This is a genomic window from Streptomyces lancefieldiae, assembly GCF_031845825.1.
GTDB classification, from domain to species: Bacteria; Actinomycetota; Actinomycetes; order Streptomycetales; family Streptomycetaceae; genus Streptomyces; species Streptomyces lancefieldiae.
Genome location: NZ_JAVRFH010000024.1, coordinates 55809 through 113479, shown reverse-complemented (window position 1 = coordinate 113479; position 57671 = coordinate 55809). Strand labels below are relative to the sequence as shown.

The following is a 57671-nucleotide window of genomic DNA, read 5'->3' as shown; positions in this document are numbered from 1 at the left end:
GCAGCGAGGGGCGTGCGCCGCTGACCGTCAGACCGTGGCGGGCGGCGAGGGCCGCGAGGTCGTCGGCCTCGGCGGGGGTGGACGGGGCCGGTGTCGGGGGCGGTGTGTGGAGTACCTGGCTCACATCCGGTGCTTTCGCTCGGGGGGAGGGGGTGACGGAGGCGACTCCCGGTGTTTCCCTGCGGGACGCCGACCGTTCAATTACGACGGGACGGCACCGTATCGTCGTGACGTGAGCGTAGGCCCGATCGGCGTCGGAACGCAACCGTTTCGTCGCAACGCCCTATGCTTGGCTTGCATGACGACCAACGCCGACGAGCCGCAGCCGCGCCCGCGCCGCAGGGTCCCCGCCGGGGCGGCCGTGCTCCGCGAGGACGTGACGGAGGCGATCCGGGCGGCCGTCTTCGAGGAACTCGCGGCGGTCGGCTACGCGCGGATGTCCATCGAGGGCATCGCGCGCCGCGCGGGCGTCGGCAAGACCGCGGTGTACCGGCGCTGGCGCTCCAAACTGCACCTGGTCCTCGACGTCGTCTCCGCGCTCGCCGTACAGGGCCTGCCCGCGCCCGACACCGGGTCCCTGGAGGGCGACCTGCGGCTGCTCTACGAGGTGACGTCCCGCGCGCTGCGCCACCCGGTGGCCTCGCAGATCATCCCCGACCTCCAGGCGGAGGCGGCGCGCAACCCCGACATCGCCGAGGCGTTGCAGAAGACCGTGCGCGAGGGTCAGGACGGCATCGCCAGCAAGATCCTCGACGCGGCGAAACGGCGCGGCGAACTCAGCCCCGGCCTCGACACCGACCTGGCCCTCGACCTGATCTCGGGCCCGCTGTACTGGCGCTCGGTGGTCGTCCGCAGCCCGAAGCTGCCGAAGGGGTACCTGGGGGCGCTGGCGCGGGCCACGGCGGAGGGGCTGAAGGCGTTGTGAGGCGGGGCGGGGTTGTCAGCGGCCCCTGCCGCGACGGGCCCCACCGTCCGTGTGAGGTGCGCGAGGGGCACGGACGCGACGGCCACCGTCACGGCGTGGCCGGTGGCCAGGAGGCCGGTCGCTGAGACGGACACCCGAAGGTCTCCGGAGACGAGGTCCGGGAGGGGAGTGCTCGACCCCGACCGGCGAGGTCGGCAGCACACGGCGCACGACCGTCCCGTTGCGCTCCAGGCGGCGCGGGGTCTGGGCCAGGACCCGCTGGGTCACGCCCTCCGCCCCCCGAGGACCTGGCCGAGGGGCACCTCTGCGGGAGCACGACGCCTGGGGCGGGCCAGGTTGTCCGCCCCAGGCGGTCGAGCGGTTGATCCGCGGTGGACTGGCCCACGGGGCCCACGACCCGCGACGGCGAGCGCGATCCGGAGGGCCTGGTCCGGGGACTGGCCGGACAGGATCCGGGCTGACGAGGACCCCACGTACTCATCGTGTCCCGTCGGCCGCGGCGGCGTGCGTCCTTCGGGCCGGGAGCGAAGGGTGCGAGCAGGGCGTCAGTGCCGCGCCGCCCCCGGATGCAGCCGTACCCAGCCCGCCCAGGCCGACGTGATCATGTCCTCGACGCCGTACTTGGCCTTCCAGCCCAGTTCGACGGCGGCGCGTTCGGCCGAGGCGACCACCCGGGCCGGGTCGCCGGGGCGGCGTGGAGCGACCGTCGGGGCGCGGTCGTGGCCGGTGAGGGCGTTGACGCGGTCGATCATCTCGCGGACGGAGACGCCCTCGCCCCGGCCGATGTTGAGGGTGAGGGTGCGGCGGGGGGCGTCGGACAGGGCGCGGGCCGCGGCGACGTGGGCCTCGGCCAGGTCGACGACGTGGATGTAGTCCCGGACGCAGGTGCCGTCCGGCGTCGCGTAGTCGTCGCCGAAGACGCACGGGGCGGCGCCCTCGGTCAGCTTCTCGAAGACCATCGGAACGAGGTTGTGGACGCCGGTGTCGGCCAGCTCCGGGCTCGCCGCGCCCGCCACGTTGAAGTAGCGCAGCGACGCCGTGGACAGGCCCGTGGCCCGGCCGGTCGCCCGGACGAGCCACTCACCGGCCAGCTTGGTCTCGCCGTACGGCGACAGGGGCGCGCAGGGCGTCTCCTCCGTCACCAGGTCGACGTCGGGCATCCCGTACACGGCCGCGGAGGAGGAGAAGACGAAGGACCGGACGCCGGCCGCGGTGACCGCGTCCAGCAGGACGCGCAGGCCCTCGACGTTCTCCCGGTAGTAGTGCAGCGGCAGGTCCACCGACTCGCCGACCTGCTTCTTCGCCGCGAGGTGCACGACGCCGGTGACGGAGTGGTCGGTGAGGGCGCGCGCGACCCGTTCGCCGTCCAGGACCGAGCCCACCACCAGGGGGACGCCGTCGGGCACGCGCTCGGCGATGCCGGTGGACAGGTCGTCGTAGACGACGGTCCGCTCGCCCGCCCCGGTCAGCGCCCGTACGACGTGCGCCCCGATGTATCCGGCGCCGCCGGTGATCAGCCAGGTCATGTGCGGCCGTCCCCTCGTCAGTGGGCCTCGGTCGATTCCGGTCCCTCGATGGCCTTCAACGATCATGATCCGTCATCGGGTTCCTCCGTGCGGATTTCCCCGGTCGGCCGGTCCCTCAGGAGGGGGCCGAAGCGGCCTCAGGGTCGTACGCGTCCAGGGCGGCCGTGAGCCGGTCCAGGCGCGTGCGCAGGTCCTCGACCTCCGCGAGGTCGAAGCCGGTCGCCGCGGCGATCCGGCGCGGCACCTCGACGGCCCGCCCGCGCAGCGCCGCACCCCGACCGGTCAGCCGTACCTCCACCGACCGCTCGTCGCGCGCGCTGCGCTCCCGCGTGACCAGGCCGGCCGCCTCCAGCCGCTTGAGCAGGGGCGACAGCGTGCCGGAGTCGAGACGCAGGTGGGCGCCGAGCTTCTTCACCGGCAGTTCGCCGTGCTCCCACAGCACCAGCATCACCAGGTACTGCGGGTAGGTGAGACCGAGGTCCTTGAGGATCACGCGGTAGACGCCGCCGAAGGCGCGCGAGGCGGCGTTCAGGGAGAAGCAGATCTGCTGGTCCAGACGGAGCCAGTCCGTTGCGGGCGTGGTCATCCCTTCAGGGTAGCCGACCACGCTTGTGGGCCATTCAGTTGTGCGCAATTGAATTGCGTGCTCTACTTGGTGGGGTCAGCAGGGCGACAGCACGTCAGTCGCCACAGAACGCTCATTTCAGAGGGATGGTTCTCCATGGACGCGCTCTACACCGCCGCCGCCACCGCCACCCACGGCCGCGACGGCCGCGCCGTCAGCTCCGACGGCAAGCTGGACCTCGCGCTCGGCGCCCCCGTCGAGATGGGCGGCGACGGGCAGGGCACCAACCCCGAGCAGCTGTTCGCCGCCGGGTACGCCGCCTGTTTCGGCAGCGCCCTCGGTCTCGTCGGCCGGCGGGCGAAGGTCGACGTCAGCGACGCCGCGGTGACCGCCGAGGTCGGCATCGGCAAGCAGGGCGAGGGCTTCGCGCTCGCCGTCACCCTCCGCGTCGAGCTGCCCGAGGGCGTGGACGAGGAGACCGGCCGCAAGCTGGTCGAGCAGGCCCACCAGGTCTGCCCGTACTCCAACGCCACCCGCGGCAACATCCCGGTCGAGCTCGTCATCGAGTAGATCGAGTAGATCGAGTAGATCGAGCAGATCGAGAGATCGAGCAGGCCGAGTGGATGGAGTGGGCCGAGCCGGTCGTCGAGTGGGCCCCGAGGCGTTCACCCCACCCGGGCCAGCACCTCCCCCGTCCGTTCGCTCCAGGCCACCACCACCGCCTCGTCGGGCAGCGGCTGCCAGCGCGTCAGCAGCAGCCAGCGGACGTGGTGGCGGCGGACGACGGCGGCGCGCTCGGCGCGGGTCGAGTCCGGGGCGAGATACGCCTTGACCTCGGCCACGCGCCGCTTGCGCTCCCGCTCGTCCAGTGACGGGTCGGGCCAGGGGGGTGCCGCCAGGTTCGGCCCGTACCCGGCGATGGCGTGGGAGGCGTAGTAGCCGTCGGTGATCACGACCTCGCCGGGGCCGATGTGCCGGGCCGCCCACGCGTACTCCGGCCAGTGCGGCGGCTGCTCGAAGCCGACCGGGTCCAGCGCCCGGGGCACCACCGCACCCGCGTGCACCGCGAGGAACCCCAGCAGGGCCCCCGTGGCCGCCGCCCGGCCCAGCGCCCGCCGCCACCGCCCCCACGGCCGGGGCGCCGCCAGCTCCACCGCCAGGGCGAACTGCAGCGGCACCGGCGTGAGCCCGAGGATGCGGCCGTAGGTGTAGTGGCCGCTGAACCAGCCGTACGCCACCACCGCGCAGTCCAGCGCGAACATCAGCACCAGCGGATCCCGCGCCGAGCGGCGTCCGCGCAGCCACAGCGCGGGCAGCCCGAGCAGCGTCAGCCAGAACTCCCCGGGCAGGTCCAGGTACAGCACCCGGTGCATCGCGTCCACACTGTCGTCCCCGGCCAGCGCGAACACGTCGAAGTACGGCCACACCGCCGCCGTCGCCACCGCCACGGCGCCCGTCAGCGCCCACCGCCCGACGACCGCCCCGCGCCACCCGCGCTGCCACCCGGCCACCAGCGCCACCGCGCCCAGCCCCGCCGCCACCGACGTGATCGGGTGCACCAGCAGGACCAGGCCGTAGAGGGCGCCCAGCACCGCGTACCCGGGCAGTCCGCGCAGCCCGCCCGGCCCCACGTACCGCACCCGGCCCGCGTCCCGCGCCCGCGCTCCGGTCAGCGCCCACGCCCAGAAGGTGAGCCCGATCGCGAACGTCGACGGGTAGCCGAGGTTGCCCGTCATCGACATCAGCCCGAGATAGCCGCTCCACCAGGCCCGCTCGGTGCCCCACAGCAGCGTCATCGCGCCCAGCGCCAGCACCGGCGCCCACGGCCGCGGGGTCAGCACCCGTACGAAGCGGCCCAGGCCGGTCAGCAGTACCAGCAGGTTCGCCGGTCCGGCGAGCCGCACCACCTCCCAGCCGCCCAGTCCCGTCAGCCGGGCGAACAGGCCCTGCGCCACCGCGTAGGGCGAGTAGTACGCGCTGCCCGCACCCGGCAGGTCGGCCATCGGGTGGCGGGGGTGGAGGAGGCCGGTCTTCAGGCGCTCCACGACGGCCGCGTGCTGCCCGGCGTCGCAGCACAGCGGCACCGCCCAGTACGCCAGCGGCATCAGCAGGAAGAACAGGAACCCGGCGACCTGGAACGGAGTGGGGCGCAGGCCTCGACGGCCGCGCAGCGCCGTCGCGCCGCGCACGGTCCGCCGGACGAGGACGCCGGCGCTCACGGAACGGGCGAAGGATGGGACATTCGGGGCATTTGTCGTATATTCCCAGCGGGGTCAACGACGTGACCTCGTGTCACCTCAACGAGTGATGTTCACCGAGTGATGTTCACCGAGTGGTGTTCAGTGAGCGATGTCAGCGAGTGATGTCCGGCGAGTGATGTTCAGCCGACCGCGCGGGCCCGGTCCACGTGCCCCTGCGCCGCGCCGGCAGCGCCACCCGCCCCCGCGCCACCGGCTCCAGCAGCAGCGGCACCCCCACCACCGGCAGCAGCCACGCCAGCACGATCAGCCGCTCGCCCCAGATGTTGATGTCCGGATGCCCGGCCTGGGTGAGGATCCCGGTGAACGCGGCCGCGACCAGGAAGCCGCCGGCCGCGCCCCCGCGCCGCAACGCGCCCCACGCCCCCGCGCCCAGGGCCGCGACGAACAGCGGTTCCCACGCCTGCCGGCGCAGCCACTCCACCCAGAAGTTGCCCTGCAACCGCCAGAACTCCGGCCACGGGTGTTCCCGGTCGGGCCGGGCGAAGTGGCCGGTGAGCAGGTCCTGGAGGCTGTCGGACTCCGACGGGTAGTCCAGCAGCCGCGCCAGGACCATGGTGAGGACGGCACCGGCCAGGCCCACCGCCCCGAGCGACAGCACGTCCCGGCCCGGCGGCCGGCCCCGTCGGTGGCGCCGTACGGCGATCAGCGCGCCCGCCGCCGCCAGGCACAGCCCCAGGAACAGCGCCTGGGAGTGCTTGACGGCGAACAGCGCGAGCAGCGACCCGGCGACCAGGGCGAGTCCGGCCCGTTCCCGCCGCGCCCGCAGCACCAGCGCACAGCCCCACACCGCCGCCAGGGTCAGCGCCAGCAGCAGGCCCTCGGTCATCGGGCGCATCGCGGTCGTCCCGCACGGCAGCACGTAGTACAGCGCCTGCCCGGTCAGCGCGAGCGGCACCGGCACGGACATCGTGCGCAGGACCAGGAAGGCGAGGACCCCGCCCGCGCACGCGATGACGACGCTCGCCGCCCACAGCCCCCACGTCACGCCGAGGGCCATGACGAACGGCACCAGGAACGCCGGGTAGCCGGGCCGCGCCTCGAAGATCCGCATGAAGCGTTCCGGCATGTACGGCACGGTGTGCCCGCCGGTCCGCCCGGCCGCCAGCCGCGGCTCCACCGCCCGCCACTCGCGCTCCCGGCACTCGGCCCCGACCCGGTCGGCGGGGTCGGCCCGGTGGAAGCGGACCACGTCCACGCGCTGGGCGCGGCGGGCCTTCGCCGCCTCCTCGGCGCACACCTGGTCGATCGTGGCCGCCGCCACCCCGCGCTCGCTCCCGCCGCTGAGACTCAGCGCGTACGACAGGTAGTTCTTGGTGTCGGGAGAGGCCCGGCCGGTGACGTTCGCGAGCTGGAGCGCGGCGAAGACCGCGGCCAGGACCAGCACCCAGGTGCGCGGCCTCACGACGAGGTCAGCAGGTCGCGGCCGGCCGGGACGGGCCGGGCGCCGGGCACGGCCGCGGGCTCCGGGCCGGGCATCGCCTCGCCCAGCATCAGGGTCCGCACGACCCGCTCGGCGGCCCGCCCGTCGTCGTACTCGCAAAACCGTGCCCGGAACGCCGACCGCAGCCGCGCCGCCTCCTCGTCCCGCCACGCCCCGGAGGCCAGCAGCCACGCCAGCTCCCGGTAGGAGCGCGACACATGGCCCGGAGCCTCGGCGGTGATGTCGAAATAGGCGCCCCGGCTCGCCGCGTAGGCGCCCCAGTCGTCGGCGTGGACCAGGATCGGCCGGTCCAGGAGCGCGTAGTCGAACATCAGGGCCGAGTAGTCGGTGATCAGCACGTCGGAGGCGAGCAGCACGTCCTCGACGCGGGGTTCGCCCGTCGCGTCGATCAGCACGCCCCGCCGGTGCAGCTCCGACAGGCCCATGCCGCGCGCCGGGCCGGTGGCCAGGGACGGGTGCAGGCGGACCACCAGGGTGTGGCCGTCGCCGAGGTCGGCGGCGAGCCGGGCCAGGTCGACGCGGTCGACGTGCCCGCCCCGCCGGTAGTCCCGGCGCGTCGGCGCGTACAGCACGACGGTGTGGCCGTCGGGGACGCCGAGCCGCTCACGGACCCGGCGGCCGTCCTCGGGACCCGCGCCCACCAGCACGTCGTTGCGCGGGCTGCCGGTGCGCACCGACGTGAAGTGGCACGGGTACGCCCGCTCCCACACCCGCTCCGAGTGCCGGTTGGCGACCAGGCTGTAGTCCCAGCGGTCCGCCCGGCGCAGCATCTGCGGCACGTCGAGACCGTGCCGGGCCCCGGGCTTGCCCAGCAGGTCGACGCCCATGTACTTCAGCGGGGTGCCCTGGTGGGTGTGGATGTGGACGCTGCCGGGGCGCTTGGCCACGGCACCGGGCCAGTTGACGTTGTTGACGAAGAACGTGGCCCGTTCGGTCACCCGGCGGTAGGCCGGGCTGCCCAGGACGACGTGCTCCGTGTCCGGCGGCAGGGCCGCCGCGCACTCCTCGTCACGCACCACCCACACCCCCCGCAGGTGCGGGGCGATCTCGCGGGCCTTGCGGTGGATCGCCGCCGGGTCGCCGAGCACGCCCCGGTGGGAGAACGCCGAGTACACGACGAGGTCGGGGTCCAGCGGACGCCGGGCGTCGACCGCGCTCCGCATCCGCCCCAGGTGCCCGGCGACCGCCCCCCGCGCCTGCCGCGCCCGCCGCTCCAGTTCCCCGGCCGCCCGCCCGGACCGCCGCCGCAGCCGGTAGGCCGCGTATCCGAGGGCCCCGCCCTCCAGCACCCGCAGTTCGGGCGGGACCTCGGCGCCCTCGGGCCGGTACGCGCGGAACCTCTCGGCGGTACGGCGGAAGAACTCGGCCTTGTCGGACGGCGGCAGCCGGTCCGGCTTGGACAGGATGTCCAGACAGTGCTCGCCCATCTTGGCGTGCAGGAACGGCCGCCACCGCGCGAGCTGCGGGCGGGCGTCGAGGAAGGCGAAGACCCGCTCGTACTGCTCGTGGACGTCGAAGTGCTTGCGGCTGGTGGTGGACAGGATGTTGCCCTGGCGGCGCTGCCGGTAGTTCAGGCAGATGCGGTCCAGCGTGGCGATCCGCCCGGCGCTGAACATGACCGGGAACGTCCAGGGCGTGTCCTCGTAGTAGCCCGGCGGGAAGGTGAAGCCCTCCCGCTCCACGAAGTCGCGCCGGTAGACCTTGTTCCACACCACCATCAGCAGGTCGAGGATCTCGGGGCGTTCGGCGGCCGTGAAGGTGCCGTCGCCGGCCTCCGCGAGGACCCGGGCCAGGGCGTTGCGCCGGGTGCCGCCCCACCAATAGGTGCGCGCGTAGTCGAAGACCAGGACGTCCGGGTCGTCCGTCTCCGCGAGCCGGTCGGCCATCGCGCGCAGGGCGCCCGGGGTCAGGGTGTCGTCGCTGTCGAGGAAGAAGAGGTAGTCGCCGCCGGCGAGCGGCAGCCCGGCGTTGCGGGCCCGGCCGAGACCGACGTTCTCCGCCAGGTGCAGCACCCGCACCCGCTCGTCGCGGGCGGCGTACTCGTCGAGGATGGCGCCGCAGCCGTCCGGGGAGCAGTCGTCGACGGCGATCACCTCGATGTCCCGGTAGGACTGGTCCAGGACCGAGTCGAGGCACTCGCGCAGGAAGCCCTGCACCTTGAAGCAGGGGACGATGACGCTGAAGCGGGGCACTTCGGGTTCAGCTCCTCACTGGGGTGACGGCGGCGGGGGCCGGGACGCGCTCCGCGAGCGGGAGCACGGGCGGGAGCGCCTGGGGCGGCTCGCCGAGCAGCACCCGGCGCACCACGCGCTCGGCGGCCCGGCCGTCGTCGAACTCGCAGAACCGCTCCCGGAAGGCGGCCCGCAGCGCCGCGGCCTCGTCCCCCGCCCACGAGCCGTCGCGGAAGACGCCGGCCAGCTCCTCCGGCGACCGCACCACCGGGCCCGGCGGCGCCGCCATCAGGTCGAAGTAGACGCCGCGCGTCTCCCGGTAGACGTCCCAGTCGTCGGCGTACACGACGATCGGCCGGTCCAGGTTGGCGTAGTCGAACATGATCGACGAGTAGTCGGTGACCAGCGCGTCGGCGGCCAGGCACACGTCCTCCGAGGAGCGGTGCGCGGTGACGTCGATGATCCGGCCGCTGCCGCGCGCGCCGCCCCGGTCGTAGAAGTAGTGGGCGCGCAGCAGCACCACCACGTCCTCGCCGGCCGCCTCGCAGAACGCCTCCAGGTCCAGGCCGCCCGCGTCGAAGCCGGTCGCCCAGTCGCGGTGCGTGGGGGCGTACAGGACGGCCGTCTTCCCCTCCGGCACGCCCAGTTCGCGCCGGACGCGGGCGACGTCGTCGGCGGTGGCCGTGCAGTAGACGTCGTTGCGCGGGTAGCCGTACTCCAGGTGCTCGTAGGAGCCGGGGAAGGCGCGCTCCCACATCCGGGTGGAGTGGCGGTTGGCGGAGAGGTTGTAGTCCCAGCGGTCGACGCGGCGCAGCAGCCTGGCGAAGCTGCCGGTGGCCGCCGCCACCACCGGGTACGTCGACTGGTCGACTCCCATCGTCTTCAGCGGCGTGCCGTGCTGGGTCTGCACGTGCACGCTGCCGGGGCGCTTGACCACGCCGTCGGCGAAGTTGGCGTTGTTCACCAGGTACTTGGCCCGGGCCAGCACCTCCCAGTAGCGCCGGCTGCCGATGACCGCGTGGTCGACGTCCTTCGGCACGGTGTGCGCCTGGCCCGGCTCGACCAGGAACACGCCGCGCAGGTGCGGGGCGAGTTCGCGGGCCTTGGCGTGGATCGCGGCCGGGTTGCAGGCGTAGCCGCGGCCCCAGTACGCGCAGTACACGACGAGGTTCGGGTCCAGCGGGCGGCGCAGGTGATGGCGGTAGAGCAGGCGGGTGCGCAGCCCGTGCGGGCGCGGAAGGCGTCGCAGCAGCCCGGTCACGGCGCGGTTGGCGGCACGCAGCGCGCGGAAGCCCGGGTACGACCCCGAGGCCAGCAGCCGGTGCTGCACGCCGAGCCGGCCGCCCGGCCGCCGGAAACCCGCCGGCCGGTGGAGCCGGTAGAGGCGGCTCGCCCGGCGGAAGAAGTCGCGGCGCTCCCGGCGTGTCAGGCGCCGGGGATGGGTGGCCGTCTTGAGGATCGCGGCGAAGAGCTGCTCGAACAGCGGCCCGCGCCGCTCGGCCGGCAGCCCCTGCTCGGCGGCGTGCACGAGCGCCAGTTCGGCCTGGTCGAGGAGGTCCGCGTGGTGCTCGCCCGGCAGGTTCAGCCGGCTGCCCTGCCGTCGCACCAGATGCCGTACGACGACGGAGCGCAGCACCGCCACGCGCTCGGCGCGCGCCGCGACCAGGGCGCCGAAGCCGACGTCCGTGAAGTGCCCCTCGGGGAAGGCCAGTCGCCGCTCGGTGAGGAACGCACGGCGGTAGACCGCGCTCCACGCGGGCAGCCGTACCCCGGTGAGGTGCGGGGCCCGGTCGGGGGGGAAGGGACCGTCCGGGGCCTTCGCCAGCAGCGGGGCGGCCGGGTTGGTCGGATCGCCCTCCCACCAGGGGACGCGCTCGTGCTCGAAGTACAGCACATCGACGCAGGGGTCGCGGGGGTCGCCGGGATCGCCGCCGGTTTCCGCCAGCCGCGCGTCCAGCGCCGCCAGCGCACCGGGGGTGAGGACGTCGTCGCCGTCGAGGAAGAGCAGGTACGCGCCGGTCGCCGCCCGCATCCCGGTGTTGCGCGCCCCGGCCAGCCCGGCCGACGGCGGCGAGTCGACGGGCGCCACCCGGGAGTCCCGCTCGGCGCGCGTCTCGACGACGTCCGCCGCGGCGAGGTCCGGGGCGTCACGGACCGGGATCAGCTCGAAGTCGCCGAAGGACTGGGCGAGGACCGAATCCAGCGCCTGGGAGAGCCGCCCCGCGACCCCATGGGACGGGACGATGATGCTGAAACGGGGCATACTGCACTTTCTCTCGGTGTCCTGGTCCGACGGGAGCCCCCGCCGCACGTGCCGTCCGGCGGCCCGGCCGTCCCGTCGGCCGCCAGGTGGAGGGCCGGGACGGGGTGGGCCGCGACGAGCTGCGGGCCATGCGGACTCCCCGTGGACGCGAACGGTGGTCAGAAGCTGTCGGTGACGGTGCGGGGCCCGGCCGGTTGCGGCACGGTGGCCAGCGGCGTGCGGGCGAGGGCCGCGGACGGGGGTCCTCCGGTGCGAGCGGGGTCGAGTGTGGGGGAGGAGGGCGCGGGGCGGCGTTCGGCGAGCGGCACGACGGGCGGCAGGTCCTTCTCGCCGAGCACCACCCGGCGTACGACGCGCTCGGCGGCGCGGCCGTCGTCGTGCGGGCAGAACCGTTCCCGGAAGGCCGCCCTGAGCCGGGCGGACCGCGAGCCCCGCCAGTGGCCGCCGGCGAAGACGTCGATCAGCTCGTCCTCGTCCCGCACGACCGCGCCCGGCGGGAACGCGTGCAGGTCGACGTAGGTACCGCGGGCCGCCTCGTACGCCTCCGGCTCGTCCGCGTGGAGCACGATCGGGCGGTCCAGGCCCGCGTAGTCGAACACCAGCGCCGAGTAGTCGGTGACGAGGGCGTCCGAGGCCAGGCACAGCGACTCCACGCTCGGGTGGTCACTGACGTCGAGGACCCGGCCCCCGGACGCGACGAGCGGGCCGGCGCAGCCGCTGTGTTCGGGGGCCGCGCGGGCCAGCACCATGAACCGCGGACCCAGGTGGGTGACGACGCGCTCCAGGTCCAGGGCGACGCGCTGGGTACGGCGGTAGTCGCGGTGCGCGGGCGCGTACAGGATCGCGACCGTGCCCTCGGGGATGCCGAGGCTCTCGCGCAGCCGGGCCACGTCCGCGGCCGTCGCCCGGTGGAAGACGTCGGTGCGGGGCTGGCCGTACTCCAGGACGGTGTAGCCGCCGGGGTGGACGCGTTCCCACGTCAGGGTGGAGTGCCGGTTGGCGGAGACGACGTAGTCCCAGGAGTCGACGTCGCGCAGCATCCGGGTGAAGTCCGTGTCGCGGGCGGCGGCCGGACGCTCCTGGAGGTCCAGGCCCGTGTACGCCAGCGGGGTCCCGGCCTGCGTCTGGATCAGGACCTGGCCCCGGCGCTTGACCAGGCCGGGGTCGAAGGCGGTGTTGTGCACCAGGTACCGGGAGCGGGCCAGCGCCGTCCAGTACGCGGCCGTGCCGGGCGTCAGGCGGCGCGGGCCGGGCGGGACCGCGTGGTGGTGCTCGGGAGCGGCGGCCCACGCCGTGCGCACGTGCGGGGCGAAGGTGCGGAACGCATCCTCCAGCGCGCCCGGGTTGCAGCCGTGGCCCCGGCCCCCGTCGGCGGCGAAGACGGCCCGGTCGGCGCGCAGGGGCAGGCGGCGCTGGACCCGGTAGTGCAGGCGCAGGGCGGCGGACCGCGCGGCGCGCAGCAGCTTGGCGGCGGCCTTCCCCGTCCGGCGGCGCAGGGCCGACGCCAGCCGCAGGGCCTCGTAGGTGCGGCGCAGGCCCAGGCGGAGCAGGGCGTGGCGCAGCCGTACGGGCAGCGGGGCGGGGGCGCCGGGGACCCGGTAGCGGCGGCAGTGGACGCGGGCCCGGCGCAGGAACTCGGCGCGCAGCGAGCGCGGGAGGCGGTCGGGGCGGGTGAACACCGTCGTCAGGTGGTCGGCCATGCGGCGGAACAGCACCGGCCGCCAGCGGGCCAGCTCCGGGTACGACTCGAGATACGCGAAGACCCGGTCGTACTGCGTGAACACGTCCAGGTGCCGCGCGCTCGGCGTGCCCAGGATGCTGCCCCGCCTGCGCTGCCGGTAGTGGACGCAGACCCGGTCCAGGGTGGCGATGGACCCGGCCGTCATCAGGACCGGGTAGGTCCACGGGGTGTCCTCGTAGTAGCCCGGCGGGAAGGTGAAGCCCGCGCGCTCGGCGAACTCCCGCCGGACCGTCTTGTTCCAGGCCACCATCAGCAGCTTCAGCAGTCCCGGCCGGTCGGCCAGCCGGAACGGCGCCGGGCCCCGCTCGCTCAGGTGTGCGGCGGCCCGGTTGCGGACCGTCTCGCCGGTCCAGTAGGTGCGCGCGTAGTCGTAGACCAGGACGTCCGGCTCCCCGGTCTCCTTGATCCGGTCGGCGATGGCCCGCAGCGCGTGCGGGGCGAGGGTGTCGTCGCCGTCCAGGAAGACCAGGTAGTCGCCGCTCGCCCGCTCCATCCCGGCGTTGCGGGCGGGTCCCAGGCCCTGGTTCCGCGGCAGGTGCACGGGGCGTACGCGCGGGTCGCGGGCCGCGAACTCGTCGGCGATCGCACCGCAGGCGTCCGGGGAGCAGTCGTCGACCACGATCAGTTCGAGGTCCGGACACGACTGGGACAGCACCGATTCCAGGCACGCGTGCAGATACGCCTGAACCTGGTACGCGGGAACGATGACACTGAACCGGGGCACGGGACATCCATAGGTCGGCGGGGTCGGCGCGGGCGTTCGGCCCGGGAACGGCCAATGGAGTGACTTGGTTACGGTCCCTGCGGCATTCGGGGGACCGGGCGCACGTACGAGCGAGGGGACGGGCCGGTGACCGGCCCGTCCCCTCAAGAGTGGTGTCGCGGCGGCTACTTGACGGCGCCCGCCATCACGCCGGACACGAACTGCCGCTGGAAAGCGAAGAACACGGCCAGCGGGATCACCATGGAGATGAACGCGCCCGGCGCCAGGACGTCGATGTTGTTGCCGAACTGCCGTACCTGCGTCTGCAGGGCGACCGTGATCGGCTGGTTCCCGGAGTCCGAGAAGATCAGCGCGACCAGCATGTCGTTCCACACCCACAGGAACTGGAAGATGCCCAGGCTCGCGATCGCGGGCCCGCCGAGCGGCATCACGACCCGTGCGAACAGCCGCAGTTCACCGGCGCCGTCGAGACGGGCCGCCTCCAGCAGCTCCCTCGGGATCTCCGCGAAGAAGTTCCGCAGCAGGAACACGGCGAAGGGCAGTCCGAAGCCCACGTGGAACAGGACCACGCCGACGATCGAGCCGAACAGACCGATCATGCCGAAGAGTTCGGCGATCGGGATGAGTGCCACCTGGACGGGGACGACCAGCAGCCCGACCACGGCCAGGAACCACCAGTCGCGGCCCGGGAAGTCCATCCACGCGAACGCGTAGCCCGCGAGCGAGCCGATGACGACGACCAGGACCGTCGCGGGGACCGTGATCAGTACGGTGTTGACGAGGGAGGAGGTGATGTCGCCGTTCTTCAGCAGCTCCTCGTAGCTCTGGAAGGTGAGCTGGGACGGCTTGGTGAAGACCTCCCACCAGCCGCTCGCCGCCATGTCCCGCGGCGTGCGCAGCGAGGACAGCAGCAGGCCGATGGTCGGGACCAGCCAGAACAGGCCCACGACGATCAGGAACACCCGGACCAGTCCGCCGCTGACGCCCTCGGCGAGCCGCGCCCCCAGCGACTGCCTGGCCCTGACGGCGGTCTCGGGGGGCTTCTCGGCCGCCTCGGTGAGGGAACCCGCGTCCGCGGTCATCGCCGCACCTCCCGCCGCAGTCGCCGTACGTTGAACCACATCACCGGGATGACCAGGAGCAGCAGGAACACCGAGATGGCGCTGGCGATCCCCGGCTGGTCGGAGGCGAAGCCCTTGCGGTACAGCTCCAGGGCGAGCACGTTCGCGTCGTCCTGGGAGGAGCCGGGGGCGATGATGAAGACCAGGTCGAAGACCTTCAGCACGTTGATCATCAGGGTGACGGCCACGACCGCCAGGACCGGTGCGAGGAGCGGGACCGTGACCCGTCGGAAGACCTGCCACTCGTTGGCGCCGTCGACCCGGGCGGCCTCCAGGAGCTCCCGGGGGACCCCGGCCAGTCCCGCCGCGATCAGCACCATCGCGAAGCCCGCCCACATCCACACGTACGACCCGATGACGGCCGGGGTGACGAGCGAGGGGCCGAGCCAGTCCAGGCCGTTGTAGGGCTCCTTGAAGTTGTCGGCGGGCAGCCTGAGCAGCGCCCCGTCGGCCTCCGCGGGCAGCGTGAACGTGCCGTCGCCGGCGGCCTTCGTCGACGCGACGACCTTGCCGTCCTTGACGGCCTCGATCTTCATCCCGGCGTAGCCCAGCTCGGCCGGGTCGACGCCGCCGAGTTTCCCGACGCCCTTGCCGCGGGTGAAGTCCTGCCAGGTGGTGCCGGTGATCTTCCCGTCCTCGGGCTCGGCGGGCACGGCCTTCTTGGCACTGTCCGGCATCAGGTCCGGGGCGACCCCGACGAGGGGGAGCGAGATCACCTCGCCCGTACCGACCGGCTCCTTGGTGACGAACGCGCCCCCGCCGGCCGGTTCCAGCGGCGACTCACGGCCCGGGTGCGCCTTCGGGAACGCGGACGACTCGGCGAACGTGTCGTGCACCCCGACCCACACCGCGTTCGCGACGCCCTTGTCCGGGTCCTGGTCGTACACCAGGCGGAAGATGATGCCGGCCGCCAGCATCGAGATCGCCATCGGCATGAAGACGACCAGCTTGAACGCCGTGCCCCAGCGCACCCGCTCGGTCAGCACCGCGAAGATCAGGCCGAGCGCGGTGGCGACCGTCGGCGCGAACACCACCCAGAGGATGTTGTTCTTCAGGGCGGTGCGGATGCCGTCGTCGGTGAACAGCGCCTCGTAGTTGTCGAATCCGGCGAAGGAGTCGCCGGACTGGTCGTAGAAGCTGCGGATCAGCGAGTACCCGATCGGGTAGACCACGAGCGCGCCGAGCAGCACCAGCGCGGGCAGCAGGAACAGGGCCGCCACGGTTCTGCGGGTGCCGGTCACGCTCTTGCGCGACTTGGGGGCGGCAGGGGCCGGTGGGGTCCCTGCCGCCGTGGCCGACGTCATCGCGTCAGCCTCCGTAGGCGGCGGCCGCGTCCGCCTCCAGCTTCGACGCCGCGCCGGCGACGTCCTTCGGGTTCTTCAGGAAGTCCTGCAGCGTCTTCCACTCGCCCTTGCCGGGAGTGCCGCCGAAGGCCTGCGGGGCCTGGTCCGACATGTCGAAGCGGAAGTCGTCGCCGGCCGCGATCAGCGCCTCGGCGATCTTCTTCTGCACCTCGTTCGGGTACGCCGACGTGTCGAGGTTCCTGTTCGGCGAGAGGAAACCGCCCAGCTTCGCCTGGATCGCCGCCGCGTCCGGCGAGGCCAGCCAGGTGGCCAGCGCCTGCGCCGCCTTCGAGTCCTTCAGGATCACGGCCGCGTCGCCGCCGGAGACCACCGGCGCGGTGCCGCCGACGGCCGGGAACGGGAACACCTTCGCGTCCGTGCCGATCTTCGCCTTGGTCTCACCGATGTTGACCTGCGCGAAGTCGCCCTCGTAGACCATGCCCGCCTTGGGCTGGTCGCCGCCGGTGAAGGTCTGCGTCACCGAGGCCGGGAACTCCGTCTGGAGGGCGCCGGTCGCACCGCCCGCGACGTAGTCCTTCTTGCCCCAGATCTCGGCGAGGGTGGTCAGCGCCTTCTTGACGGACGGGTCCGTCCACTTGATCTCGTGCTGGGCGAGCTGGTCGTACTTCTCCGGGCCCGCCTGCGAGAGGTAGACGTTCTCGAACCAGTCGGTGAGGGTCCAGCCGTCCGCGCCACCGACGGAGAACGGCGTGACGCCCGAGTCGTAGACCGTCCGGGCGGTGGTGAGCAGCTCGTCCCAGGTCTTGGGCTCGGTCGCGCCGGCGTTCTCGAAGACCTGCGCGTTGTACCAGATCAGGGACTTGTTCGCGGCCTTGTAGTACACGCCGTACTGCTTGCCGCCGACCTTGCCGATGTCCTGCCAGCCCTGCGAGTAGTTCTCGCCGAGTTCCTTGGTGGCCTCGGCGCCCAGCGGCTTGGCCCAGCCCTTGTCGACGGCCTGCTTGATGGCGCCGGGCTGCGGAAGCATCGCCACGTCCGGCGGGGCGCCACCCGCGATCTTCGATCCGAGGAAGTTGATGATCGGGTCCTGGGCGGGCACGAAGGTCACCTTGGCGCCGGTTAGTTTCTCGAACTCGGCGAGGACCTTCTTGAAGTTCTTCTGCTCGGTGCCGGTCCAGACGGCGGCGACCGAGAGGCTCTCGCCGTCCAGCTCGGGGAGGGTGACGGTGGCGGACGTCTCCTTGTCGCCGCCGCCCTGACTGCCGTTGTCGCCGCTGCCGTTGCCGTCGTCGCCGCCGCACGCGGTGAGCGAGAGGGTGAGCGCTCCCGCGGCGAGGGCGGCTGCGACCCGGGCGGTCTTCTTGCTGGTCCTGCGTGTCCGGATGGTGCTGCTCGTGCGCATCACTGCCCCGTTCTTCGTTCCTCGTCGAACGTTCGGCGCTGTCCCGTGCGCTCTGGTGTACGCCAGGGGGATGAGGGCGGCAAGAGCGCGTCCGCCGTCGGGCGGGGGATCGTGACCGCCTCGTGACCAGGCACGGGTGCTGGTGCGGGCGCCGGCGCGGGCGACACGGGGGCTGCCGCCCCGGGCCCCCGCCTCGGCCCGAACGGCCTTGTCCCGAACGCCGGACGGGCCGTGCCGACGCGTCCGGAGCGGCGACGGGCGCAGCGGCCCCGTCGCCGCCCGGGAAGAACCGCCGGAGGCTACAGGAGCGACGGCACCTCCGCCGCCGCCACCTCCCGCGCCGCCCGCTCCAACGCGCTGGCCAGCAGCGCCAGGTCCGTCGGTCCGTTGCCCAACTCCCGCACGGGGCGCCGGGTGGGCGGGTCGCCCATGCGGTGCCACTCCAGGGGGACCACCGTGGGCCGCAGGGTCGCCGTACGCGGGATGCGCCCCGTGACCCGGCCGCCCTGGAAGACCACGGCACGCCCGTCGGCGCGGGCCAACCGCCCCCGCCCCGGCGCCGGTTCGTCCGGCCCCGGCACCGGCGGGTCGAGGGTGACGCGCAGGGTGGCGCGCAGGGCCGGTTCCGTCTGCGCCGTACGGCCCCCGGGCGCGGTGGCGGCCACCAGGTGCACCCCGAGCCGCTCGCCCTCCCGCGCGACCGCCTCCAGCGCCCGCATCACCGACCCCGCAGCGGGCCGCCCGGGCGAGCCGAGCGGGGGAGTGACGAGGGCGTCGAGGTCGTCCACGATCACGACGAGGCGGGGGAGTGGGGGCGCCGCCCCCGCCCGGCGTCGGGCCGCGCCCGGCCGCAGTCGCAGCGTGGAGCTGGGCGGGGACTCGACGTCCCCGGTGTCCGATATCGCCGCGGGGCCCGGGGCGCCGCCGCCCGCCGCCGTGCGCTGGGCGACCATCCGGCCGGACACCTCGCGCCCGGTGTGCCACGCGGCGAAGTCCGAACGGCCGAGCAGTTCGGCGCGCCGCTTCAGCTCGGCGCTCAGCGACTGGGCGAACTCACGCATGAGAACGGGGTCGTTGGCGGTGAGGTGCGTGGTGACGTGCGGTACGTCCGTACAGATGCGCAGTCCCTCGCCGTGCCCGCCGCCCGCGCCCACGCTGTCGCGGCCGTCCATCAGGACGATGCCGAGGCGGTCGGGGCGTTCGGCGGAGGCGAGCGAGGCGACCAGCGCGCGCAGCAGTTCGGTGCGCCCGCTGCCGGGCGGCCCCTCGATCAGCAGGTGCGGTCCCTCGGCCGTGAGGTCGACCGTGACCGGGCCGCGCGGGCCGGCGCCCAGCACGGCGTGCGCGCGTCCGCCGAGGGCCTCCGGGTCGTCGGCCGCGTCCGCCCACCGGGCCATCAGGGAGGCCGGGGTGGCCCGGGCGAGGCCCAGCTCGTCCAGGAGCCGGGCCGCCTGGGGCAGCGGTGCGGACACGCGCGCGTGCCGTTCACCGAGGGCGCCGTCGGTGCGCAGCGGTGCCAGCGCGCGCGCGAACCGCTCGGCCCAGGCGAGGGAGACGGCGTCGGCCGTGCCGAGGGTGCCGTGACCGACCGGCCCGGTGGGGGCGGCCGGAGCGCCCGGGGGGGAGCTCGCGCGGGCGATGCGCAGCAGCCGCAGGGCCGTCGCCACGTCGCCGCTGAGCAGCGCCACGGCACCGCACTCCCGGAACACCGGCGACACCGCGCAGGCCGCCTCGTACGTCTCCGTCACCGGGGACGTGGGGGAGGCGGCGGCCGTCTCGGCGAGGCACACGACGTGGATACCGGCCCGCGGCCCCTCCAGGGCCAGCCGCGCCAGCGTCTCGCGCAGGTCGGCGCCTCCGGGGTCGCCGTCCACGACGACCACGGTGTACGACCCCGCGAAGCCGCCGACCGGATCGGACCCGTCGTCGGGCCGTGCCCAGGAGGGCTGCCGGGCGGTGCCCGCGGCCGTCACCGGGCGGCCGGCCTGCCGCGCGTCCTGCGAGGGAGGCGTCGGTCGGGCCGGGACCGTGCCGACCGGGACCGGCGGCCGTGTTCCGGCGCGGGTGTCGGACAGGTGGTCCTCCAGGCGGCGGAGGACTTCCTGGGCGCGTGCCGTGGCCTGTTCGCGGTCGTAGGCGAGCAGCAGGCGGCAGTCCTGGCCGTGTCCCGGGCGCAGCTGCGGCAGCCAGCCCAGCCAGGACCACTCGGCGGTCCGCTCCGCGAGCGGACGGGAGCGGTCCGCGCTGATCAGGACGATCTCCAGGACGTCGGCGGAGTGCAGCGCGGCGAGCTGGGCCAGCACCGCGCGGGCCAGCCCGGCGAGCCGCGCGCGCGGACCCGCCAGCCCGAGCGCCCCGACCTCGCGCAGCCCGGCGGTCACCGGGACCGCGGGCAACGGCACGTCGACGCCGGGCGCCACCCGGTCGGTGGTACCGAGCCGCACGGTGAGCGCCTCCGGGTGACCCGGGCCGCGCTCCCACAGCCGCGGCCCCGGGCCGAGCGCCGTCAGCAGCAGCGCGGCGGGGTCCGGCCAGGCCTCCGGCGCGTGGGGGGTGCCCGCCGGGGGCGTCCAGGCCGGTCCGGCCCCCTCGTCGTCGTAGGGGTGCGCCGCGGGCCCGGACGCCTCCTGCGCACCACCGCGCCCGCCGGTCAGCCGTCGCGCCCACGCGCCGAGCCCGTGGCGCCGGCGCACGCCCTGCGGTACGTCGGTCCCGCGCACCGGCGTCCCCTTGCGTCCCGTGCCGCTGCCCGGACCGGCGGCTGCGCCGAAGGCGGCGGCCTCGGTCCCGCCGGCTGCGAAGCCGCCCGTACGGAAGGTGCCCGCGCCGGAGGCGCCGCCGTGCGTGTCACCCCCGGCGGGAACCGGTCGCGACGGGCCCGTCACGGGGCCGGTGCCGTGGCTCTCGATGCGCGGTGCGCCGCCCTGCCCGGGAACCTGGGGGGGATCGGCCGGTGTCGCGCCGGTGCCGGTCCCCGCGGCGCCGTAGGCGTGGTGTGTCCGCCCGGCGGGGCGGTCCCGGTCCCCTGATCCGGACCCGGCCCCGTCGGACCTGGTCGCGTCGGTCCTGGATGTGTCGGTCCTGGATGTGTCGGCACCGGTCCCGCGCCGGGAACCGTCCCGGCCGTCGGCCGCGGGTACGGGTCCGTCCGCCGTCCGGGCCGTCCGTGGGCGACGGTCCGTCTCCCCGGGCGGGCCCGCGGCGCCGGCCGCACTCCTGGCCGCGTGGGTGAGGTCGCCCGTCCCGCTGGTCGCGCGCGTGGGACCGTCCGCCCCGCTCCCCGCGCGGGCGTGCCCCTGCGTCCCGTCGGCCACGCGCGCGTGCGCCCCTTCGTCCCCGGCGTCCGTCCCGGCGCCCCGCCCGGCGGCCGGTGACGCGGAGGACTGCGCGCCGGACAGCCGTACGTGCCCCTCCCCGTCCGGTGTCGTCGCCACCCGCGTCTGCGTTCCCCGGGGGACCGGCACGAGCCGCAGGGCCGACTCGCCGATCCGCAGCAGCGCGCCCGGCGCGAAGCGGACCGGGCGGTCGCCCACGCGGGTGCCGTCCAGGACGGTGCCGTTGGTGGAGCCGAGGTCGGCGACCGAGACGCGGCCGTCGGCGGCGACGGTCACGGCGCAGTGCATCCGGGAGACGTCCGGGTCGTCGAGCGCGACGTCGGCGTCGGCGGAGCGGCCGAGCCGGATCTGCCCGCCGTGCAGCAGGTGGACGCCGCCGGCGTCGGGACCGGCGACGACGTGGAGTTGGGCGGGGACCTCGGCCGGCTCGGTGTGCGGGTCGGGATCGCCCGGGGCGCCCAGGCAGAGCACGGCGCCGTCGATCAGCGGCGGCTCGCCCAGGGTGCTGCGCTGGGCGTCGAGCCGCTGCGCACCGGCGTAGAGCACCACCTGGCCGGAGCCCTGGCCCTCACCGCCGGGGAGCGCCGCGGCCAGCCCGGAGGCGACCGCGGCCAGGGCCGTGCCGGCCGGTGCGGTGACCAGCACGTCGCAGCTCACGGCGCGGTCCCCCACCGCATGCGGGCCCAGCGGGTCTACGACGGTCAGCCGGATCTGCATCGCCGTCAGCGGTCCCTTCGCGCGGGCGCCCGCACGCCGGGACAGAAGCCGTTCACCACGGTCCCCCACCGCGGACTTCCCCCACCGCCACACGAGCACGTCGGCCAGTACTGCACGCATCCTCGCACCTGCCACTGACAACGTGCCCGCCGCCCGCCGCCGAATGATCTTGATTGGTCGGCTCTGCCCTCAAAAATGCCTGACAGTCGTCGCCTCGTTGATCGAACGGAATCCGCTTGGGATCGGTCACGTCCGGGCTCGGCAACCCGGGGACCGGGTCGAGCGTCTTTCCTTCGAACACGCACCTGTACGGGTGGGGAAGCAGAACGTAAGACGCACCTGCGGACCAATGGGAACCCGCACAACCGTGACAGCCCGGTGCCGCACACCGCGGCACTACAGTGGGTCGGAACAGCCAGCAAGCAACAGGGAGCGCATGACGTGCGGCCGGTAGGCAGCAAGTACCTCCTCGAGGAACCCCTCGGTCGCGGCGCCACGGGCACCGTCTGGCGGGCCCGCCAGCGCGAGACCGCGGGCGCCGAGGCGGCCGTGGCCGGACAGCCCGGCGAGACCGTCGCGATCAAGGTCCTCAAGGAGGAGCTCGCGAGCGACCCCGACATCGTGATGCGCTTCCTGCGGGAGCGCTCCGTCCTGCTCCGGCTGACCCACCCCAACATCGTGCGGGTCCGCGACCTGGTCGTCGAGGGCGAGCTGCTGGCGCTGGTCATGGACCTCGTCGACGGCCCCGACCTGCACCGCTACCTGCGCGAGAACGGGCCGTTCACCCCGGTCGCCGCCGCCCTGCTCACCGCCCAGATCGCCGACGCGCTCGCCGCCAGCCACACCGACGGCGTCGTCCACCGCGACCTCAAGCCGGCGAACGTCCTGCTGAAGCAGACCGGCGGCGAGATGCACCCGATGCTCACCGACTTCGGCATCGCCCGCCTCGCCGACTCACCCGGCCTCACCCGCACCCACGAGTTCGTCGGCACGCCCGCCTACGTCGCGCCGGAGTCCGCCGAGGGCCGCCCGCAGACCTCCGCCGTCGACGTCTACGGCGCCGGCATCCTGCTGTACGAGCTGGTCACCGGCCGGCCGCCGTTCGGCGGGGGCTCCGCCCTGGAGGTGCTGCACCAGCACCTGAGCGCCGAGCCGCGCCGCCCCTCCACCGTCCCCGACCCGCTGTGGACGGTCATCGAGCGCTGCCTGCGCAAGAACCCGGACGAACGTCCCAGCGCCGAGAACCTCGCGCGCGGCCTGCGCGTCGTCGCCGAGGGCATCGGGGTGCACGCGAGCAGCGCGCAGATCGGCGCCGCCGAGAACGTGGGCGCGCTCCTCGCCCCCGACCCGGCGCCCGCACCGGTCCCGGACGCCCCCGGCGCCGCCGACCCGACGCAGGTCCTGCCGCAGAACCCGAACGGCGCCTACGACCCGAACGGCGCGACCAGCGTCCTGCCGCACACCGGCAACCCCGCGGGCGCCGCCGACCCCACCGCCGTGCTCCCCAGCCGCGGCGCGGCCGACCCGACCGCCGTCATGCCGCCGGTGCCGTCGGGGCAGCCGGGCGGACCGGGGCAGGGCCAGGGCGGACAGCCCGGCGGGCCCGAGGACCCGCACCCCTGGCAGAACCAGCTGCGCGCCGCCCGCGACCGCAACGAACAGACGCAGGTCCAGTACCTCGACCCGAACGAGGACCCGCTGCGCCGCCGCCCCCAGCGGCAGGTCGCCCGCCCGCAGCAGCCGCCCCGCCAGGCCCCGCAGGGCCCGCCGCCCCAGCAGCCCGGCTACGGCTATCCGCAGCAGCAACAGCCGCAGCGGTACGCCACTCCGCAGCCGCAGCAACCCCAGCAGCCCCAGCACCAGCGGCCCCAGCAGCCGCAGCGGCCCCAGCCGCAGCGTTACGCCCCGCCGCCCACGCCCGAGCCCCAGCCGCCCCGGCGTGAACCCCGGCCGCCGCGCCAGCGCAGCGCCAACCCGATGCGGATCCCCGGGCTGGGCTGCCTCAAGGGCTGCCTGTTCACCGTCGTCATCCTGTTCGTGGCCGGCTGGCTGGTCTGGGAGCTCAGCCCGCTGCAGGAGTGGATCGGCACGGGCAAGGGCTACTGGGACCAGCTCAGCGACTGGTTCGGCACCGTGACCGGCTGGATCGGGGACCTGGGCGGCGACAGCGGCTCGGGCGGCGGGAGCACGGGCGGCAACTGAGCCGCCCCGCCGGCCGTGCGCCGCCGACTCTGGGGATTTGTCGACAACTGACGGGTGAATTCCGCCTCCGCTGTGAAGGCCGGCTCCTCGGACGCGTACTTTTAGGCGCAACACGCGTCGGTAGGAGCAGTCTTGGCACGGAAGATCGGCAGCCGGTACACCGCCCACCAGATCCTCGGGCGGGGCAGCGCCGGCACGGTGTGGCTGGGCGAAGGACCCGAGGGGCCCGTCGCGATCAAGTTGCTGCGCGAGGACCTGGCGTCCGACCAGGAACTCGTCTCACGCTTCGTGCAGGAGCGCACCGCCCTGCTCGGCCTGGAGCACCCGCACGTCGTCTCCGTGCGCGACCTGGTCGTCGACGGCAACGACCTGGCGCTGGTCATGGATCTGGTCCGGGGCACGGATCTGCGTACCCGCCTCGACCGGGAGCGGCGTCTGGCGCCCGAGGCCGCGGTGGCCGTCGTCGCCGACGTCGCCGACGGCCTGGCCGCCGCGCACGCCGCCGGCGTCGTGCACCGCGACGTCAAGCCCGAGAACGTGCTGCTGGACATGCAGGGCCCCCTCGGCCCCGGCGGCTCGCACCCGGCCCTGCTGACGGACTTCGGGGTGGCCAAACTCATCGACACGCCGCGGCGCACCCGGGCCACGAAGATCATCGGCACGCCGGACTACCTGGCCCCGGAGATCGTCGAGGGCCTGCCGCCCCGCGCGGCGGTGGACATCTACGCGCTGGCCACGGTCCTCTACGAGCTGCTCGCGGGCTTCACGCCGTTCGGCGGCGGCCACCCCGGCGCCGTGCTGCGCCGCCATGTGACCGAGACGGTCGTCCCCCTCCCCGGCATCCCGGACGAGCTGTGGCAGCTGCTCGTGCAGTGCCTGGCCAAGGCGCCGGCCTCCCGGCTGCGCGCCTCCGAGCTGGGCGCCCGGCTGCGCGAGCTGCTGCCGATGCTGGCCGGGATGGGGCCGCTGGACGTCGACGAGCCCGACGCGGAGCAGGAGGACGACGCGCCCGAGGAGCCCGCGACGTCCCCGGGGTCCCCCGAGTCCGCCGGGGAGCCCGTACGGCGCCGGGGAGCGGTGCCGCTGGTGCCGGGGGCGAAGCCGGCCGACTCCAACCGCGACACGCACACCTCCATGCGCGTACCGGCCCCCGACGAGCTGGCCGGCGGCGCCCGCGGCACCGCCCGCGCCCCGCGCGCGTCCGGTGCCCCGCGCCCCGGCTCGGCCCGCAACCGCGCCACCGCGCGGCGGCGCCGGCTCGCCCTGGGCGCGGGCGCGCTCGCCCTGGTGGCGGCGATCGGTGTCGGTACCTGGCTGGCCACGAGCGGTGACGAGGGCGACGCGGGGCCCCAGGACACGCGGAACTCGGCACCCGCCTCTCCGTGAGGGCGGCACCGGCCCGTCCGTGAGGGCGGCACCGGCCCGTTCGTGAGGCCGGCCGGGCGCGCCGCCACCGCCGCCCGTGACGACCCGGCGAAGACCGGTTGGCGGAGCCGTTACGCTGGATGCGTGGCAGTCGTCGATGTATCCGAAGAGCTGAAGTCCCTCTCCTCGACCATGGAGTCGATCGAGGCCGTCCTGGACCTCGACAGGCTGAGGGCAGACATCGCCGTGCTCGAGGAGCAGGCGGCCGCGCCCTCCCTCTGGGACAACCCGGACGAGGCGCAGAAGATCACCAGCAAGCTTTCCCACCTCCAGGCCGAGGTGCGGAAGGCCGAGGCCCTGCGCGGCCGGATCGACGATCTCGGCGTGCTCTTCGAGATGGCCGAGGAGGAGGACGACCCGGACACCCGTGCCGAGGCCGAGTCCGAGCTCACGGCCGTGAAGAAGGCGCTGGACGAGATGGAGGTCCGCACGCTGCTCTCCGGCGAGTACGACTCCCGTGAGGCGCTGGTCAACATCCGCGCCGAGGCCGGTGGCGTGGACGCCGCCGACTTCGCCGAGAAGCTCCAGCGCATGTACCTGCGCTGGGCCGAGCAGCACGGCTACAAGACCGAGGTCTACGAGACGTCGTACGCGGAGGAGGCCGGCATCAAGTCGACCACCTTCGCCGTCCAGGTGCCGTACGCCTACGGCACCCTCTCCGTCGAGCAGGGCACGCACCGGCTGGTGCGCATCTCGCCCTTCGACAACCAGGGGCGCCGCCAGACCTCCTTCGCGGGCGTCGAGATCCTCCCCGTGGTCGAGCAGACCGACCACATCGAGATCGACGAGTCCGAGCTGCGGGTGGACGTGTACCGCTCGTCCGGACCCGGTGGCCAGGGCGTCAACACCACCGACTCCGCGGTGCGGCTCACCCACCTCCCCACCGGCATCGTGGTCTCCTGCCAGAACGAGCGCTCCCAGATCCAGAACAAGGCCACCGCGATGAACGTCCTCCAGGCCAAGCTGCTGGAGCGGCGCCGCCAGGAGGAGCAGGCCAAGATGGACGCCCTCAAGGGCGACGGCGGCAACTCCTGGGGCAACCAGATGCGTTCGTACGTGCTGCACCCCTACCAGATGGTCAAGGACCTGCGCACCGAGCACGAGGTGGGCAACCCCGAGGCCGTGTTCAACGGCGAGATCGACGGTTTCCTGGAGGCCGGCATTCGCTGGCGCAAGCAGCAGGAGAAATAGCGCCAAGCGGAGACACCGCTTTGTCGACAAGGCAACTGCCGCCCCTCGGGCGGCGGTTGCCTTTCGTCTTCCCCGTGTCTGCCGGTGATGTCTGGGTTTTGCATCACACTCACACCCTTTGTGTCCGGCATACGTCCCGTACCCGGACATCGCGTACGCAATGGCCTTGACGTTGCTTTGAACATTCGCAAGGGTGAGCGCGGCATGCGTATTTCTGGGGCGCATGTGAACCGGGGGGCCTCAGCACAGCTACCTCCGTCGATCACGGCCCCCGAGTGCGGCCTCACTGACTATTTCGGCTACTGGGGGTAGCAACTACATGACGAAGAAGACGCGGATTCGTGTCGCGCGGATAGCGGCCGGCGCGGTGATCGCCGCCGGTGCCTCGCTGACCGCCGCGGGCGCCGCCTCGGCGCTCGACATCGGTGTGAGCGCGGGTGTCGGTGACACCAACGTCGAGCTCGGCGTGAGCGCCGGAGACGACACCGCAGGAACCACACAGGGTACGTCCGAGGGTGCCTCGGTCGGCGTGACCGAGGGCACCTCCAGCGGTGCGTCGCAGGGCACGTCCACGGGCACGTCGCAGGGCACCTCCACCGGTACGTCCACGGGTACGTCCCAGGGCACGTCCACGGGCACGTCTACCGGTACGTCCCAGGGCACGTCCACCGGTACGTCCACGGGCACGTCCACCGGTACGTCGCAGGGCACCTCCACCGGTGCGTCCACGGGTACGTCCCAGGGCACCTCCACCGGTACGTCCACCGGTACGTCGCAGGGCACGTCCACGGGCACGTCCCAGGGCACGTCCCAGGGCACCTCCACCGGTACCTCTCAGGGTGGCGGCAACGGCGGTTCCGGTAACAACGGCGGTTCCGGCGACAACGGCGGTAACGGTAACGGCGGCGGCTCCGGCGGCTCCGGCGGCAACGGCGGCGGCAACGGTGGCGGCGGTAACGGCGGCGGCTCCGGCGGCAACGGTGGTGGCGGCAACGGTGGCGACAGCTCCGGCGGCACCACCCCCGACGGTGGCGGCAACGACAACGTCACCCAGGACGAGGGCTCCTCGGCCCTGACCGACACCGGCGACGAGGCCCCGGCCTCCGACACCACCGCCCAGGGCAGCGGTGACGAGCTCGCCGAGACCGGCGCCGCGGAGACCACCTTCCTGCTGGTCGGCGCCGCCACGATGATCGCCGGTGGCATCGGCTTCCGCCTGCTGCCGCGCATGATGAACGGCCGCGGCGGCGCGGCTGCCTGAGGGTAGCCGTCCGCGTACGCACGGCGCACGCAAGTGGAGGGGCCCGGAGCGCACATCGCTCCGGGCCCCTTCCCTGTCCGCCTCCAGGGGGCCCTGCGGCCCCTCTGCGGGCGTCAGACGGTCTGGTGGGCCAGCAGGGCCACCGCCGCGATCAGCACCGCCAGCAGCGCGATCAGCGTCATGGGATTCAGCCCCGCGAAGAAGTTGCCCTGCTGCAGCCGCTCGCGGTTCGCCCGGCACACCGGGCACCGGCCCTCGCTCACGGGCGCCGCGCAGTTCGCGCACACCAACCGGTCGTACGTCATGCGCTCACCCTCCTTGCCGCCGGCTCCGTCAGGACAACGCCCGCACCGACGCGAACGTTCCCCCCTCCACTGTGCCAGGTTCCGTGGGGTGCCGCGCGCCCTCCCCGCCGGGCCGGAACCGGGCAGGGCCACCGGACAGGGCGAGGACAAAACGCGCAACTGTCACGCAACCCCGACCGGCGACTGCGGTCCGCTCCCCGCTTCGCGTAGGGTCACGCTCATCTACCCCCGGCGACCCGTGGTGCATCCGTGATCCGATTCGACAACGTCTCCAAGGTCTACCCCAAACAGAGCCACCCAGCCCTCAGGGACGTCTCCCTCGAGGTCGAGAAGGGCGAGTTCGTCTTCCTCGTGGGGTCCTCCGGCTCCGGAAAGTCCACCTTCCTACGGCTGATCCTCCGCGAGGAGCGGTGCAGCCACGGCCAAGTGCACGTCCTGGGCAAGGACCTCGCCCGCCTGTCCAACTGGAAGGTGCCGCAGATGCGGCGCCAGCTGGGGACGGTCTTCCAGGACTTCCGCCTGCTGCCGAACAAGACGGTCGGCGAGAACGTCGCCTTCGCCCAGGAGGTCATCGGCAAGTCCCGCGGCGAGATCCGCAAGTCCGTGCCGCAGGTGCTCGACCTCGTCGGGCTCGGCGGCAAGGAGGACCGCAGGCCGGGTGAGCTGTCCGGTGGTGAGCAGCAGCGCGTCGCCATCGCGCGTGCCTTCGTCAACCGGCCCAAACTGCTGATCGCCGACGAGCCCACGGGCAACCTCGACCCGCAGACCTCCGTCGGCATCATGAAGCTGCTCGACCGCATCAACCGGACGGGCACCACCGTGATCATGGCCACCCACGACCAGAACATCGTGGACCAGATGCGCAAGCGCGTCATCGAGCTGGAGAAGGGCCGCCTCGTCCGCGACCAGGCGCGCGGCGTCTACGGCTACCAGCACTGACGAGGAACGGAAAGGCTTAACGAGACGCCATGCGCGCCCAGTTCGTGCTCTCGGAGATCGGTGTCGGTCTTCGCCGCAATCTGACGATGACCTTCGCGGTGATCGTCTCCGTCGCCCTGTCCCTGGCCCTGTTCGGCGGTTCGCTGCTGATGAGCGACCAGGTCAACACCATGAAGGGCTACTGGTACGACAAGGTCAACGTCACGGTCTACCTCTGCAACAAGAGTGACGCGAAGTCCGACCCCGCCTGCGCCAAGGGCGCGGTGACCGAGGACCAGAAGAAGCAGATCCTGGCCGACCTCGACGAGATGAGCGTCGTCGAGAAGGTGACGTACGAGTCGCAGGACGAGGCGTACAAGCACTACAAGGAGCAGTTCGGCGACTCGCCGCTGGCCAGCTCGCTCACGCCGGACCAGATGCAGGAGTCGTACCGCGTCAAGCTGAAGGACCCGGAGAAGTACCAGGTCATCGCGACCGCTTTCGACGGCCGGGACGGCGTGCAGTCCGTGGCGGACCAGCGCAGCACCCTGGACAACCTCTTCGAGCTCCTCAACGGCATGAACTGGGCGGCGCGCGCGGTGATGGCGCTCATGCTGGTCGTCGCCCTGATGCTGATCGTCAACACGGTGCGCGTCTCGGCGTTCAGTCGGCGGCGCGAGACCGGCATCATGCGGCTGGTCGGCGCCTCGGGCTTCTACATCCAGGCGCCGTTCATCATGGAGGCGGCGGTCGCCGGACTCATCGGCGGCGCGGTCGCCTGCGGTTTCCTGGTGACCGCGCGGTACTTCATCATCGACCACGGACTCGCCCTGTCCGAGAAGCTGGCCCTGATCGACTTCATCGGCTGGGACGCCCTGTTGACGAAGCTGCCGCTCATCCTGGCCACCAGTCTGCTGATGCCCGCGTTGGCCGCGTTCTTCGCGTTGCGCAAGTACCTGAAGGTGTGACACAAGTCGAGAGGGCCGAACGGTCAAGCGACCGTTCGGCCCTCTCGCGTTGTCCTAGACTCACCGGCATGTCAGGTCGTGACCCGCTCCGTCAGCCCCGCCGCGCACGCCACGGGGCCGCCCTGACCTTGCTGTTCGCAAGCGTTCTCGTCACGGGCGCGGCCACCGGCTCGTTTCCCGAGGGCGATCGGAAGTCCCCGTCCGACACGGCCCGTTCGGCCGCCCCGGCCGGACACCACGAGGACGTGGCCCGGGCGGCGGCCGAGGCGATGGCCGACGGCGAGTCCCCCGTGGAGGCCGCCGAACGCGCCGTCAGCCGCAGCGGGGACCGCTGGGGCGCCGTCTACTCCCAGGTCGAGTACGAGGAGTTGGAGGAGTCCCTCGACGGCCGGTACACCGGTGTCGGACTCTCCGCGCGCCGTGAACGCGGCGGTCGCATCGAGGTGACGAACGTGCGCTCCGGCTCGCCCGCCGCCGACGCCGGGGTCCGCGAGGGCGACCGGCTGCGCAGCGTCGACGGCCGGCGGGTCGACGGGCGTCCCGTCACCGAGGTCGTCTCCCTCCTGCGCGGCGACGCCGAGGACGAGCCCGCCGGCACCGTCGTCCGGCTCGGGCTGGAACGCGGCACGCGCGCGTGGACCGAGACCGTGCGGCGGGCGCGGCTGTCCACGGACTCCGTGACCGTGCGCACGCTCGCCGACGGGGTCACCGTCGTCCACGTCGTCTCCTTCACCAAGGGCGTCGGCGAACGGGTGCGCGCCGCCGTGGAGCGGGTCCCGGCCGGCACCGGCGTCGTCCTCGACCTGCGCGGAAACTCCGGCGGCCTGGTCGCCGAGGCCGTCACCGCGGCCTCCGCCTTCCTCGACGGCGGCCTCGTCGCCACGTACGACGTCGAGGGCGACGAGCGCGCCCTGCACGCCGAACCCGGCGGTGACACCACCAGACCCCTGGTCGCACTCGTCGACGGCGGCACGATGAGCGCGGCCGAACTCCTCACCGGAGCTCTCCAGGACCGCGGACGTGCGGTCGTCCTGGGCTCGCGCACCTTCGGCAAGGGCTCGGTGCAGATGCCGAGCCGGCTGCCCGGCGGCTCCGTGGCCGAGCTCACGGTCGGGCACTACCGCACGCCCTCCGGCCGCGGCGTCGACGGCACGGGCATCACGCCCGACCTGGAGGTCGACCCGACGGACCCGGCCGTCCTGGAGCGGGCGGAGACGGTGCTGAGCGGCCTGGGACGCTAGGCACGCGCCCTGCGGCCCCCGCTGCGAAATCTGCTTTCCGCGGGCCCCCTCCGTAGTGCCAAAATGGGCTGCACTATGGCTAAGGAAAAAGGGCGCAAGCTGATCGCGCAGAACAAGAAGGCGCGGCACGACTACCAGATCCTCGACACGTACGAGGCCGGCCTGGTCCTGTCCGGGACCGAGGTGAAGTCGCTGCGCCAGGGGCGGGCGTCGCTGGTCGACGGCTTCGTGCAGCTGGACGGACACGAGGCGTGGCTGCACAACGTGCACGTGCCGGAGTACAGCCAGGGCACCTGGACCAACCACAGCGCCCGTCGCAAGCGGAAGCTGCTGCTGCACCGTGTGGAGATCGACAAGCTGGAGGCGAAGTCCCAGGAGAGCGGTCACACGATCGTGCCCCTGGCGCTGTACTTCAAGGACGGCCGGGCCAAGGTCGAGATCGCGCTGGCGCGCGGCAAGAAGGAGTACGACAAGCGGCAGACCCTGCGGGAGAAGCAGGACCGGCGCGAGGCGGAGCGGACGATCTCGGCGATCCGGCGCAAGCAGCGGGCCTGACCCCGGGAATACGCTGGCACGGGTGTGCGTTGGTCACGTACGATGGCACCTGCACCTCGTAGCGGGTGTGAGCCTCTGCGGAGGTTTTGAAAAATCAACATGGGGATGATCGGTTTCGACAGCGGTTGTCGAAGCAGGGGAAGCGTGTCGAGGAAGCGGCCATGATCTCGTAAACCACAGGCCGAAAAAAATAATCGCCAACACCAAGCGCGATTCCTCCCAGCAGGCCTTCGCCCTCGCTGCCTGATCTCAGGTAGCAGAGCGAGCCTCCTACTAAGGGAGTGTCAGCCCGGGGCTGTTCCCGACCCGGATCCTGGCATCAGCTAGGGGACTAAACCTTGATCCCGGTCACGGGGTGAAAAGGGAAACCAAACAGTGACTGAGCCCGTCGGAGACTTGTCCGCGTGATCTCCGGGGCTGAGAAAATCGCAGCGGACTGCACACGGAGAAGCCCTGGTTCCGCACCGTTGGACGCGGGTTCGATTCCCGCCATCTCCACAATTCCCATGTGGGCCAAGGCCCCGTCGCTCAGCGCGGCGGGGCCTTTGTCATGCCCGGACGCCCGTCATGCCCGGACACCTGTCACACCCGTACGGCGGCCGTGCTCGCGCGGATGGTCAGGCGGGGTGCGAGCAGTGTGGTGCGGGGAACGGGGGCGCCCGCGAGCTTCCTCATGACCAGCTCCACCGCCCGGGTGCCGGCCTCGGCGGCCGGGACGGCGACCGCGGTGACGGGGACGCGGACCGCGGCGGCGTGCTCGTCGGGGCAGATCGCCGCGACGGACAGATCGCCGGGTACCCGCAGTCCGAGGCGTTCGAAGGCATCGATCAGCGGCTCCAGCAGGGGCTCGTTGTGGACGACGACGCCGGTCGGCGCGGGCTGGGCGCGCAGCAGCCGCTCGGCGACACCCCGGGCGGCCTCGGCGGCGGCCTCGGGGGCAGACCCGCACGGGTGCACGGACGAGAGCAGCCCCGCGCGGTCGGCGGCGGCCGTGAAGCCGCTCACCACCCGAGGGGCGAACGCGGTCTGCCGGACGTACGCCTCCGGCGGCGACCCGACCAGCGCCACCACCCGGTGGCCGAGCCCCGCAAGATGCTCCACACACGCCTCGCCGGCCGCGTGGAAGTCGAGGTCGATGCAGGTCAGGCCGTCCGGTTCGGCGGGCAGGCCGATCAGTACGGCCGGCCGGCCGAGCGTACGCAGCCACGGCAGGCGGGGGTCGTGCGGCTGTACGTCCATCACGATCAGCGCGTCCGCGGCCGACCACGCGCCGTGCCCGTCCTCCTCCCGGGTGAGCAGCAGCACGTCGTGGTCGTACGTCCGGGCCGCCGCCACCACGGACGTCGCGAAGCCCATCACCACCGGCAGGTGGACGGCGGCGCGCAGCGGAAGAGCCAGCGCCAGCACCCGGGATCCGGCGTCGCCGCGTGCCCGCGGGTCCGTGTACGGCCGGTAGCCCAGCTCCCGGACGGCCGCCTCGACGCGCCGCCGGGTCGCGTCGGAGATCGGCCGTTTCCCGCTGAGCGCGTACGACACGGTGCTGGGGGAGACCCCGGCCCGCCGCGCCACATCGGTGATCCTCGCCATCAGTCCGCCTCCGGTGTCACCGCACGACACAATGCCGTCAACATTTCGGTTCCTCCGGGGCCGCCGAGCCTTCGAAGCGCTTCGACGGAGGAAGGTAGGCGGGGGCGGCGGGGTCGTCAATGGGGTGGACGGGATCGGTGAGGCGGAGGCGGGAGGGGCCGGGTGGGGCGGGCTCAGTGGTGGCGGGGGGAACGGCCGGGCAGGGGGAGCAGCGTGAGGAGGAGGGCCGCCGCGGCCGCCGTGACCGGTACGCCGTAGGCGGCCGTGGGGGAGGCGTGTTCCACCGTCCAGCCGCCCACCGCGCTGCCGCAGGCGATCCCGCCGAGCAGACCGGTGACGGCGAGGGTCATGCCCTCGTTGAGGCGGCCCTCGGGGGTGCGGTGCTGGACCAGGGTCATGGTGGTCACCATCGTCGGGGCGGTCGCCATGCCCGCGATCAGCAGCGTCGCGGCGAGGAGCGGGAGGGAGCCGGTGAGGGACGCCGCGAGCAGGGGCAGCGTGAGCAGTGTCGTCATCGCGGCCACGCACCACGGCAGGCGGTCCTCGACCGGTCCGGTCGGCTTCAGCGCGCCGTACAGCAGGCCCGCCGCGCAGGAACCGGCCGCCTGCAGAGCGAGGACCACACCGGCGGCCGTACGGTGCCCCTGTGCGTCCGCGAAGGCGATCGTGACGACCTCCAGGGCGCCGAAGATCCCGCCCATCGCCAGGCAGACCGCCAGCAGCGGGGGTATGCCGGGCGCGCGGAGGGGTGCCTTGGTGCGGGGGCGCGGCAGGGCCGGCGGTTCGGTCGAGCGCTGGGCGGTGAAGAGCAGCATGCCGGTCACCAGCAGCACCACGCCGACGAGCGTGCCCGCCTCCGGGAACAGCGCCGTGCACAGGGCCGCCGCGAGCACCGGCCCGAGCATGAAGCACAGCTCGTCCGCGGCCTGTTCGAAGGAGTTCGCGGTGTGCAGGCCGTCGGTGTCGCCCCGCAGCAGGTGGGCCCAGCGGGCCCGGGCCATGCCGCCGGTGTTGGGGGTCGTGGCGGTGGCGGCGTAGGCGGCGAACAGCGTCCAGTTCGGGGCGTCGTACCGCACGCACAGCAGCAGGGCGAGTGAGCCGAGGGCGGCGACCAGGGTGGCGGGCAGGGCCACCCTGGCCTGGCCGTGCCGGTCCACGAGCCGCGCGGTCCACGGGGCGACCAGGGCCGTCGCCGCCAGCCCGGTCGCGGTGACGGCACCGGCGAGGGCGTACGAGCCGCGGGTACCGGCGATCATCACGACCGCGCTCACGCTGAACATGCCCATGGGCAGCCGGGCCAGGAGATTCCCGATGGTGAACGCTCGGGCCCCGGGGGTGGAGAGAAGCCGCCGGTACGGGCCGGGCGGCCGGCGCCGGGTGCGGGGGTGGAAGTCGGCGACGACGAGGGTGTCGGCGGTCATGGTGACGAAGGTGGTCTGCGGAAACGGGCGTTCAGGGGACGGATGCGGCATGCGTCCACCGTCGCCCGGGGCCGATCGATCGGTCCAACACCTTCTCCCTCCCCATTCACGCACTCCTGTTGTAGGTTCGCCGGATGCCCGCACCCGCCCCGCTGGACCCCCGCCTTCTGCGGGCCTTCGTCACCGTCGCCGAGGACCTGCACTTCACCCGCGCCGCCGCCCGCCTGTACGTCGCCCAGCAGGCGCTCAGCCGGGACGTGCGGCGCCTGGAGCGGGAGTTGGGCGTCGAGCTGTTCGTGCGGACCACGCGGCAGGTGACGCTGACGGCCGACGGCGAGCGGCTGCTGCCGTACGCCCGTCGCGTCCTCGAGGCGCAGGACGAGCTGCTGGCCGCTTTCGGGCAGGCCCGCCCGCTGCTGGTGGACGTCAACTCCCCGGGGCTGGTCACCGGACGCCTGGTCCTGGAACGGGCCCGCGCGCTCGCTCCGGAGCACGAGCTGATGGCGCGCTACGAGAGCGGGCTGACGGGTGCCGCCGCCGAACTGCTCGCCGGCCGCCTCGACGCGTCGTTCGGCCGGTTCGCGGGCCTGACCCCCGCGCTGCGGGCGGGACTCGACCACCAGCCGGTCCGCTGCGAACCCATGGCGGTGGTGCTGCCCGGCGACCACCCGCTGGCGAGGCTGCCCGAGGTGCCGCTCGCCGCGCTGGCGGGCGAGACCGTGTACGCCGGGGCCGGCAATCCGCGGACGCCCGAGTGGACCGAGCTCGCGCACCGCCTGTTCGAGGGACGCGGCATCGACGTGGCGCCGCCCGCTCCGCTGGCCGTCGGGGACGAGGAGTTCCAGCGGGTCATGGACAAGTCGGGCTACCCGGTGCTCGCCGTGGTCAGTTTCCCGGCCATCGGTTCGACCGTCGTGCGCCCGCTCGTCGACCCCGTGCCGCTGTCGCCGGTGTCACTGGTCTGGCGAAAGGGGCTGGTGCATCCGGCGTTCGACGCGCTCCGCCGGGCGGTCGCCCAGCTCACGGCCGAAAAGGGCTGGCTCCGCATCCCCGCCGGAGGGTGGATTCCGGCCACCGACGCCGCTGTGATGTCCGTCCACAACTGACACGCGGCATCCCCGCGTTCCGCGCGTGCGTGGAGTCGCGTGCGCGGAGTCGTGTGCGCGCCCGGGAACCGAGGCGCAGGCCCCGACGGCGGCCGGACGGTGGGCAGCGCCCCGCCCACCGGCACTGATGTCACGTCGGTGGTCGCCGCCCCGGCTCCGCGTTTCCGCTGCGCTCCGTACAGACCCGGCCAAGCGCCCCGACCCGGTACCGCGGGGGCGCCTCCCGTGCGAGACTGCCCCGGTTGCGGAAGTGAACGGTGCGGCGTGAGCCGGTCAGGGGGACATGTGGGATGAGCAAGCGGCAGACACAGAAGATGCTGCGGCTGATGGCGAGCGGAGAGCCGGTCGAGCTCACCAGCCCGATGGCGTCCGTGAAGAAGCTCGCCCGGCTCGCCTTCGTCGCCCAGCAGTTCGGGTACGAGTACGCCGACGTGCGGCAGGGCGGCGGGAACAACAGCCAGCTCAAGATGGTGATCGTGCCGGACCCCAGCCCGCAGGCCCGGGCCCGGGCGGCGCAGAACTGGGCGCAGTACCCGAACGCCGGCGACGGGGTCTCGGTGCCGCCCCTCGTGCCGGACGCCTTCGAGCTCCTCAAGGCCCGCATCAACTTCGACCTCACCGGCAAGAGCGCCGAGAAGCGGATGGGGTACGGCGCGCTCGGTGTCACCGTCGCCTGCGCGGTCCTCGGGTTCCGCGCAGGTGGTCGGGCCGGCGACTTCGTCATGGCCGCGATCATCTGGGTGTGTGTTCTGGCGCTGCTGGGTGTCGGCTTCCTCGTCACCCGTAAACGCAACGCCAAGTTCGCGGCCCGACTGCAGGCCGCCGGTTTCGTGCCGGTGACGGAGGAGACGGGGCGGGTGCGGTACCTGGCGCCGGGGGCGCAACCGCCCGGGCACGGGAACCCGTTCGGGGGCGGACCCGTCGCCGCGGGTGCGCCGTACGGCTACCCGGCGCCCGGCGCGCCCGTGATGCCCGGCGCGCCCGTGACGTCGGGTGGTTACGCAGCGCCCGGCGGTCACGGACAACCCGCCCCCGGTCCGTACGCCCCGCAGCAGCCGTATCCGGCACAGGCGGCCTTCGGCCGGCCGCAGCCGTACGCGCACCACCAACCGCAGCCGTATGCGCATCCCCAGCAGCCCCCGCACCCCCAGCAGCCCCCGCCCCCTCAGCAGTACGGCCAGCCCCAGCAGCCCCCACACCCTCAGCAGTACGGCCGGCCCCACCGCCAGCAGAACCCCCACTGGCACCCCCAGCCCACTCAACCCCCCCAGCCCCCGCAGGCCTGAGCGCGACCTCTCACCCGGCCGCCCGGCGGGGTGAGAGCAACGTTCCCTCGCGGTCATCCACAGCCCCACCGGCCCGAAACGCGTCCTGCCTACCTTCGGTGCGGTCGAGCTGTGGAGCACCGTGGAGGCGTCATGAAAGTCCCTGGCGGCCGCTGGATCCAGCACTGGGATCCCGAGGACGAGACCTTCTGGAAGGAGACGGGGGAGCGGATCGCGCGGCGGAACCTGTTCTTCTCCGTCCTCTCCGAGCACATCGGGTTCTCGGTCTGGACGCTGTGGTCCGTGCTGGTGCTCTTCATGGGGCCGGAGTACGGGCTGACACCGGCCGACAAGTTCCTGCTGACGTCCGTGGTGACCCTGGTCGGGGCCGTCGTTCGCGTGCCCTACACCTTCGCCGTCGCCCTCTTCGGCGGCCGGAACTGGACGATCGTCTCCGCCGGACTGCTGCTCCTGCCGACCGTCGCGGCCTTCGTGGTGATGGAGCCGGGGACGTCCTTCTCCACCTTCCTGCTCGTGGGCCTCCTGGCCGGTATCGGCGGCGGCAACTTCGCCTCCTCCATGACCAACATCAACGCCTTCTTCCCGCTCAGGAAGAAGGGCTGGGCGCTCGGCCTCAACGCCGGGGGCGGCAACATCGGCGTGCCGGTCATCCAGCTCGCGGCGCTCGCCATCATCGGGGCGAGCGGTGGGCCGCGGGTGCTGCTCGGCATCTACATCCCGCTGATCCTGGTGGCCGCCGTCCTCGCCGCCTGCTTCATGGACAACCTCGCCTCGGTGAAGAACGACACCGGGGCCGCCAAGGACGCCGCCCGGGACGCCCACACCTGGATCATGGCCGTGCTGTACATCGGCACGTTCGGCTCGTTCATCGGGTACAGCTTCGCCTTCGGGCAGGTGCTCCAGACCCAGTTCGGGCGGACCCCGCTCCAGGCGGCCTACCTGACCTTCATCGGGCCGCTGCTCGGCTCACTGATCCGGCCGCTGGGCGGCAGGCTCGCCGACCGGTACGGCGGCGCGCGGATCACGCTGTGGAACTTCGTCGCGATGGCCGCCGCCACCGCCGTACTCGTCGCCGCCAGCATGGCGAAGTCGCTCGCGCTGTTCGTCGCCGTGTTCGTGGCGCTGTTCGTGCTCAGCGGGCTCGGCAACGGGTCGACGTTCAAGATGATCCCCGGCATCTTCCAGAACAAGGCGCTCGCCAAGGGGCTGACGGGGGAGGAGGCCGTGGCGTACGGGCGGCGGCTCTCCGGCGCCTCCATGGGCCTGATCGGCGCGGTGGGCGCGCTCGGCGGCGTCGCCATCAACCTCGCCTTCCGGCAGTCCTTCCTCTCCGTCGGCTCGGGCACCGGCGCCTTCGTCGCCTTCCTCGCCTACTACGCCGTATGTTTCGCCGTCACGTGGGCGGTATACCTTCGCCGCCCAGCCGTACGGACGCCCGACGGCCCGGCGGGCCCGGCGGAGTCGAAGGCACGGCTCAGCTACGCCGAGGTGTGACGTAACACTGGTGACATGAAGCGGAACCGAGCCTGTCACGCAGCGTTGACAGGCTCGGTCGGTACGTGACCGGGCAGGGCACCGGGCGCGTGGGTGTGCACGTGGGTGTGAACGAACGGAGCGCGGCGAGCCATGGACGACGAACAGCAGCGACCTGACCACGGTCCCCTGGCCGGTTTCACCGTGGGCGTGACCGCCGCCCGCCGGGCCGACGAACTGGGCGCGCTGCTCCAGCGACGCGGTGCCGTCGTCCTGCACGCCCCGGCCCTGCGGATCGTGCCGCTCGCCGACGACAGCGAGCTGCTGGCCGCGACCAAACAGCTCATCGACCAGGCGCCGGACGTCGTCGTGGCGACCACCGCCATCGGCTTCCGGGGCTGGGTGGAGGCCGCCGACGGCTGGGGGCTCGGTGACGCACTCCTGGAGCGGCTGCGCGAGGTGGACCTGCTCGCGCGCGGGCCCAAGGTCAAGGGCGCGGTGCGGGCCGCCGGGCTGACGGAGAAGTGGTCGCCGGCCTCCGAGTCCATGGCCGAGGTGCTGGACCGGCTCCTGGAGGAAGGTGTCGACGGCCGCCGGGTCGTCGTACAACTGCACGGCGAGCCGTTGCCGGGGTTCGTGGAGGCGCTGCGCGAGGGCGGCGCCGAGGTGGTCGGCGTGCCCGTCTACCGGTGGCTGCCGCCGGAGGACCTCGGGCCGGTCGACCGGCTGCTGGACGCCGCCGTCACCCGGGGCCTGGACGCCGTGACGTTCACCAGCGCACCGGCCGCCGCGTCCCTCCTCGCCCGCGCCGAGGAGCGCGGGCTGCTGCCCGAGCTGCTCGGCGCCTTCGGCCACGACGTGCTGCCGGCCTGCGTCGGCCCGGTCACGGCGGTGCCGCTCCAGGCGCACGGCGTCGACACGGCCCAGCCCGAACGCTTCCGGCTCGGCCCTCTCGTCCAGCTTCTGTGCCGGGAACTCCCGGCCCGCGCCCGTGCCCTGCCGGTCGCCGGGCACCGGATGGAGATCCGGGGGCACGCGGTGCTGGTCGACGGGGAGCTGCGGTCGGTGCCACCCGCGGGCATGGCCCTGCTGCGCGCGCTGTCCCGGCGGCCGGGCTGGGTCGTGCCCCGCGCGGACCTCCTGCGCGCCCTGCCGGGCGCGGGGCGCGACGAACACGCCGTCGAGACGGCGATGGCCCGCCTCCGCACGGCCCTGGGCGCGCCCAAGCTGATCCAGACGGTGGTGAAACGCGGCTACCGCCTGGCCCTGGACCCGGCGACGGACGCCAAGTACGCGGACGGGTGAGGGCGGGAAGTACGCGGACGGGTGAGGGCGGGCGCGTCCGTCGCCCCGCCGCCCCCCGTCGTCCCCCTCTCTCCACCACCCCCGACGCCTTCACCGGCCCGCCGTCTCCACCGGCCCGTCGTTCTCCGCCATGCGTCCATGCGTCCATGCGACCGGCACGGTGCCGTGACGGACGTGTCCCGGGCGCGCGGGCGCACACGCAGGCATCCACGTGGGAGCGGTACGAGGGGTTCCGGCCGCGGGAGCGGGCAGGCACTGTAGAGGGAGCGGGCCACCTGCTCCCCTTTCCAGCCCGCCCCACCGGGCCACCCCTAGGCGGTGACAGGAACATGGCACTGGGTACGGCCACCGACCCGTACGAGCTGCGGTTCGACACCGGGCGGATCTGTCTGGACCTCCTCGCCACCACCCACCCCGTGGAACGGCTCGACTCCGTCGAAGTGCTGCGCGCCTGGATCACCGGCTCCGGACTCGTCCCGCCGGGCACCCCGCTGACCCACGCCGACGCCTCCTGGCTGGCCGGCTTCCGCGAACTGCGCGGCGAGACCGCGAGGTTGGTGCGCGGCCGGTCCGCGTCCGGAACCCGCCCGTACGACCTCGCGCTCGCCCGCGTCAACGACCTCGCCGCCGCCGCACCCCCGGCCCCGCGCGCGGTGCACGGCGAGGACGGCGCGCTGGTACGGGAGCTGACCGGGCCACCGCAGTGCGCGGCGCTGCTCGGCGCCCTCGCCCGGGACGCCGTGGAACTGCTCACCGACCCCGCCGCACGGGCGAGCCTCAGGCAGTGCGCGGGCGACAACTGCCCGATCGTGTACGTCGACACCTCCCGCGGGCGCCGCCGGCGCTGGTGCTCCAGCGAGATCTGCGGCAACCGCGAGCGCGTCGCCCGGCACCGCCGCCGCGCCGCCCTCGCCCGGTAGCCACGTCGGCGCCCCCTTCGTCACACCAGCCCGGGGGGAACCGCCGACTCGCTTTGAACACCCCGCACTCCCCGCCCGTACCGAAGGGGCGAGCGACCGACTGGGGAACCCCCGGACGTCGGAGATGGGCGGGCGCAAGGATCCCGTCGTGGCCAAGGAGCGGGGTGACGCTCAGCTCCCGGACGGTCCCGGACTGGGGTTACGGCATCCCGGGCGCCACCACCGACAAGGCCGGGAAGCCGCTCTCCGGGCACGGCGGCGCCGCCTTCGAGCCCGGCCGGATCGATCACTTCGAGGTGATGACCTTCGACGGCAAGCGGCTGGTCGAGGTCGACGCGTAGCTTCCGGCGCCCCCTTCGCGTACCTTTGACGGCTGCCCAGCACGTCAGAAGGGGGCCCGGTGGCCGCACAGGCTCAACAGGACTCAGCGGTCGACTCGGTTCACGGCGCCACGGCGGAAGCCGTACACGACTCCGTACGCGACCGAGAGACCAGCGTGGAACAGGCACACCTGGACCGGGTGTACCGCCGCCTCGAGGAGAAGATCGACGAGGCCGAGTTCCTCATGCACGACGCCGCCCAGCGCGGCCATGTCGGCACGCCCGGCGCGCTGGCCGAGCGCGACGCGCAGGTCTTCCGGGCCGGCATCCACCTCAACCGCCTGAACAACGAGTTCGAGGACTTCCTCTTCGGCCGGATCGACCTGGTGCTCGGCAAGGACGGCAAGAAGGGCCCGGACGGCGCGTACACGGCGGTCGAGCCCGCCGAGGGCGCCCTCAGGCCCGACAACACCGCCGACATCGCCGAGACCCTGCACATCGGCCGTATCGGCGTCCTGGACGAGGACTACGCCCCGCTGGTCATCGACTGGCGGGCGCCCGCCGCGGCCCCCTTCTACCGGTCCACGCCGGTGGACCCGGGCCGGGTCGTGCGCCGCCGGGTGATCCGCTCCAAGGGGCGACGCGTCCTCGGGGTCGAGGACGACCTCATGCGGCCCCAGATCAAGGCGTACCTGGACGGCGAGGAACTGGCCGTCGTCGGCGACGGCGCCCTGATGGCCGCCCTCGGCCAGGCCCGTACCCACACGATGCGGGACATCGTGGCGTCCATCCAGGCCGAGCAGGACCTGGTGATCCGCGCCCCCGCCGCCTCCGTGACCTACGTCGAGGGCGGCCCCGGCACCGGCAAGACCGCCGTCGCCCTGCACCGGGCGGCGTACCTGCTCTACCAGGACCGGCGCCGGTACGCGGGCGGCATCCTGATCGTCTCGCCGACCCCGCTGCTGGTGGCGTACACCGAGGGCGTGCTGCCCTCCCTCGGCGAGGAGGGCCAGGTCGCCATCCGCGCCATCGGCTCCCTGGTCGACGGCGCCGGGGCCACGCTGTACGACTCCCCGGCCACCGCCCGCGCCAAGGGGTCCTCCCGCATGCTCGGTGTGCTGCGCAAGGCCGCGCGCGGGGCCCTGGAGCCGCAGGACTCGCCGACCCTGCTGCGGGTCGTCGCCTTCGGCCGCCGCCTCGAGCTGGAGGGCGAGGAGCTGGCCGCCATCCGCCGCGCCGTCCTCGGCGGCACCGCGCCCGTCAATCTGCTGCGCCCCCGCGCCCGCAGGCTGCTCCTGGACGCCCTGTGGGCCAAGTCCGGCGCCGGCGGCCGCCACACCGACCCCGAGCTGGCCGCCGAGCTGCGTTCCTCCTTCGACGAGGACGTCACCTCCGAGGACTCCTTCACCGGCTTCCTCGACGCCTGGTGGCCGGAGCTCACCCCCGGCGCCGTGCTGGCGGCCATGGCGGACGAGCGGCGCCTCGGCCGCTGGGCCCGGCGCGTCCTCAACCCCGGCGAGGTCCGCAAGGTGGCCCGTTCGCTGCGGCGCGAGGGCCACTCCGTGCACGACATCGCCCTGCTCGACGAGTTGCAGGCCATCGTCGGCACCCCGGCCCGCCCCCGCAAGCGGCGCGAGCTCGACCCGCTGGACCAGCTCACCGGCCTGGACGAGCTGATGCCGCAGCGCGAGGAGACCCAGTGGGAGCGCGCCGAGCGCCTCGCGCAGGAACGCACCGAGTACGCGCACGTCATCGTCGACGAGGCCCAGGACCTCACCCCCATGCAGTGGCGGATGGTCGGCCGCCGCGGCCGGCACGCCACGTGGACCGTCGTCGGCGACCCGGCCCAGTCCTCCTGGTCCGACCCCGACGAGGCGGCGGCGGCCCGTGACGAGGCCCTGGGCAGCCGCCCGAGGCGCCGCTTCCAGCTCACCGTGAACTACCGCAACCCGGCCGAGATCGCCGACCTGGCGGCCAAGGTGCTCGCCCTCGCCATGCCGGGCTCCGCGTCGCCGACGGCCGTCCGCTCCACGGGCGTGGAGCCGGGCTTCGTGGTGGTGCGGGACCCCCTCGCGCAGACGGTCCGGGCGGAGGCGGCCCGGCTGCTGGAGCTCGTCGACGGCACCGTCGGCGTCGTGGTCGCCATGAACCGCCGCGAGGAGGCCCGGCGCTGGCTGGCCGGGCTGGGGGACCGGGCGGTGGCGCTGGGCAGCCTGGAGGCGAAGGGCCTGGAGTACGACGCCACGGTCGTCGTCTCACCGGCCGAGATCGCCGACGAGTCGCCCGCCGGGCTGCGGGTGCTGTACGTCGCCCTGACCCGGGCCACCCAGCAGCTCACGGTCGTCTCGTGCGAGCGGGACGAGCCCGACGCCGCCGGGGTGCCGGACCTGCTCCGCGACTGAGGCACCCGGACGTGCGAGAGGCCCGCGCCGTCGGAACGGCGCGGGCCTCTCGTCTTTGATTGAGTGGCACCGACCCGCCATGCTCGCCTCGCGGCAAGTGGTCGCTCGTAGCGACGAAGGTTGGGCCCGGGGGCTTGGATCGAGCCGGTGCCACGTCCAAGGTAACAAACGATTCCCGCAAGACAATTCCCGTACCGGGGTTCGTTTCCGGGCCGGTGCGCCCCTTCCGCCGTCCTCTTCCGGTGTCCCCTTCCGTCGGTGGCCGACTTCTCGTATGGTGGAAGTCGTTTTCCGAAAAAGCCACCCTTCGGTTGGACGGCACGCGAACAAAAAGTTCGCAATCCGGGGCGGCTACCACGTACTCGGTGGTAGGTGCGACGATCGGACGGCACAACACAGCTACACGGTGAAAGCAGAGGAAGTCGGCCATGGCAACGGCGCCCAGCGTCTCCTACTCGATGACGGTCAGGCTGGAGGTGCCCGCGAGCGGAACCGCAGTCTCGCAGCTCACCACCGCCGTGGAGTCCTCCGGAGGCTCGGTCACCGGCCTCGACGTCACGGCCTCCGGCCACGACAAGCTCCGGATCGACGTCACCATCGCGGCCGGCTCGACCTCGCACGCCGACGAGATCGTGGAGCAGTTGCGCGGCATCGAGGGCGTCAGCCTGGGCAAGGTCTCCGACCGTACCTTCCTCATGCACCTCGGCGGCAAGATCGAGATGGCGTCGAAGCACCCCATCCGCAACCGCGACGACCTGTCCATGATCTACACGCCCGGTGTGGCCCGCGTGTGCATGGCGATCGCCGAGAACCCCGAGGACGCGCGCCGCCTCACCATCAAGCGCAACTCCGTTGCGGTCGTGACGGACGGCTCAGCCGTGCTGGGCCTCGGCAACATCGGCCCGAAGGCCGCGCTGCCGGTCATGGAGGGCAAGGCGGCCCTCTTCAAGCGCTTCGCCGGCATCGACGCCTGGCCCCTCTGCCTCGACACCCAGGACACCGACGCGATCGTCGAGATCGTCAAGGCCATCGCCCCGGGCTTCGCCGGCATCAACCTGGAGGACATCTCCGCGCCGCGCTGCTTCGAGATCGAGGCCCGGCTGCGCGAGGCCCTCGACATCCCCGTCTTCCACGACGACCAGCACGGCACCGCGATCGTCGTCCTCGCCGCGCTGACCAACGCCCTGCGGGTCGTCGGCAAGGGCATCGAGAACGTGCGGGTCGTCATGTCCGGCGCCGGCGCGGCCGGTACGGCCATCCTCAAGCTGCTGCTCGCCGCGGGCGTGAAGAACGCCGTCGTCGCCGACATCCACGGCGTCGTGCACGCCGACCGCGCGGACCTGGTCGACGCCGCGCCCGGCTCGGCGCTGCGCTGGATCGCCGACAACACCAACCCCGAGGGGCTCACCGGCACCCTGAAGGAGGCCGTGCACGGCGCCGACGTCTTCATCGGCGTCTCCGCCCCCAACGTCCTCGACGGCGACGACGTGGCCGCCATGACCGAGGACGCGATTGTGTTCGCGCTCGCGAATCCCGACCCCGAGGTCGACCCGGCGGTCGCCCGGCAGACCGCGGCGGTCGTCGCCACCGGCCGCTCCGACTTCCCGAACCAGATCAACAACGTCCTGGTGTTCCCGGGTGTGTTCCGCGGTCTGCTGGACGCCCAGTCCCGCACGGTCAACACCGAGATGATGCTGGCCGCCGCGCAGGCCCTCGCGGACGTGGTGACCGAGGACGAGATCAACCCGAACTACATCATCCCCAGCGTCTTCAACGACAAGGTCGCCGGTGCCGTCGCGGGCGCCGTGCGGGAGGCGGCGAAGTCCGCGGGGTCGGCGTCCTAGGCCCGTAGTGACGTCCTGGGCCCCGGAGCGATGCCCCGGGGACCCCCGGGGTCGGGGGAACGCTGTCCTGGGCCCCGGGGCGGTGCCTGGCGGCCCCTGGAGCGGTTGTGAGGATCGCCACGGCGGGCCGCCGTACCGGCGCGTCGTGGGAAGGCGGGCCTCGGATCGCCCTCTAGGGTGGCGCAAGGCTCAGGCCCTCTCGGCGTGTGACTCCCAAGGGTGTTCTCACGACTCCTGGGGGTGCCGGATTGGCTTTACCGCCGCAGGTGGAGGCAGGATGCCTCCCTGGGCGCGAGGGTCTGACGACCGACCCGGGTCCGGGGAGTGTCCGAGGCCCCTGGCAGCATCGGCATCGCTGTGCCCAACATGCGGCTCCGCCGCGTGGCACGCCTCAACGGCAAGAAGAACACGGGAGTAACAACATGAACCGCAGTGAGCTGGTGGCCGCGCTGGCCGACCGCGCCGAGGTGACCCGCAAGGACGCCGACGCCGTGCTGGCCGCGTTCGCCGACGTCGTCGGCGACATCGTCTCCAAGGGCGACGAGAAGGTCACCATCCCCGGCTTCCTGACCTTCGAGCGCACCCACCGTGCCGCTCGCACCGCCCGCAACCCGCAGACCGGCGAGCCGATCCAGATCCCGGCCGGCTACAGCGTGAAGGTCTCCGCGGGCTCCAAGCTCAAGGAAGCCGCCAAGGGCAAGTAGGCGCTCCGCTTCGAGCGCCGGGTGACTGCGGGCCGTCTCGCGGCTTGCGGGCCGCTGGTGGCTGGTCGCGCAGTTCCCCGCGCCCCTTGCAGGGGCGTTCCTCCATACGCCGATGGGGCGGTCACCCGAGTCCGGGTGACCGCCCCATCGGCGTGTTTCCGGGGCCGATGCCGGGAGGGCCCGGGGGTGACCCCCGGGCCCTCAGTCGGCGCGGCGTCGGCCTTGCCCGGTCGCGGAGGCGTCAGCCGAGTGCTTTGCCGGGCAGTTCGACCTTGGCGCCCAGCTCTGCCAGCTTCTCCATGCTGTGTCTGCCCGGGGGATGACCCCCGGACCCCCAGCCGGTGCGGTGTGGGTCTTGTCCGGGGGCGGCGGTCAGCCGAGTGCTTTGCCGGGCAGTTCGACCTTGGCGCCCAGCTCTGCCAGCTTCTCCATGAAGTTCTCGTAGCCCCGGTTGATCAGGTCGATGCCGTGGACCCGGGACGTGCCCTGGGCGGCGAGGGCGGCGATGAGGTACGAGAAGCCGCCGCGCAGGTCGGGGATGACCAGGTCGGCGCCCTCCAGCCTGGTCGGGCCGGAGACCACGGCCGAGTGCAGGAAGTTGCGCTGGCCGAAGCGGCAGTGGGAGCCGCCGAGGCACTCGCGGTAGAGCTGTATGTGGGCGCCCATCTGGTTGAGCGCGGAGGTGAAGCCGAGGCGGGACTCGTAGACCGTCTCGTGGACGATGGACAGGCCCGTGGCCTGCGTCAGGGCGACCACCAGGGGCTGCTGCCAGTCCGTCTGGAAGCCGGGGTGCACGTCCGTCTCCAGGGCGATGGACTTGAGCTGCCCGCCCGGGTGCCAGAAGCGGATGCCCTCGTCGTCGATCTCGAAGGCGCCGCCCACCTTCCGGAAGGTGTTCAGGAAGGTCATCATCGAGCGCTGCTGGGCTCCGCGGACGTAGACGTTCCCCTCGGTCGCCAGCGCCGCGGACGCCCAGGAGGCGGCCTCCAGGCGGTCCGAGAGGGCGCGGTGGGTGTAGCCGCCGAGCTCGTCCACGCCGGTGATGCGGATCGTGCGGTCGGTGTCCATCGCGATGATCGCGCCCATTTTCTGCAGGACGCAGATCAGGTCCTCGATCTCCGGCTCCACGGCCGCGTTGGACAGCTCCGTGACGCCCTCGGCGAGCACGGCCGTCAGCAGCACCTGCTCGGTCGCGCCGACGGACGGGTACGGCAGCCGGATCTTCGTGCCGCGCAGCCGCTGCGGGGCCTCCAGGTACTGGCCGTCCGCCCGCTTCTCGATCTTCGCGCCGAACTGCCGCAGCACGTCGAAGTGGAAGTCGATGGGCCGGCCGCCGATGTCGCAGCCGCCGAGGCCGGGGATGAAGGCGTGCCCGAGGCGGTGCAGCAGCGGGCCGCAGAACAGGATCGGGATGCGCGACGAGCCCGCGTGGGCATCGATGTCGGCGACGTTCGCGCTCTCCACGTGGGTCGGGTCGAGCACCAGCTCGCCGGGCTCCTCGCCCGGACGGACCGTCACCCCGTGCAGCTGCAGCAGTCCGCGTACCACCCGCACGTCGCGGATGTCCGGCACGTTGCGCAGCCGGCTCGGCGCACTGCCCAGCAGGGCCGCGACCATGGCCTTCGGTACGAGGTTCTTCGCACCGCGGACCCGGATCTCGCCCTCCAGCGGTGTTCCGCCGTGGACAAGCAGTACGTCATCAGCGCCGTTGACGGTCATGGATCTCGCGTTCCGTGGGGTTGGGCAGGGGCCAGAAGGGAAAGGGTAGTCGCCTTGTACCTCCCTTCAGTCAGCCCGTGCGGGGTCGGACGACGTCATGAGTTCGTCACAACACGTGGCGTTCCCCGGCGCGCACGCCGGGTCACGGTCGCGGGGTGTGCGCGGGGAGCGTGTTCACCCCCGTGCCCCCGATTGCCTCCCCACGGGAGGGGAACATGCGGGATCATGTCTGGCATGACCGAGGTGTCCTCGCTCACAGGGCGGCTGCTCGTGGCAACGCCCGCCCTGGCGGACCCGAACTTCGAGCGTGCGGTGGTGCTCCTTCTCGACCACGACGAGGAGGGCTCCCTCGGTGTCGTTCTGAACCGTCCCACGCCGGTCGACGTGGGCGACATCCTGGAGGGCTGGGCGGCCCTGGCCGGCGAACCCGGCGTCGTCTTCCAGGGCGGGCCCGTGTCGCTGGACTCGGCCCTGGGCGTCGCCGTCGTTCCCGGCGGGGCGGCAGGCGAGCGGGCGCCCCTGGGCTGGCGCCGGGTGCACGGGGCGATCGGCCTGGTGGACCTGGAGGCCCCGCCGGAGCTGCTGGCCCCCGCGGTGGGCGCCCTGCGGATCTTCGCCGGGTACGCAGGCTGGGGTCCGGGTCAGCTGGAGGACGAGCTGACGGAGGGCGCCTGGTACGTGGTCGAGTCGGAGCCCGGCGACATCTCCTCGCCGTTCCCGGAGAGACTGTGGCGCGAGGTCCTGCGCCGCCAGCGCAACGAGCTGGCGATGGTGGCGACGTACCCGGACGACCCCTCACTCAACTGATCACTCGACCGATCTCCCAGCCGATCCGTGCGAGCTGCAACAGCCCGGCTTTCAGTACTCTGGCATGCATGAGCACTCTCGAGCCCGAGCGCGGGACTGGTACGGGGACCCTCGTAGAGCCGACGCCGCAGGTGTCCCACGGTGACGGCGACCACGAGCGCTTCGCCCATTACGTCCAGAAGGACAAGATCATGGCGAGCGCCCTCGACGGCACCCCCGTCGTGGCGCTGTGCGGCAAGGTGTGGGTACCGGGCCGTGACCCGAAGAAGTACCCGGTGTGCCCCATGTGCAAGGAGATCTACGAGTCCATGAGCGGCGGCGGAGACGAGGGCAAGGGCGGAGACAAGAAGTAGCAGCCCACCCGCCCGAGGTTTCGAGGCCCCCGGAGTGTGCCCGCGCGCACTCCGGGGGCTTTCGTGTTGTCACGAAGTGGTTGAGACCTCTTGTGGACATGTTCATGTACTCCATAACCTCCTGGGTGTTGTGCAGAGCGAAACCGTCATTGCATATGGTGCAACGCACGTCCGGAGGATCTCTCCATGAAGCTCTCCCCCCGGCTGGCCGTGTCCCTGGCCACCGTCGCGGTCGCCACCGCCGCCTGTGCCCCCCAGACGTCCGACAACTCCTCGTCCGGCAAGGACGAGAAGAGCGGCACGCTGCGGGTCTGGCTCTTCCAGGAGGTCAACAACAAGCCGAAGGAACAGGTCGTCGACGCGGTCCTGGCCGACTTCGAGAAGGCGCACGAGGACACGGAGGTCACCGTCGAGTACATCCCCGTCGAGACCCGCGCCCAGCGCATCAAGGCCGCCTTCAACGACCCGAAGAGCGCCCCCGACGTCATCGAGTACGGCAACACCGACACCGCCGGCTACGTGAAGGACGGCGGGCTCGCCGACGTCACCGGGGAGTTCGCGGCCTGGGACGAGGCCAAGGACGCCGACCCCACCGCCCGGCAGTCGGTCACCGTGGACGGCAAGGTCTATGGCGCCCCCTACTTCGTCGGCGTCCGCGCGCTGTACTACCGGACCGACGTCTTCGACGAACTCGGCCTCGACGCCCCGAAGTCGCTGGACGAACTGGCGTCCACCGCGAAGAAGATCCGCGACGCGAAGCCCGACCTCTACGGCATCGCGGTCGGCGGCGCCTACACCTACGGCGCGATGCCCTTCATCTGGGCCAACGGCGGCGAACTCGCCACCGGCAAGGGCGGGTCGTACGCCTCGGCGATCGACAGCGCCGCCGCCCAGAAGGGCGTCAAGGCGTACACGTCCCTGTTCGGCGACGACAACTGCCCCGCCGCCAAGTGCGCCGGCATGGGCGGCAACGACACCGTCACCGCCTTCGCCTCGGGCAAGGCGGCCATGGCGATCGGCGGCGACTTCAGCCACCAGGCCGTGGAGGCCGGCAAGGTGAAGGGCAAGTACGCGGTCGTGCCGCTGCCGGGCGTGAAGGCCGGCTCGATCGCCCCGGCCTTCGCGGGCGGCAACAACATCGGCGTCCTGAAGAGCACCTCGCACCGCACCCTCGCCGTCGACCTGATGAAGCGGCTCGCGTCGAAGAAGGCACAGGGTGACCTGTTCGACGCGATGGGCTTCCTGCCGACCTTCACGGACGTACGGCAGCAGGTCGCGGCGAAGGAGCCGTTCGTGAAGCCGTTCGTGGACACCCTCGCCGCGGGGACCGAGTTCGTGCCGGCCTCGCCCGCGTGGGCGACGATCGACTCGTCCCTGGTGCTGCCGACCATGTTCCAGGAGGTGGTCAGCGGCAAGAAGGACGTGGGCGCCGCCGCCTCGGACGCGGCCCGGAAGATGAACGACGCGTTCGGTTCCGCCGGGTGACGGGGGTGCCTGAGGGGGTGGGGGGTGCGGTTCGCGGGCGGGTGCGGGTTCGGCGTGGCTCGTCGCGCAGTTCCCCGCGCCCCCGGGGAGGTTCCAGCACCCCTTGGGTCTACCTTGCCCCCGCTCTCGTCGTGCTCGGTGGGCTGCTCGTCTACCCCGTCTACCAGCTCGGGCTGATCTCCTTCCTGGAGTACACGCAGGCCCAGGTGTCCGGTGGGGAGCCGACCACCTTCCAAGGGTTCGGGAACTACGCCGAGTTGTTCGGGGACAGCGAGTTCTGGCGGGTGCTGCTCGCCACCGTCGTCTTCGCGGCGGCCTGCGTCGTCTCCACACTGGCCGTCGGGTGCGCGCTCGCCGTGTTGCTCACGCGGGTGCGTGCCCTGCCGCGGCTCGCTCTGATGCTCGCCGCGCTGGGCGCCTGGGCGACCCCCGCGGTCACCGGGTCGACGGTCTGGCTGCTGCTGTTCGACCCGGACTTCGGGCCCGTCAACCGGATGCTGGGCCTCGGCGACCACTCCTGGACGTACGGCCGCTACAGCGCCTTCCTGCTCGTCCTGCTCGAAGTGGTCTGGTGCTCCTTCCCGTTCGTCATGGTCACCGTCTACGCCGGCATCCGGTCCGTCCCCTCGGAGGTCCTGGAGGCCGCATCCCTGGACGGCGCCTCGCAGTGGCGCATCTGGCGCTCGGTGCTCGCCCCGATGCTCCGGCCGATCCTGGTGGTCGTCACCATCCAGTCGGTCATCTGGGACTTCAAGGTCTTCACCCAGATCTACGTCATGACGGGCGGCGGCGGCATCGCCGGCCAGAACCTCGTCCTGAACGTCTACGCCTACCAGAAGGCGTTCGCGTCCTCGCAGTACAGCCTCGGCTCCGCGATCGGCGTCGTGATGCTGCTGATCCTGCTCGCCGTGACGCTGGTCTACCTGCGGCTGCTGCGCCGCCAGGGGGAGGAGCTGTGAATCTTCCGCGCGCGCGGGTGCGCCGTCCGTGGCGGCTCGCGGCCGAGGCCTCGGCGCTGCTGATCGCGGTCGTGGTGGCCTTCCCGCTGTACTGGATGGTGCTGAGCGCCTTCAAACCGGCCGGGGAGATCGAGTCGACCGAGCCGCGGCCGTGGACCCTGACGCCCTCGCTGGACTCCTTCCGGCGGGTCTTCGGACAGCAGGAATTCGGTCGATACTTCCTCAACAGCCTCCTGGTGGCGGGCACCGTCGTGATCGCCTCGGCGCTCATCGCGTTCCTCGCGGCGACCGCGGTGACGCGATTCCGGTTCCGTTTCCGGACCACCCTGCTGATCATGTTCCTGGTGGCGCAGATGGTGCCCGTGGAGGCGCTCACGATCCCGCTGTTCTTCCTCATGCGGGACTTCGGTCAGTTGAACACGCTGGGCTCGCTGATCCTGCCCCACATCGCCTTCTCGCTGCCGTTCGCGATCTGGATGCTGCGGGGCTTCGTGAAGGCCGTGCCGGATGCGCTGGAGGAAGCCGCCTACATCGACGGGGCGAGCCGGGCGCGATTCCTGTGGCAGATCCTTTTCCCGCTGGTCTTCCCGGGGCTGGTGGCCACCAGCGTCTTCTCGTTCATCTCGACCTGGAACGACTTCCTGTTCGCCAAGTCGTTCATCATCAGCGACACCTCCCAGTCGACACTGCCGATGGCGCTGCTGGTCTTCTACAAGCCGGACGATCCCGACTGGGGCGGTGTGATGGCCGCCTCCACGGTGATGACGATTCCGGTGCTGGTCTTCTTCGTACTCGTACAACGACGACTCGTCTCCGGCCTCGGCGGAGCGGTGAAGGACTGACATGACGGACGTGATCCCCCAGCCCCGGCAACTGACGTCCGACGGGGCCGGCTTCCTCGATCTCGGCCCGGACACCAAGGTGGTGGCGGGAGAAGGGACGGAGCGCACCGAACGCTGGCTGCGCGCCACTCTGGGCGCGGCCACCGGCCTGCCGTTCCCGCCCGGGACGGGGGACGGCAACGTCATCCGCCTGTCCCTCGACGGCGGGCTGGGCGCCGAGGGCTACCGCCTCGACGTCACCCCGGCCGGCGTGCACCTCACGGGCGGTGATCCGGCCGGCCTCTTCTGGGGCGCTCAGACGCTGCGGCAACTGCTCGGCCCGGACGCCTTCCGGCGCGCGCCCCTGCCCGGCAGCCGGTGGCGGCTGCCGCTCTGCCGGGTGCGGGACGCGCCGCGCTTCCCCTGGCGCGGCCTGATGCTGGACGTCGCCCGGCACTTCATGCCCAAGGAAGGCGTCCTGCGGTACCTGGACCTGATGGCGGCCCACAAGCTCAACGTGCTGCACTTCCACCTGACGGACGACCAGGGCTGGCGCGTCGAGATCGAACGCCACCCGAAGCTCACCGAGACCGGCTCCTGGCGGGCGCGCACCAAATACGGCCACCGGGCCTCGCCACTGTGGGAGGACAAGCCCCACGGCGGTTACTACACCCAGGACGACATCCGGGAGATCGTCGCCTACGCCGCCGAACGGCACATCACCGTCGTCCCCGAGATCGACGTACCCGGACACTCGCAGGCCGCCATCGCCGCGTATCCGGAACTCGGCAACACGGACGTGATCGACACCACCGCCCTCTCCGTCTGGGACACCTGGGGGGTCTCTCCCAACGTACTCGCCCCCACCGACCACACCCTGCGCTTCTACGAGGGCGTCTTCGAGGAGCTCCTCGAGCTTTTCCCCTCGGAGTTCATCCACATCGGCGGGGACGAATGCCCCAAGGACCAGTGGCGGCGCTCGGCCACCGCGCAGGCGCGCATCGAGGAACTCGCGCTCGCCGACGAGGACGAACTCCAGGCCTGGTTCGTCCAGCACTTCGACACCTGGCTCGCCGGGCGCGGACGCCGGCTCATCGGCTGGGACGAGATCCTGGAGGGCGGACTGGCCAAGGGTGCGGCCGTGTCCTCCTGGCGCGGGTACGCGGGCGGGGTCGCCGCCGCGCGCGCGGGGCACGACGTGGTCATGTGCCCCGAGCAGCAGGTGTACCTGGACCACCGGCAGCACGGCGGTGAGGACGAACCCGTGCCGATCGGCTTCGTGCGCACCCTGGAGGACGTCTACAGGTTCGAGCCGGTTCCGGCGGAGTTGACGCCGGACGAGTCCGCACACGTGCTCGGCACCCAGGCGAACGTGTGGACCGAGGTGATGGAGAACCAGTCCCGCGTGGACTACCAGACGTTCCCGAGGCTCGCCGCCTTCGCCGAGGTCGCCTGGAGCGACCTCCCCGCCCCGGCCGACCGGGACTTCGCCAGGTTCGACCGGCGGATGGCCGCCCACTACCGGCGGCTCGACGCCCTGGGCGTCGCCTACCGGCCGCCCGCCGGTCCCCTGCCCTGGCAGCGGCGGCCCGGCGTGCTCGGCCGGCCGATCGAGGGGCCGCCGCCGAACAGGTAGACGCCGCCGAACAGGTAAGGAGAAAGCCCCGAAACGCCACGGAAGCGTGGCAACTCGTGTGCGTCGCACGTACCACCGATCGTTGGATATCCCGTGCGAAAGCGGGCCATGTCACTGGTGAGGTGGGTGAATGCCTCCTAGCGGACCCCCGCGTTCGGGCCCTGCGAAGATGTGCCAGAGTTGCCACGTCCGCCCTGTCAGGCCGTACCGTACGGCCACACGGGCGGGACCAGGTGGGACAGCGGGAAGGGGCAGTCGGTTTGACCACGCACGCACCGCAGGCGGCGCAGGCCGTCACGCTGCCCACAACACTGGACGAGGCCGTGGCGGCACTCGCCGCCGTGCCCGCCGCCGTGCCGGTCGCGGGCGGCACCGACCTGATGGCCGCCGTCAACTCCGGTCAGCTCAGGCCCGCCGCGCTGGTCGGTCTCGGCCGGATCAGCGAGATCCGCGGCTGGCAGTACCAGGACGGCCACGCGCTGCTCGGCGCGGGACTCACGCACGCCCGCATGGGCCGCCCCGACTTCGCCGCCCTCATCCCGGCGCTCGCCGCCGCCGCGCGCGCCGCCGGTCCGCCGCAGATCCGCAACGCCGGCACCCTGGGCGGCAACATCGCCTCGGCCGCGCCCACCGGCGACGCGCTGCCGGTGCTGGCCGCCCTGGAGGCGACGCTGATCATCGCGGGTCCGGACGGGGCCCGCCGGGAGGTGCCGGTGTCGCACCTGCTGGCCGGCATGGAGATGCTCCGCGCGGGCGAGCTCATCGGCTACGTGCGCGTGCCGCTGCTGCACGCGCCCCAGGTCTTCCTGAAGGCGACCGGCCGGACCGGCCCGGGCCGCGCGATGGCCTCCGTGGCCCTGGTCCTGGACCCCGCCCGCCGCGGGGTGCGGTGTGCCGTCGGTGCCATCGCGCCGATGCCGCTGCGTCCCCTGGAGGCGGAGGAGTGGGTCGCCCGGCTCATCGACTGGGACAACGGCCGCGCGATCGTCCCGGAGGCCCTGCACGCCTTCGGCGAGTACGTCGCCGCCGCCTGCATCCCCGACGCGGCCCCGGCCGAGGACGGTTCCGTACCGCAGCTCCCGCCGGCCGTACTGCACCTGCGGCGCACCGTCGCCGCGCTGGCCCGACGAGCACTGGGGAGGGCGCTGTCGTGACCGACGACCAGCACGGCGACCAGCACGGAGGGGGCACGCCCCCGAGCGGCGGACGCTGGGACCCGCTGCCCCAGGGCGACTACGACGACGGCGCCACCGCCTTCGTGAAGCTGCCCGAGGGCGGCGTGGACGCGCTCTTCGCCTCCGCGGACAGCCCGCTCGCCGCGCCCGGACACGGCTATGTGCCGCCGCAGATCACGGTCGCGCCCGCCACCGGCACCGACCCGGCGGCCACCGGCACGTGGGGGATGCCGTCCGCACCCGTCGACGGCACCCAGTGGCACGTCCCGGACGCCGGTCCGCAGCAGGGCGGCCAGGAACACGGCGGCCAGGGATACGGCGGGTACCCGGAGTACGCCGCCGAGTACGCGCAGCAGGACCCGTACGGCCAGGCCGCGCCGTACGAGCCGTACGACGTGGACGCGACGCAGGGCGACGGGTTCACCTACCGCCCCGGGGCCACCGGCCAGTGGGACTTCTCCGGTGCCGACGAGGGCACGGGCGCCGCGCCGCCCGCTTCCGCGCCCGGCCAGGACGTGACCGGGCAGTGGTCCATCCCCGTCGCCGACGGTGATCTGCCGGACGAGTCGGGTGAGTACACCACGTCGTCCCTGGCCGAGCAGTGGGGCGGAACTGCACCGGCCACCCTGCCCGGCGGCGCCCCCGCACCCTGGGCGACCCAGGCGACCGGACAGCCGTGGGGCGACCGCGCGGCGGCGGCCGGACCGGGTGGCGAGGAGCAGCCGGCCGAGGACCGGCCGGCCGCGACCCCGCACGCACCCGAGCCCGCCGCCGGCCCGTACGCGGAAGCGCCCGCCGGGCCCGCCGTCGAGGTCGGCCCCGCCGGGCCGACGGCCGGCGAGACGGTGACCGGTGAACCACAGGGGGCCGAGGAGGCCCCTGGGGGCCCCGCTGAGCCCTCGGCGGGCGCAAGTGGGGACGTGGAGCCGGGATCCGGTCCGGAAGCCGCTGAGGAGCCCATGGCGGGCTCCGGCCCGGAAGCCGTCGAGGAGCACGTGGCGGGCTCCGGTCCGCAGGGTGCCGAGGCGCCCGTGACGGACCCGGCACCGGTCGCCGCGACCGGCCCGGACGCGGCTGAGGAACCCACGGCGGGCTCCGACCCGGAGACCGCGCGGGAGCGCACGCCGGAGCCCGGGCGGGAGCAGGGACAGGAGCCGGGGCGACAGCCGGAGGCGGAGCCCCCGACCGACCCGGCCGCCGATCCGCAGGCTGCCCAGCCCGACCCGGCCGCCGACCCGCAGGCTGCCGAGGCCGACCCGGCCGCCGATCCCCAGGCAGGCCCGGCCGCCGACTCCCAGGAGCGGCCCTTGGCCGCTCCGCACGAGGACCGCCCCCTCGCCTCGTACGTACTGCGCGTCAACGGCGCCGACCGGCCCGTCACCGATGCCTGGATCGGAGAGTCGCTGCTCTACGTGCTGCGCGAGCGGCTCGGCCTCGCGGGCGCCAAGGACGGCTGCTCGCAGGGCGAGTGCGGCGCCTGCAACGTGCAGGTCGACGGACGGCTGGTCGCCTCCTGCCTGGTCCCGGCCGTGACCGCCGCCGGCAGCGAGGTGCGTACGGTCGAGGGACTGGCCGCCGACGGGCAGCCGTCGGACGTGCAGCGGGCGCTCGCCCGGCGTGGCGCGGTGCAGTGCGGCTTCTGCGTGCCCGGCATGGCGATGACCGTGCACAACCTCCTGGAGGGCAACCCGGCGCCGACCGAGCTGGAGGCCCGGCAGGCCCTGTGCGGCAACCTCTGCCGCTGCTCCGGCTACCGGGGCGTCCTGGAGGCGGTCAAGGAGGTCGTCGCCGAACGCGAGGCGCACGCCGCCGCCGACACGCCCGGGACGGACGACGACGAGCCCCGTATCCCCCACCAGGCGGGTCCGGGCGCGGGCGGCGTCAACCCGGCGGCGTTCGAGTTCCCCGAACCGCCCGGGACACCGCGCGCACCCGGACCGCACTCCCAGGGCCCCCACTCCCGGGGACCGCACGACCAGCCCTTCGGTGACCAGCCCCACCGCCAGGACGGAGGCCACGCGTGAGCAACGACGCCGCGACTGCGGAGGCCGCGGGAGCCGTCGAGGCCGCCCCGGCCCCCGAGCCGGTCCCGCACGGCCTCGGCACGTCCCTGCCGCCCGCCGACGCCCGCGCCAAGACGGAGGGCACCTTCCCGTACGCCGCCGACCTGTGGGCCGAGGGTCTGCTGTGGGCGGCCGTCCTGCGCTCACCGCACCCGCACGCGCGCATCGTGTCCATCGACACCACCCACGCGCGGGAGATGCCCGGCGTCCGCGCGGTCGTCACCCACGAGGACGTGCCCGGCACCCCGCTGCACGGGCGGGGCCGCGCCGACCGCCCGGTGTTCGCCTCCGAGGTCGTACGCCACCACGGCGAGCCCCTCGCCGCCGTCGCCGCCGACCACCCGGACACCGCGCGGATGGCCGCCGCCGCCGTCATCGTCGAGTACGAGGTGCTCGACCCGGTGACCGACCCCGAGCAGGCCTTCGAGGCCGAGCCACTGCACCCCGACGGCAACCTGATCCGGCACATCCCGCTGCGGCACGGCGACCCGGAGGCGGCCGGCGAGGTCGTCGTCGAGGGCCTGTACCGCATCGGCCGCCAGGACCCGGCCCCCATCGGCGCCGAGGCGGGCCTCGCGGTGCCACGGCCCGACGGCGGCGTGGAGCTGTACCTGGCCTCCACCGACCCGCACGGTGACCGCGACACGGCCGCCGCCTGCTACGGCCTGGCACCCGACCAGGTGAAGGTCGTCGTCACCGGGGTGCCCGGTGCCACCGCCGACC

At 73.1% G+C, this 57671-nt stretch carries 43 protein-coding genes, 1 other RNA gene and 1 pseudogene (2 of these 45 cut by a window edge); 29 read left to right on the top strand and 16 right to left on the bottom strand.

The annotated features are described in order from the left end of the window. Positions 1–124 carry the 5' portion of an ABC transporter permease gene (locus RM812_RS23135; RefSeq protein WP_311575154.1) on the bottom strand. It extends 806 nt beyond the left edge of the window, so only the first 124 of its 930 coding nucleotides appear in the window; its start codon is at positions 122–124; the stop codon falls past the left edge of the window. A 174-nt stretch (positions 125–298) separates the two neighbouring features. Between RM812_RS23135 and RM812_RS23130 the strand changes: the two genes are divergently transcribed. Continuing rightward, the gene (locus RM812_RS23130; protein WP_311575153.1) at positions 299–925 is read left to right on the top strand and encodes a TetR/AcrR family transcriptional regulator; all 627 of its coding nucleotides are present in this window, start codon (positions 299–301) and stop codon (positions 923–925) included. A 545-nt stretch (positions 926–1470) separates the two neighbouring features. Here RM812_RS23130 and galE read toward each other — a convergent pair. Together galE and RM812_RS23120 are read right to left on the bottom strand one after the other, a co-directional pair. Further along, positions 1471–2451, bottom strand: coding sequence for a UDP-glucose 4-epimerase GalE (gene galE, locus RM812_RS23125; protein WP_311575152.1), 981 nt, complete (start codon positions 2449–2451; stop codon positions 1471–1473). A 115-nt stretch (positions 2452–2566) separates the two neighbouring features. Further along, on the bottom strand, positions 2567–3037 hold the full coding sequence (locus RM812_RS23120; RefSeq protein ID WP_311575151.1) for a MarR family winged helix-turn-helix transcriptional regulator: 471 nt from the start codon (positions 3035–3037) through the stop codon (positions 2567–2569). A gap of 135 nt (positions 3038–3172) precedes the next feature. Here RM812_RS23120 and RM812_RS23115 point away from each other — a divergent pair, with 135 nt between their 5' ends. Then, positions 3173–3586 (top strand): organic hydroperoxide resistance protein, encoded by a 414-nt coding sequence (locus tag RM812_RS23115; protein WP_311575150.1) that lies wholly within the window; start codon positions 3173–3175, stop codon positions 3584–3586. 95 nt (positions 3587–3681) lie between these two features. On the opposite strand, the gene RM812_RS23110 is transcribed toward RM812_RS23115, so the two are convergent. The 9 genes from RM812_RS23110 to RM812_RS23070 all read right to left on the bottom strand — a co-directional run bounded on the left by RM812_RS23110 (position 3682) and on the right by RM812_RS23070 (position 21496). Next, the gene (locus RM812_RS23110; protein ID WP_311575149.1) at positions 3682–5235 is read right to left on the bottom strand and encodes a hypothetical protein; all 1554 of its coding nucleotides are present in this window, start codon (positions 5233–5235) and stop codon (positions 3682–3684) included. A 133-nt stretch (positions 5236–5368) separates the two neighbouring features. Further along, positions 5369–6679: a hypothetical protein gene (locus RM812_RS23105; RefSeq protein WP_311575148.1), complete on the bottom strand. Its 1311-nt coding sequence runs from the start codon at positions 6677–6679 to the stop codon at positions 5369–5371. Beyond that, positions 6676–8910, bottom strand: a complete 2235-nt coding sequence (locus tag RM812_RS23100) for a bifunctional glycosyltransferase/CDP-glycerol:glycerophosphate glycerophosphotransferase (protein ID WP_311575147.1) — start codon at positions 8908–8910, stop codon at positions 6676–6678. Before RM812_RS23100 ends, RM812_RS23105 begins: the two co-directional genes overlap by 4 nt. 7 nt (positions 8911–8917) lie before the next feature. Beyond that, positions 8918–11152, bottom strand: coding sequence for a bifunctional glycosyltransferase/CDP-glycerol:glycerophosphate glycerophosphotransferase (locus tag RM812_RS23095; RefSeq protein WP_311575146.1), 2235 nt, complete (start codon positions 11150–11152; stop codon positions 8918–8920). Between the two features lie 158 nt (positions 11153–11310). Then, positions 11311–13617 (bottom strand): bifunctional glycosyltransferase/CDP-glycerol:glycerophosphate glycerophosphotransferase, encoded by a 2307-nt coding sequence (locus tag RM812_RS23090; RefSeq protein ID WP_311575145.1) that lies wholly within the window; start codon positions 13615–13617, stop codon positions 11311–11313. A gap of 164 nt (positions 13618–13781) precedes the next feature. Beyond that, complete coding sequence (locus RM812_RS23085) at positions 13782–14699, bottom strand: carbohydrate ABC transporter permease (protein ID WP_311575144.1); 918 nt, start codon at positions 14697–14699, stop codon at positions 13782–13784. Then, positions 14696–16042, bottom strand: a complete 1347-nt coding sequence (locus RM812_RS23080; protein WP_394816505.1) for a carbohydrate ABC transporter permease — start codon at positions 16040–16042, stop codon at positions 14696–14698. Before RM812_RS23080 ends, RM812_RS23085 begins: the two co-directional genes overlap by 4 nt. 4 nt (positions 16043–16046) lie before the next feature. After that, entirely contained in the window at positions 16047–17444 is a 1398-nt protein-coding gene (locus RM812_RS23075) for an ABC transporter substrate-binding protein (RefSeq protein WP_311575143.1), read from the bottom strand. Between the two features lie 299 nt (positions 17445–17743). Further along, on the bottom strand, positions 17744–21496 hold the full coding sequence (locus RM812_RS23070; RefSeq protein WP_311575159.1) for an FHA domain-containing protein: 3753 nt from the start codon (positions 21494–21496) through the stop codon (positions 17744–17746). Positions 21497–21937: 441 nt separating this feature from the next. Between RM812_RS23070 and RM812_RS23065 the strand changes: the two genes are divergently transcribed. The 4 genes from RM812_RS23065 to RM812_RS23050 all read left to right on the top strand — a co-directional run bounded on the left by RM812_RS23065 (position 21938) and on the right by RM812_RS23050 (position 27575). Further along, positions 21938–23698, top strand: a complete 1761-nt coding sequence (locus RM812_RS23065; protein ID WP_311575142.1) for a serine/threonine-protein kinase — start codon at positions 21938–21940, stop codon at positions 23696–23698. A gap of 132 nt (positions 23699–23830) precedes the next feature. Then, on the top strand, positions 23831–25084 hold the full coding sequence (locus RM812_RS23060) for a serine/threonine-protein kinase (protein ID WP_311575141.1): 1254 nt from the start codon (positions 23831–23833) through the stop codon (positions 25082–25084). 123 nt (positions 25085–25207) lie between these two features. After that, positions 25208–26314 (top strand): peptide chain release factor 2, encoded by a 1107-nt coding sequence (gene prfB / locus RM812_RS23055; RefSeq protein ID WP_311575140.1) that lies wholly within the window; start codon positions 25208–25210, stop codon positions 26312–26314. Between the two features lie 319 nt (positions 26315–26633). Then, a complete protein-coding gene (locus RM812_RS23050; RefSeq protein WP_311575139.1) occupies positions 26634–27575 on the top strand; it encodes a hypothetical protein in 942 nt (313 codons plus the stop codon). A 113-nt stretch (positions 27576–27688) separates the two neighbouring features. Here the strand turns inward: RM812_RS23050 and RM812_RS23045 are convergent, their stop codons facing one another. Next, positions 27689–27880 carry a hypothetical protein gene (locus RM812_RS23045; RefSeq protein WP_311575138.1) on the bottom strand — a complete coding sequence of 64 codons (192 nt, stop codon included), beginning with the start codon at positions 27878–27880 and terminating at the stop codon, positions 27689–27691. A 249-nt stretch (positions 27881–28129) separates the two neighbouring features. Here RM812_RS23045 and ftsE point away from each other — a divergent pair, with 249 nt between their 5' ends. The 5 genes from ftsE (at position 28130) to ssrA (ending at position 32063) form a co-directional block, all read left to right on the top strand. Beyond that, entirely contained in the window at positions 28130–28819 is a 690-nt protein-coding gene (gene ftsE / locus RM812_RS23040; RefSeq protein WP_043372426.1) for a cell division ATP-binding protein FtsE, read from the top strand. 29 nt (positions 28820–28848) lie between these two features. After that, positions 28849–29766 (top strand): permease-like cell division protein FtsX, encoded by a 918-nt coding sequence (gene ftsX, locus RM812_RS23035; protein ID WP_311575137.1) that lies wholly within the window; start codon positions 28849–28851, stop codon positions 29764–29766. A 68-nt stretch (positions 29767–29834) separates the two neighbouring features. Continuing rightward, on the top strand, positions 29835–31007 hold the full coding sequence (locus RM812_RS23030; protein ID WP_311575136.1) for a S41 family peptidase: 1173 nt from the start codon (positions 29835–29837) through the stop codon (positions 31005–31007). 75 nt (positions 31008–31082) lie between these two features. Beyond that, positions 31083–31562: an SsrA-binding protein SmpB gene (gene smpB / locus RM812_RS23025; RefSeq protein WP_311575135.1), complete on the top strand. Its 480-nt coding sequence runs from the start codon at positions 31083–31085 to the stop codon at positions 31560–31562. Positions 31563–31663: 101 nt separating this feature from the next. Then, positions 31664–32063: a transfer-messenger RNA gene (ssrA, locus tag RM812_RS23020) on the top strand. Between the two features lie 81 nt (positions 32064–32144). On the opposite strand, the gene RM812_RS23015 is transcribed toward ssrA, so the two are convergent. Both RM812_RS23015 and RM812_RS23010 read right to left on the bottom strand, forming a co-directional pair. Continuing rightward, positions 32145–33149 carry a LacI family DNA-binding transcriptional regulator gene (locus RM812_RS23015; protein WP_311575134.1) on the bottom strand — a complete coding sequence of 335 codons (1005 nt, stop codon included), beginning with the start codon at positions 33147–33149 and terminating at the stop codon, positions 32145–32147. A 173-nt stretch (positions 33150–33322) separates the two neighbouring features. Beyond that, positions 33323–34570 carry an MFS transporter gene (locus RM812_RS23010; RefSeq protein WP_311575133.1) on the bottom strand — a complete coding sequence of 416 codons (1248 nt, stop codon included), beginning with the start codon at positions 34568–34570 and terminating at the stop codon, positions 33323–33325. A 134-nt stretch (positions 34571–34704) separates the two neighbouring features. Between RM812_RS23010 and RM812_RS23005 the strand changes: the two genes are divergently transcribed. The 9 genes and pseudogenes from RM812_RS23005 (at position 34705) to RM812_RS22965 (ending at position 45930) form a co-directional block, all read left to right on the top strand. Next, entirely contained in the window at positions 34705–35676 is a 972-nt protein-coding gene (locus RM812_RS23005) for a LysR family transcriptional regulator (RefSeq protein WP_311575132.1), read from the top strand. A gap of 290 nt (positions 35677–35966) precedes the next feature. After that, positions 35967–36962 (top strand): hypothetical protein, encoded by a 996-nt coding sequence (locus RM812_RS23000; protein WP_311575131.1) that lies wholly within the window; start codon positions 35967–35969, stop codon positions 36960–36962. Positions 36963–37094: 132 nt separating this feature from the next. Further along, complete coding sequence (locus RM812_RS22995) at positions 37095–38456, top strand: nitrate/nitrite transporter (RefSeq protein ID WP_311575130.1); 1362 nt, start codon at positions 37095–37097, stop codon at positions 38454–38456. Between the two features lie 132 nt (positions 38457–38588). Beyond that, positions 38589–39740, top strand: a complete 1152-nt coding sequence (locus RM812_RS22990; protein ID WP_311575129.1) for a uroporphyrinogen-III synthase — start codon at positions 38589–38591, stop codon at positions 39738–39740. 329 nt (positions 39741–40069) lie between these two features. Further along, the gene (locus RM812_RS22985; protein ID WP_311575128.1) at positions 40070–40660 is read left to right on the top strand and encodes a CGNR zinc finger domain-containing protein; all 591 of its coding nucleotides are present in this window, start codon (positions 40070–40072) and stop codon (positions 40658–40660) included. Between the two features lie 167 nt (positions 40661–40827). Next, positions 40828–41001, top strand: a pseudogene (locus tag RM812_RS22980) (RNA polymerase subunit sigma); the annotation flags it as partial. Between the two features lie 59 nt (positions 41002–41060). Next, the gene (locus RM812_RS22975) at positions 41061–43382 is read left to right on the top strand and encodes a HelD family protein (protein WP_311575127.1); all 2322 of its coding nucleotides are present in this window, start codon (positions 41061–41063) and stop codon (positions 43380–43382) included. A gap of 428 nt (positions 43383–43810) precedes the next feature. Beyond that, complete coding sequence (locus RM812_RS22970) at positions 43811–45226, top strand: NAD-dependent malic enzyme (protein ID WP_311575126.1); 1416 nt, start codon at positions 43811–43813, stop codon at positions 45224–45226. A gap of 422 nt (positions 45227–45648) precedes the next feature. Then, positions 45649–45930 (top strand): HU family DNA-binding protein, encoded by a 282-nt coding sequence (locus RM812_RS22965; RefSeq protein ID WP_003990598.1) that lies wholly within the window; start codon positions 45649–45651, stop codon positions 45928–45930. A 372-nt stretch (positions 45931–46302) separates the two neighbouring features. Here the strand turns inward: RM812_RS22965 and murA are convergent, their stop codons facing one another. Next, the gene (gene murA, locus RM812_RS22960) at positions 46303–47649 is read right to left on the bottom strand and encodes a UDP-N-acetylglucosamine 1-carboxyvinyltransferase (protein WP_311575125.1); all 1347 of its coding nucleotides are present in this window, start codon (positions 47647–47649) and stop codon (positions 46303–46305) included. A 234-nt stretch (positions 47650–47883) separates the two neighbouring features. Here murA and RM812_RS22955 point away from each other — a divergent pair, with 234 nt between their 5' ends. From RM812_RS22955 to RM812_RS22915, 9 genes are all read left to right on the top strand, one after another. Next, positions 47884–48456, top strand: coding sequence for a YqgE/AlgH family protein (locus tag RM812_RS22955; protein ID WP_311575124.1), 573 nt, complete (start codon positions 47884–47886; stop codon positions 48454–48456). A gap of 68 nt (positions 48457–48524) precedes the next feature. Continuing rightward, on the top strand, positions 48525–48809 hold the full coding sequence (locus RM812_RS22950; protein WP_217142822.1) for a DUF3039 domain-containing protein: 285 nt from the start codon (positions 48525–48527) through the stop codon (positions 48807–48809). A gap of 186 nt (positions 48810–48995) precedes the next feature. Beyond that, entirely contained in the window at positions 48996–50294 is a 1299-nt protein-coding gene (locus RM812_RS22945) for an extracellular solute-binding protein (RefSeq protein ID WP_311575123.1), read from the top strand. 41 nt (positions 50295–50335) lie between these two features. Then, positions 50336–51253: a carbohydrate ABC transporter permease gene (locus RM812_RS22940; protein WP_311575122.1), complete on the top strand. Its 918-nt coding sequence runs from the start codon at positions 50336–50338 to the stop codon at positions 51251–51253. Further along, a complete protein-coding gene (locus tag RM812_RS22935; protein ID WP_311575121.1) occupies positions 51250–52095 on the top strand; it encodes a carbohydrate ABC transporter permease in 846 nt (281 codons plus the stop codon). Before RM812_RS22940 ends, RM812_RS22935 begins: the two co-directional genes overlap by 4 nt. Position 52096: 1 nt before the next feature. Then, positions 52097–53710, top strand: a complete 1614-nt coding sequence (locus tag RM812_RS22930; RefSeq protein WP_311575120.1) for a beta-N-acetylhexosaminidase — start codon at positions 52097–52099, stop codon at positions 53708–53710. A 260-nt stretch (positions 53711–53970) separates the two neighbouring features. Beyond that, positions 53971–54864, top strand: a complete 894-nt coding sequence (locus RM812_RS22925) for an FAD binding domain-containing protein (protein ID WP_311575119.1) — start codon at positions 53971–53973, stop codon at positions 54862–54864. After that, a complete protein-coding gene (locus RM812_RS22920; protein ID WP_311575118.1) occupies positions 54861–56909 on the top strand; it encodes a 2Fe-2S iron-sulfur cluster-binding protein in 2049 nt (682 codons plus the stop codon). Before RM812_RS22925 ends, RM812_RS22920 begins: the two co-directional genes overlap by 4 nt. Next, positions 56906–57671: the beginning of a xanthine dehydrogenase family protein molybdopterin-binding subunit gene (locus tag RM812_RS22915; protein ID WP_311575117.1), read on the top strand. The gene runs 1550 nt beyond the window's last position; the window shows 766 of its 2316 coding nt (coding positions 1–766); the start codon lies at positions 56906–56908; its stop codon lies off the right edge, out of view. Before RM812_RS22920 ends, RM812_RS22915 begins: the two co-directional genes overlap by 4 nt.

Bases quoted from the DNA above. Each gene is read 5' to 3' on its own strand.
- RM812_RS23095 (WP_311575146.1), bottom strand. From the start codon at position 11,152: ATGCCCCGTTTCAGCATCATCGTCCCGTCCCATGGGGTCGCGGGGCGG.
- RM812_RS22930 (WP_311575120.1), top strand. From the start codon at position 52,097: ATGACGGACGTGATCCCCCAGCCCCGGCAACTGACGTCCGACGGGGCC.
- RM812_RS23010 (WP_311575133.1), bottom strand. From the start codon at position 34,570: ATGACCGCCGACACCCTCGTCGTCGCCGACTTCCACCCCCGCACCCGG.
- RM812_RS23075 (WP_311575143.1), bottom strand. From the start codon at position 17,444: ATGCGCACGAGCAGCACCATCCGGACACGCAGGACCAGCAAGAAGACC.
- RM812_RS23000 (WP_311575131.1), top strand. From the start codon at position 35,967: ATGAGCAAGCGGCAGACACAGAAGATGCTGCGGCTGATGGCGAGCGGA.
- RM812_RS22955 (WP_311575124.1), top strand. From the start codon at position 47,884: ATGACCGAGGTGTCCTCGCTCACAGGGCGGCTGCTCGTGGCAACGCCC.
- RM812_RS22990 (WP_311575129.1), top strand. From the start codon at position 38,589: ATGGACGACGAACAGCAGCGACCTGACCACGGTCCCCTGGCCGGTTTC.
- RM812_RS23115 (WP_311575150.1), top strand. From the start codon at position 3,173: ATGGACGCGCTCTACACCGCCGCCGCCACCGCCACCCACGGCCGCGAC.
- RM812_RS23045 (WP_311575138.1), bottom strand. From the start codon at position 27,880: ATGACGTACGACCGGTTGGTGTGCGCGAACTGCGCGGCGCCCGTGAGC.
- RM812_RS22945 (WP_311575123.1), top strand. From the start codon at position 48,996: ATGAAGCTCTCCCCCCGGCTGGCCGTGTCCCTGGCCACCGTCGCGGTC.
- RM812_RS23080 (WP_394816505.1), bottom strand. From the start codon at position 16,042: ATGACGTCGGCCACGGCGGCAGGGACCCCACCGGCCCCTGCCGCCCCC.
- RM812_RS22950 (WP_217142822.1), top strand. From the start codon at position 48,525: ATGAGCACTCTCGAGCCCGAGCGCGGGACTGGTACGGGGACCCTCGTA.
- RM812_RS23130 (WP_311575153.1), top strand. From the start codon at position 299: ATGACGACCAACGCCGACGAGCCGCAGCCGCGCCCGCGCCGCAGGGTC.
- smpB (WP_311575135.1), top strand. From the start codon at position 31,083: ATGGCTAAGGAAAAAGGGCGCAAGCTGATCGCGCAGAACAAGAAGGCG.
- ftsX (WP_311575137.1), top strand. From the start codon at position 28,849: ATGCGCGCCCAGTTCGTGCTCTCGGAGATCGGTGTCGGTCTTCGCCGC.
- galE (WP_311575152.1), bottom strand. From the start codon at position 2,451: ATGACCTGGCTGATCACCGGCGGCGCCGGATACATCGGGGCGCACGTC.
- RM812_RS23015 (WP_311575134.1), bottom strand. From the start codon at position 33,149: ATGGCGAGGATCACCGATGTGGCGCGGCGGGCCGGGGTCTCCCCCAGC.
- RM812_RS22995 (WP_311575130.1), top strand. From the start codon at position 37,095: ATGAAAGTCCCTGGCGGCCGCTGGATCCAGCACTGGGATCCCGAGGAC.
- murA (WP_311575125.1), bottom strand. From the start codon at position 47,649: ATGACCGTCAACGGCGCTGATGACGTACTGCTTGTCCACGGCGGAACA.
- RM812_RS23120 (WP_311575151.1), bottom strand. From the start codon at position 3,037: ATGACCACGCCCGCAACGGACTGGCTCCGTCTGGACCAGCAGATCTGC.
- RM812_RS23085 (WP_311575144.1), bottom strand. From the start codon at position 14,699: ATGACCGCGGACGCGGGTTCCCTCACCGAGGCGGCCGAGAAGCCCCCC.
- RM812_RS22985 (WP_311575128.1), top strand. From the start codon at position 40,070: ATGGCACTGGGTACGGCCACCGACCCGTACGAGCTGCGGTTCGACACC.
- RM812_RS23050 (WP_311575139.1), top strand. From the start codon at position 26,634: ATGACGAAGAAGACGCGGATTCGTGTCGCGCGGATAGCGGCCGGCGCG.
- RM812_RS23070 (WP_311575159.1), bottom strand. From the start codon at position 21,496: ATGCAGATCCGGCTGACCGTCGTAGACCCGCTGGGCCCGCATGCGGTG.
- RM812_RS22970 (WP_311575126.1), top strand. From the start codon at position 43,811: ATGGCAACGGCGCCCAGCGTCTCCTACTCGATGACGGTCAGGCTGGAG.
- RM812_RS23030 (WP_311575136.1), top strand. From the start codon at position 29,835: ATGTCAGGTCGTGACCCGCTCCGTCAGCCCCGCCGCGCACGCCACGGG.
- RM812_RS23005 (WP_311575132.1), top strand. From the start codon at position 34,705: ATGCCCGCACCCGCCCCGCTGGACCCCCGCCTTCTGCGGGCCTTCGTC.
- RM812_RS22965 (WP_003990598.1), top strand. From the start codon at position 45,649: ATGAACCGCAGTGAGCTGGTGGCCGCGCTGGCCGACCGCGCCGAGGTG.